A 57,671-nucleotide genomic window follows, 5' to 3' on the forward strand; every position below is an offset into this window, starting at 1 on the left:
GTGAATAAGGTGAAGGTCAGAACCGCAAATGGCGGTACTGGTGATCTTTACGATCATATCGTCCGATTTCTCAATCTTCGGATCCGGTACCTCTTTGACCACGACATTTTTAATCCCTTGATACGTTACAGCTTTCATGCTTTATGTCCTCCAGTATGTTCATCTGGGGTCCGATCAAACATCCCTTTACGTGATGTATCATCCGGGAACAAATTCATCTGACCGATCATCACCGTATTTTTCGCTGAAAGCTGGTCGAGCTGGTACTGTTCGTTAAGCTTGTAAGGATGGAACCATTTTTTACGAATCATGAGCTCTGTGATTTCTTGGTGCATTGCAATCCCCTGCTTAAGATGATTGTGCAGCAGCGCTCTTACATCCGGAGAAGCCGTTTCTGTCAGGGCGATGGACAAATTCCGCACACCTTCCTTGGCACGAAGAAGGAAGTCCATTGCAAAAGTCATGTCTGCCATTTCCGGCATATTTAATGAATTAATCGGGTCTAAATAATCAGCATTCATTGGCGTTCCCCTTTAATGTGTTATAGGTGTCGGGCTATTCGGAACAGGCGCTTGGAAAGGAGCTCTTGCATAGATTGTTTGCAGCTCGGCGATCTGTTGTATGGATTGAATTACATCTTTCTGCATTAAGGCTTTTAGCTCTTGGTCAAAGACCAAGCCTTGCATAAGTTTTGACTTAGCGAGGCAGAGTGTTTTAAAGTTTAAGGCTTCATGAAGTTCCATCGATTCGTGCGGCGCTAGTGTTGGCGTATTCATTGAGATATTATCACCTCCTTATTCTTCAACCTTAGATTTTCCGACGCATTGGATTTTATACTAATGTGGGATACGTATATTCCCATGCAGTCGCAGGAATATAAACAAAATTTTAACTGCATACTTATTTCTGTTTAAGGGAGGAGGATTAACTGTGCCTAATAAAAATAAAATTAATCTAGGCACTGAAAATATATGAAAACAGGCAGAGGGTACACTTAATTCGAGCAGTAAAAAGCAGCACATCGTTAAAAGAATCATATTGGTCAGACACTAATCCAGAAGTAAAGTATGATGTAGAAGCAAGAAAACAATTGCTTTTAAATGGAAAATACTTTTTCAATATAAAAATAAACACCAATAGCGAAACCCATGGAGCTCTTTAGCATCCGCGAAGCTTCGCTCTATCGTCCGTTCTATGAATAGATTGTATGGCATTAACGCGGTGTCATCTTAAATTAATATATTCAGCTGTCGAGACTTTCTCGACAGCCTGAAACACATTAATGTGTTTTCCGTTAATGTAATCCTCCGTTTTCTTTTACACGGGTTGGTTGTTCAGCCTTCAGAGGGTAGCTAAGTTATTATAAAAGGCCCCATTTGTTAAAACATGGATTTGCCACACATGCAGTTCAAACAGAGAAAATATCTGTTGATATTGTTAAAACGCTTTAACATTAAAAGGATATTGAAGTGACTTTTTATCATTCAGCTCCCACAACTCAGGCAGGTATCAGAACAATTAATTCATTGAATTCTTGAGGAGCGAGCAGATGAACTTAAAGAAAAAAATAATGATAACCGTGAAAAGGTGGAACTATGTCCAAAGTGGTTGGAGGAATGTGCACTATTGATTCAGTTTGTCCAACCAAGATGGCTTGTGTTGGATGCTGAGCAAAAGTGCCGCAACCAGAGTGCATTATGGAGCGTCGGAAGCTTGGGTTGTATCGATCAGCGATTATACAGCGACTGCGTATGATCTGGCGAAATCCAACAGGGTTCTCAAAGGGTTAATTCTACGGCTGCAGCAGCTTTCCCAAATGCCGGCATATTAAAACAATCGAAATAGTGTAACAGATCACTAACCCATTACCAGGTCTTTAAATACTCTGGATTTGAGGCATTCTCTTTTGAAAAACAGGCTATGGTATGCGACGGAAGTCGCATGCCGTGGCCTGTTCTATTAAAAAAGTATTTCTTTCCCGGTGATAACAATTAGATATATTTATAATTCAAAATCAGGAATTTTCTTTAAATGTTCAAACCGGCATTAACAACTCCACTGCAAATTGATTGGCTTCCCGTTCAATCCAATCCACAGAATAAGAGTGAGTCTTCGGAGAAAAGGAGTGTTCACGTTCGGATGTAAAATGACATGCCCTAAATCATGAGCACAAGTGAAACGTTGATCCTGCTGAGAGGCAGTGTTATTGATATGTATCATCTGTAATCGACGACTGGAATTGTAGTAGCCTAACATGTCACCCAACAATTCAAAGAGCCCTGCACAGTTTGAAGACTTAAGGTCTGCAAAAAGCACCGCCAAGCAAAAAAAGCTTGATTCAAAAAACGATAGATGACATCTTTACCGGGAAGATCCGCTTAACGGGTGTCCACTTTTTATTCTATTGAGCATTTTGCAATAATCCAAGCCCTTGTTACACAAAGGGATTTTGGATATAAAAAAGGACTTCACCCCAACTTGGAGAAGTTTTTTGGTGACCAAACCAAAACACTCAAGAGGAGGAAGCCCCTTTTGTATATTCTCCAAGAAAGTCTATTTTCCTTTGAAGAGCTTCAAAAAATCGAATCCAAAGAACGACTGCCCATCTTTTTCAGTGCATTGGACTTACGACCTTACGCCAAAGAATTGAGAAATCCTTCACCCCGAGGAGCCCATGTGAACGATGGAGATGAAGGGCCTGCGCTCATGACGCTTGCCGCTGCGAGATCTAAAGCGAAATTCTTCATGCTGGATGCGGGCTATGACCAAATGAAAAACTACGAGGCGGCCCGGAACGTCAAGGCCCAAGCCATCATTCCGCTGAATCCGCGGAATGAGAAGGAACCGCCAGCAGGAATGACCCGCAAAGGCACGCCCTGTTGTTCAATGGGATTTCCCATGACGTATTGGGGACAGGAAAAGGTACATTTACGTTGTCCACATGCGACAGGTCAAGTGGATTGTCCTTTGGGCATGGCTGCTTGTTCGTCCTCCAATTATGGCATGGTGGTTAAAGTCAACAGTCAAACGGATCTCCGGCGTTATGCTCTGCCGCATCGGGAAAGCCGAGGCTGGAAGGAACTTTACAATAAACGAACCAGTGTGGAACGATGTAATTCTCGAATGAAGACCTATTTAACCGCAGACCAACTCCATGTTTGGGGGATTCAAAAAGTCACTACCCACCAATATTTAAATGCGATTGTGTTACTTGCCTCTGCTCTGGCCATCGCGAGGCAACAAGTACAGAACGCCGCTTAAAAATTTCAGATTCATTGAAATTCTGTCCGTCTGCCCATTTGCAACCCAAAACTCAAAAATGGAGCTTTGGATGTTGGCCTGACTATGACTTTGTATCGAAAATTGAATTATGCAAAATGCTCTATTTGCAAAACTGATCCACGATCAATAGCTGCGTCGGGAATATTTATTTATTAGATGGTTAATTTGATTTTCATTAAATCCGTTATGGATTGAAGCTGATTAAAGCACAATCCACACACAACAGCCCCTTCCGCATACCTGTGGAGGGGCTGTTGTTGTGTCGAAGAACATCTTCTATTCCTCAACCTTCTTTACCGAACTCGGCGTGTTCTTGTTCTTATACACCCACATTGCATATTCCAGCGGGCGCATCAGCGCTTTGCGGTAGGTGCCGCTGTCGCCGGAGCGGGCGAAGACCTCGCGGGCGGGCTTGGGGTTAACCTCCAGCACGTAGATGTGTCCCTCGCGGTCAATGGCGAGGTCCAGCGCCAGCTCGCACAAGGCACCGAAGCTCTCCTCCAGAAAGGCTGCGGCATCGAGGCCCAGCTTCTCTGCGGTCTTCATGGTTTTGCCGGCCTTTTCTTCGCTGCCGAGCCATTGCTTCAGCAGGATCTCAGCGCGGATGGCATGGCCGCCGCCGTGCAGGTTCGAGGTGACGCTGCGGGCGGCGCCCACGCGGCCGGCCATGCCGGTCAGCTCCCATACGCCCTGGCCATTCTTTTGCACAAGCATGCGGTAATCGTGGTAGCGTCCGCTCGGTAGGCGCAGCGGGATACCCTGCTGCACCAGGAAGCGTCCGCCGAGACACCACTGGCGCACAATGGAATCCAGGCGGCTCAGCGACACCTTCCGGGGCGCGATAATCTGCCGGCTCTGGCGGCGTCCCTGGATATCGTAGAGGGATTTGCCTTGGCCCTGCCGTTCGATCCGAAGGATGCCGCGTCCACCTGTGCCGTTAATCGGCTTGACATAGACGACCGGACTGGATTTCAGCATCCGGTGAAGGTCAGCGGAGGACTGATACAGTAACGTTTCCGGCATGTGCTGCCGGAAGCGGCTCCGCTGGGAGAACGTCTGGTGGACGGTCCATTTATTGCGCAGCGGCCGGTTCAGGAAGGTCAGATGATTGTACCGCGCGCGGAAGCGCAGCAGCTGCTGGAACCGCTCACTGCGCTGAATCCGGCAGCGGTCATAGATCATATGCGGAAGGGAGCGCCATTTGCGCGACCATGTTCCGCTTTTCACATCGTAGACGAGAGCATTAATCTGATCTTTGCTGGCATGAACATCGGCGGGGGTGAAAACAAAGACATCCAGGCCAATCCGGCTGCCTTCAATAATCATCCTCCGGTATACGCTTTTCTCTTCAAGCTGCCTCGCTTCGTTCAAATAGAGCGTAAGGATGCCTAAGACGGGTTCTGGCACAGGAGTTCACCTTCTTGTGGAAGAGTTATGGACGGGCTGCCTGGGAGAAACGGCGAACGGAGCAGTAGTGTGGGTTTGCCGGTAGGGCCATCGTTTAGAGCCACCGCTACAAGCCCAGTATTGAAGCACATCTTCAAGCTTGCCGTATTGTCGCAGGCTACTGTGCATTCCAGACTGCCCAGGCGTTCGAGCTGTGCGGACAGCAACGCCGTTCCGGTATGACGGTTCCGGTACAAGGGATGGACGGCAACAAGGCTGGCATCCTTGCCGAAGCCGGACACGAAGCTGACGCCGGCAAGCTGTCGTCCGTTCTGGCCGCGTACCGTGGCAACCAGCAGAGACACACCAGGCTGTGACAGCTGCTCCGGTGTGAGCCGGGCCAGCACTCTGCAACCGCGAAGTGTGATTCGCCGCTCACCGTGCTCCCTCAAGAACTCCAGCAAACCCGCCAGCCTGATTTTCCACCGCACCGGATCAGTGTCATAAATGGAGGATATCTGCATGGTGTGTCACTTCCTTTACTGGATTTCTTAGGCTACTTGCTCTGACGGGACAGATGCTGGCCGTAGTGAAAGATCCGTTCGAGCGACAGCTTCCGGATCGCGGGCTCATCGAATTTCATCGGACGGGAGTTGGCCTCGAAGAACCACAGTCCGCCTTCCTCATCCACACCCAAATCCATGGACATCTCTCCAAGCCGGGTTTCCGATGCCCGTTCAATTTGCCGGGCGATCAGCAGTGCGGTCGTAGGGACATTCTTCAGAATAGCTGCCGTCCGCTCGGTACCGAAGGTGCCTTCCAGCATGGTGGCAGGCTCCTCAATGCTGCCCCCGCGCGGAACATGGGTCGTAATGCTCCGGGCCCCCGCCAGCCGTGCACCGATTCCGGTTACCGCCCAGGCCCCTTTGCCGTTCTTTTGAAGAAGCACACGCAGATCAAAAGGGCGGCCGCGGTGTGCAGCAAGCGCAATCGCCTGCTGTACAATGTAGCGTGAGCCTCCCCGTTCCCGTCCGATCCGTGACCAGAGACGCTCAATGGAGGCTGCTTTATAGGTCACATTTTTTTTGCCGCTCTGAATTTGCAGGCGGAAAGGGAGGCTGGTGTCCAGGCGGTACTTCAGACGCATGATCCCTTTGCCCGCTTTTCCGTTCTCTGGTTTGAGATAGAGGCTGTCATGGTTCTTCAGCATCGCAACCAGCGTATTTGCACTGCGCAGTCGTCTTGTTTTGGGCACATGCTTAGAGGTGGCACGTGATTCCTTCAACCATTCAAACAAATTCCACTTATTAAAAAAACTAGGATTGTAAAGGTGGATTTCAGGATGCTCCAGACATTCTGCTATTTTGCGGGCGACAGGTGCTTTTTCCTCGTCTTCACGGTTGGGTATCCGGTTATATATGACCTGCGGCAGCGGCATGGGAGTACTGTACCAGATCTTGCCGCTGGGGGAGGGGACGTAGCCGTTCACCACCCGCTCATCCAGTTTCAGATCGCGGACGGTGACGACATACACCCAATATCCCATTTCCTTGCCGGTACGGATAATATCACGGAAGTTCTCGCGGTTGCCGCGGAACTGCCGCAGCCGGTCGCTGGTTGTCAGAATGGCGATCACAGGTTTGCCGGGGTCGGGAATTCGGCTGTTCACAATTCATCCCTCCTGCGGAATTTGCTGAGGTACAGACAATGCTCCAGAATATGCTCGACGGAAGCTTTGCCCTCAGCGCGCAGGGAAGGATGGCGAAAGATCGAGCGTCCCGGCTTGGCGTTTGCCTCAAACATCCAGATGTCCTCATCCTGGTCAATGCCAAGGTCAAAACCGATTTCACCGATCAGATGCCTATGCTGTATCTCCAGAGATTCGGCAAGCTTGACAGCCGTTGTTTTGGCCCGCTGCAGTACTTCGTCGGCTCTAGCCCCGAAGACACGCCCTAGAGCCTGCTGCGGAGTGAGCAGTGCGCCGCCGTTCTTAAGATGGGTGGTGACACTGCCCCGGCCGGCTTTTTTAGCGCCGATCCCGACGACAACCCACTGATTGCTGCCGTTCTTGTGCATGTGAAAACGGAAGTCGATCGGGCAGCTGTCAATTTCAATCAGCCGGATGCCCTGCTGCACCACATAGCTTTGCAGACTTTGGCCGTGCCGGCCCCGCAGCATCCGCATCAGGCTGTCGAAGCTGGCGAAGCGCAGAAGCACATTTTTACCATTCTTCCGGTAGCGGGCGAAGTAGCCCTTCTTCGGCAGGTAGGTCAGCCGGTAGATCCCGTGCCCCAGGCTGCCCGCCGAAGGTTTGTAATATACGAAATGATGGCGGTCGAGCATATCCCGCATTTGCTCGGGGCTTGGGTTGCTATGTGTTTCAGGCACGAAGCGACTCGCCGCGCTGTCATTCTCAAGCAGCCGGTAAACATCCGATTTATTGAAAAAACTCCAATTGAAATAAGGAATCTTCTTCCGTCCAAAACGTTCACGTAGCTGGTTGATGTAGGGAGAAGTCTCAGCTCTCCGGCTGGGGAGCCGGTTGTAGACGACATCCGGAAGCGGGACCAGCTTGCGTTCGAATTTACCGCTGGCGTTCAGGAAATAGCCATTGACCTGCTCCTGCTGCCAGTCAATGTCCCGCGGCATAAACGCGAAGATATAGCATTTGTTGCTTCCTTCCCGCAGCAGCTGTTTAATGAAGCCGGTACGGGAGCCAAAAGGCTGTGTCGAAGAAGACTGACCGTCGGACAACACGCCGACAAGCGGACCGAGCTGAACTTCATCATTCTGCAAATTTCGCAGATAGACGCCGCCGGAATTTGGAATTTTGATAGCACTCTTTACACCCGAGGCGAGAAAAAGATGTTTACCGGCACGTTTGATCGGCTTAATCATCGCCGGGATCGCATCTTTGCCCAGCCGCAGGCGGATATTTTTCTTACCGGTCAGTTTTAGGCTTCTCATCAGTTCACCCGAGACGTAGACTACTCTTTGGGGCTGCTTGGTAAAATGAACATTGCAAAAAGTGAGACCCATTTATGAATCCTCCTTAGGAACCATTGATTTCATTCTCCCGTTAATAACGGAGCGGTCCAGCGGCGAACACCCGGGTGTTCGCCGCTGAAGTAAGCAGCAGATGCCTGGTATAGCGCAGCGGGTTCTCGGCGGCGAGCCTAGCAGCCCGGCGGTCGCCCGTCAGCCGGAACACCGTGCGCCCTGGTTTGGAATTGACTTCGAGCAGATAGATTCTGCCGGCGGGATCCAGGCCGAAGTCGAGACCCAGCTCACCGAGTCTGCCGCAGGCCTCCTCCAGCAAGGGAGGCAGAAGAGCTGCTGCCGCGGCCAGCTCCTGCAGCAGTTCTTCTCCGGATTTCCCGTATTCTGCAAGCAGGAACGGCAGCGGAGCGACAGCTGTCCCACCGCCATGCAGATTCGAAGTAAGTGAATCTGGTCTGCCCAGCCGAACAGCCATGCCGGTCAGCATCCAGGCGCCATGGCCGTTCTTTTGCATAAGCACACGCACATCGAACGGCTGGCCGCAACTGTCTGTCAGCTGCAGATAAGGCTGTATAATATAGCGGCGCGAGCCGGTGAAATCCTGGACCCAGCCCAGACCTTCATCCAGCGAGCCGAACACATGTTGAAAAGGAAGGTTCACCCCATCCCGTCCGCGAAGGCTAATGCCTCCGCCTTTGCTTCGGGGCAACCTTACAGCATGAAGCGTGCGTTTGCCGTGCGAGCCGGCCCGTGGCTTCAGGAACACGCCTTGTTCTCTTTCCGCAAGCATGGTTCCGAGCTCCCCGGTATCCTTGTAGAGCCGGGTTTCGGGCAGAAGTCCGGCAGTTCTTCGGCTGCGCCGGAGTATTTCGTAGACCCCCCATTTATCCGGAATTCCGCGCGACCAGGGGAGGGAGCGTGAAAGGGCGGCCAAGGCGGAGGAAGCTGCTCTTTTTTCCTGCGGACTTGTGATCAGGCAACGATTGTACAGGACATCCGGGGCAGAGGTACATACAGACTTCCATTGCCCATCCTCCCAGGTATATCCGCTGACGGTTCGGCCGTCACTGGCTACGCCATACGGGTGGAACACAATGACCTGGAGATCATACAGCGGGGCCGCCCGGCACAGCCTTGTGCAGAACTCCGGTTCTGCGATAGGGGGATTCCCATGGCTTCGCCCTGTCATAATGCCCAGGAACCCCAATGCTGTCTCCGACATGATGTCCTCCTTATAACCCGGCCAGATAGCGGCAATATAGAATCATTTGCTTCACAGAAGGCCGGATCTTCTGATCGTTCAGCGGGGTATTGTCGTTCTTGGATGGCTTGGAATTGACCTCCAAAAGCCAAATTCTCCCGGATTGGTCCAGAGCGAGGTCGATACCCAGCTCTCCGAAATGCGCGGGAATGTATGTTTCTACACCTCTGGCGATAGCCAGAGCCGCCCGGGGCAGCTGGACCTGCGAGCTCTCTTTTACGCCAGAGGGCAGATTGCTCTTGGTGATCGCTTCCCGTACAGTGCTAAGCGTCCCGCCCCGGGCCAGATTGGAGACGAAATGATTGCTTCCAGCCGTACGGGCGACAATGGAGGTAACGCCCCATTTGCCGGTACCGTTCTTTTGCACAAGGGCGCGGAAATCGACAGGCCGCCGCCCCAGCTCCATCAGGTTCAGACCCTGCTGAATCTGATAACGCGTGGTCTTCATCTTGGGAGCGAAGGACTGGAACAGCTTGGTCAGGCTGGGATAACTTTGTTTGCGGGTACCCAGCGGGGTAGTGGATAACAGCTGGTAACCACCGCCCTCTTCCTTGGAAATGCGCAGAATCCCTTTGCCGAGACTGCCGCGAACTGGTTTGAGGAACACACTGTTATAGGTACCGCACATTTTCTTTAACACCGCAAAACCTTTCAGGGCATGGGATTCCGGTAAATATCTCTGCAGCGTGGCATCTTGCGCCAGCGCTTCAAACACCTCTGTCTTGTCAAGAAATTTTTCATTGAAAAAATGTGTACCATAGCGGGATTTTACATCGGCCAGAAAATGCTGTACGCTAGGTTTGTTCTCTACCTTTCGCGTCGTAAGCCGATTGTTGATCACATCGGCAACAGGAAGACTCAGCTTCCGCCAGCCCTCATCATATACCCAGCCCTGAATGGAAGAGCTGCGCGATTCCAGTGCTTCAGGGGTGAAGAAATAGACATAGGCGCCTTGCGCATGGCAGGCATTGGTAAGCTCCCGGCAGAACATGGTGATCGGGCCGAACAAACGGTCAGGATGATCCGGGTAGTCACGGCTCACCAGTACACCGATCATCGGCCCGAGGCGCAAGGTGCGGCTTCCCGAGCTGTAGGAGACATTGAGCGTAAGCCGCTGTCTGAGCCCGAGCCGGCGGGCCAGTGCTTCACTGACACGCAGACTGTCGGTTTTGGGAACCGGAATGACGGTAACCTCCTGCCGCAATGACCCGAAGGTGAGCTGGATGGAACCATGCGCCGGTATTTTGAGCCTCTTCATGGATTTGTCGCCAAGCATTACAGCGTTTTCCTGCAGGATGCCCGAGTGGACCGTTTGGACCGGGATCTTGAACTTAGACATCGTGGATCTCCTTCCGGTAGGCAGCATGATGCCGGCTATTGAATCTTTAGGGTTACATATCATTCATCATATGGAGACATCTGACCCTTGGTGATTGACCTATTCTTTATACTCACAAAACTTTAGGAGGAACTAATATGAACGTAATCGACAAGGCGCATGAATTGGCGCGTGCCATTAAAGACAGCAGCGAGGTCGCAGATATCGCAAGCGCAATGAAGGTGATTGAAGCGGATCAGGAGAGCAAGCGTATGCTCGATAACTTCCGTCAGAACCAGATTGAGCTGCAGCAGCGGATGATGAGCGGAGAAATGCCTCCACAGGAGGAAATGGAGAAGATGGAGAAGCTGTTCGAGGTGCTGAACCTGAATCTGGGCATCCGCAGATTGTTCGATGCGGAACGACGCCTCAGCGTGGTTATTGAGGATGTGAATAAAATCATTACAGACAGCCTGTCGCAAATGTACGGCGGGGCACAATAATCTCTTAGCCTGTATGATAGCTGCACCATCATGAAAAAACGGGGGTCATCCTTCAGCCTATGCGGCTGGAGGACGACCCCCGTTTTGTAGTTTCAACCTAATTTCAGCAGCTGTAGGCTAATCCTGCTTCCCCTCCACCGCGCACAACAGAATCCCGGCAGCCAGAGCGAGACGGCGGTCAAGCAGGCCTTTGCGGTCCTCGGAGAAGTCGGCGATAATTTTGGTGACAAAGGGATTGAAGTTTTGCCGGAAAGCAGGGATGGTAACGTCCCTGAGCTCAATGTTATATTTTTGCGGAATCAGTGTAATGAAACGTCGCAGCAGCGCCATGAGAGCGCTGTCTTCCTTGATCAATCCCATTTCGGAATCGTGGCTGTCCAGCAGAATCCATTCATCCTTCACAATCGATTTGAGCCCTTTGCGGCGCAGTGCGCCGAGATGTTCGCCAGTCTCCGAGTCATGCACATCATAGGTGGCGCTGAAATCAATGACATTGCGTGCCTTGATGCGCATCAGTTCCGTTGTCATACTCTCATCGTTGTAGATGGCAATATCTTCTTTCAGCTTGAAAGCCTTCATTTGCGAATACAGCACAAGCTCCTCTGAACTGTTGTAGATATGCAGTTTGGCTCCCATGATGGAGAATACCTTTTTACGGATTATGTACTCGGAATAGTTAAATGCATTGTTCAATGGAAATCCCTCCCTGGAATGCATCCATCATCTCATAACACGGCGGTCCTTGCTATAAGCAAAACTTCAACTTCATATGTTTTTTCATAACTTGTCTCATAATTCAGTTAGCGGGTTCATAGAGTAGAGATATAGATTCAATTGAACAACTCTTGGGAGAAAAGGAGCGGTCTTCATGAAAAAAAGAAACAAATTCAAGCATGTCATCTACATGCTGGCGGCACTGGCCATGCTGCTCTACGCGCTGCCGCAGCTGTCTTTTCAGAACGGCCCTGGCTGGGTGCTTGGTTTCGGTGTCGTCTGGTGTATTTTTGCCTTTCTGGTCATTGCTTCACATCTGCATTTCATTATCGGCGTGGATGAAGAGAAGCACAAACGGCTGGAGGCTGTCCGCAAGCATAAGCTGGAGCAGTGGCAGAGCAAGTGGAAGGATGAACCGGCCAGAGTGTCGCAAAGATCTTGAGTATCGGCATAGCAGATATGTTCATCCTCTGAGTCCGCTATAGCAGCGGGATCGGGGGATTTTTCATATGGTCCCCCAGCGAACATCAGGTTTTCCACTGGACAATCCATGCCATCCAAATGCCCGGACAAGCGGTTGTGCTCCTGTGTTCCAAAAGTGTATAATGGGTACAGAATAGTACAGATCGGAGCATGGGGGTGTAACAGTTGGAAGGTCAAGTCGATAACATAACCAAACATGAACAACTGCTGCAACACATCGAAAGCCTGAAGGTAGGGACCAAAATTTCCGTCCGCAAGCTGGCAAAGGAAATGGGTGTCAGTGAAGGTACGGCATACCGTGCAGTAAAGGAAGCCGAGAACCTCGGCATCGTCATTACCAAGGAGCGGATCGGCACCGTCCGGGTGGAAAAGAAACCCCGCAACATCTCCGACCAGCTGACCTTCGGGGATGTGGTTGATATCGTAGAAGGCCATGTGCTGGGCGGAGCGGATGGACTGAACAAACATCTGCATAAATATGTTATTGGCGCCATGAAGGTGGATGCGATGATCCGCTATATTGATGCGGACAGCCTGCTGATCGTCGGGAACCGTGAGGATGTGCACTCGCTTGCACTAGAGCAGGGAGCAGGGGTGCTGGTGACCGGGGGCTTCGGGACAAGCCGTGAAGTCAAGGCACAGGCCGATGAATTGGATCTGCCTGTGATTTCCTCGCGGCATGATACGTTTACGGTGGCATCGATGATTAACCGGGCGATTTTTGACCGGCTGATCAAGAAGAAAATTATGCTGGTTGAAGATATCGTAGATAACAAGCCCCGCCTGAACACACTCAAAATTTCCAGTACGGTCGGCGAGCTCCGTCAGCTGTCCTTAGACAGCGGGGAACAGCGCTTCCCGGTAACGGATGAGTGGAACCGGGTCATTGGGATCGTGGGCCGCCGCGATGTAGAGGAGCATGCCGAGGGGTTGAGTATTGAGAAAGCCATGATCCGCAGCCCGATTACTGCCGGGCTTCAGACCTCGCTGGCATCGGCGGCTCAGATTATGATGTGGGAGGGTATTGACTTCCTGCCGATTGTTGACCGCAACCGCAAGCTGGTCGGCTCACTGACCCGCAGAGAGGTGCTGCAGAGCCTGCGGGACGTCAGCAACCAGCCTCAGCTCGGAGAAACCTTCGATCATCTGATCTGGAACGGCTTTGCCGATGAGCGGGACGAGGAGGGGAAGCTGTTTTTCCATGGCTTTATTACCCCGCAGATGGCAACGGACCTGGGGACTATCTCCGAAGGCGTATTGTCAACATTGATGACGCTCTCTGCCTTCAAGGCGGCCAAGGATATCACGGGCAATGATTATGTGCTCGATAACATGTCTACCTACTTTATCCGTCCGGTTCAAATCGAGCACTCGATTATGGTGATGCCGAAGCTGCTGGAGATTAGCCGCCGGTCCTGCAAAATGGAAATCGAAATCAGCCACTTGGAAACTCTTGTCGCCAAAGCGGTGCTGCTACTGCAGTCGATAGATCATGGCTAATGGCCGCGGTTTTCCGTTAAGCAGACAAGCGAGTGCTACTAGATTCAACTATGGACTCTTTTTAAACGTCAGTCCTGCTATACTTGTTAAAAAGACTATCCCGTGCGCAGGCCGGAGATAGTCTTTTTGCGATACCACCCATTACAAATATACGATACAGCCGTTGTCCTCCAGCCTCCGCAGCCAGCCCGGAACGGTCAACTCCTGATTCCAGCGCAGGTCCAAGCGTTCCAGCCCCTTGATTTCCAGTAAAGATTCGGGGATTTCCATCAGATAATTACTTCTCAGATCCAGCTCCAATAGATTCGTCAATCGTCCGATTCTCTCAGGGAGCCCGGAAAGCCGGTTATTCCGCAGATTCAGCCTCCGCAGCCGGGTACATTCGGTTAAAGATTCCGGCACATGAAGCAACTGATTATCTTCAGCATCCAATACCCGGAGAAGCGTCAGTCCGCCAAATATCTCCGGGAGTCCGGAGAGACGGTTTTTTTTGAGATGCAGTTCCCTAAGGTTAACGAGTTTTCCGCAAGCTTCGGGTAAGGCAGTTAAATGATTGTTCATGACCCGCAGTTCGACCATTCTGGTAAGACCGCCAAGCTCAGCAGGTAATTCCGTAAGTGAATTATCGCTAAGGTTCAAATATTTCAGCTTTTCCAGCTGTCCTATTTCAGGAGGGACGGTGCGGAGACGATTGTTATGAAGATAGAGGTAATCCTCCAGCTGTGCCAGCTCTCCAATTTCTGCTGGAACCGTTTCGATTTGGTTATGGCCGAAATCCATCATTTTGACCTTGCAGAGGGTTTGGATTTCAGGTGGAATGCTCAGCAGCCTATTGACTGATAGATTTAAGATTTCCAGATTGTGCATCAGGAATACCTCATCGGGAATGCTGCTGAACATATTGTCATAGAGATTCAGATCGGTTACTTCACTTAAGGGCTGATCCAGATCCGGCATTGCTGCCAGCCTGCTGTGGGATCCATCGATTTTCACAGTGTTACCTCCTGAGTATCTTCTTCATTTTTCAAGCTTTGTAGAATCCATAGCTTCGCAGCCCGGAAAAAATGTTGAATGCCCCAATCAGTAGAAACACTGCCTCGATAATTACATTGACCGTGGAGCCGCGGAACACAAACATACAGATCAGGGAGAGCGACACCAGCATGGCGCCAAGCAGAATGTTCATGATAGAGCGTTTGACTCCTTTTTCCAGCGGGTCCTGTGCTCTGCGGGAATAGAAGCTGTAGACGGCGGCACCAATCAAACAGACCATCATCAGAATGAACAGCACATATTTGATGAACAGAATCATGGACAGGCAGCTCCTTTGTAGCCGGATGGTAAAAGCCGTGTTTTGCCAACTATTGTACCATGATTGTCCTCAGCTGCGTCTATAAGGACCGATTTCAACCCAGATTTGCAGTACGCCTTCCATGACGAGCATCGTGCGGATGCGGACAGCGTATTCCTTCTCGCGCACAATGTAGATTTTGCCGTCCAAAAGAAGCCGGGCCAGCTTGCCGTCAGTGTCAATATCGAACATGCTGCGCCCGCGCATCGGCTCAAGGTCTGTACTCATTTTGCGGATAATTTCCTTCATGGTGACGGGATCGAGGGGTGCAGTGCCTTCTTTCCCTGTGCTTTCCTCCGTGCGCAATTTGATTTCCCGGATCACAGTAGAGGTGTTGTTGTATTTCTTGAGTGTCTGGATATCCTTGCGGTACTGCTCGATCTGCACGCGGAGAGCCTGGTTATTCAGCCAGAGCACATTATAGCCCATATGAAAAATGGCGTTATACATGACGCTTCCCACAACCATTCCCAGCACAAAGACGGCGGAAATCTGCGAAAAGCGGCGGTAGCGCTGGAAGGGAGGAACCCTCATATCCTGCTCACCCCTTGCCGCACACCCATTTGATCAGCTCGCTGCCCATATGAGCGCCTAGAAAGGCGAAGACTAAATAAAGAACTTGCTTGATGGCTGGTGAGAGATTGCCGCCCAGCATGTTGCTCTCAATGACCCGCATCGGGTCGATAGTTCCGCCGACGGCGGCGGCAAGTGCCCAGATCTTAATCCGGTCGGCCACGTCCAGCATAGTTTGTGTCGGCGGCTGCAGCGAGACTACTGCCCCCATGCCGCCCAGCATGGCTCCTCCCAGCACAATCCCGAAAGCAATAAAGAAATCGAGGACGGCTTTGCTCAAAAAAATATTCATACAAAAAGGCCCCTTTCCGAACCAGGCCGTACTTGACTCAGCCTGTCCTTGTGCTCTTTCTTCATTCTATGGGCGGCTCCCCCTTGAATATGATAAAATAGTTTCATCTTATGTTTTGATTTTGGAACCTGAAGGGAAGTGGGGATATGAGCCCTTTCGTGCATTTGCATGTGCACAGCGAGTACAGTTTACTGGACGGGGCGGCACGCATTACAGATCTGGTGCGCCGGGCCGGCGAATACGGCATGAAATCGCTGGCGCTTACGGATCATGGAGTAATGTATGGGGCCATCCCCTTTTATAAAGCGTGCAAGGCCAGCGGTATCCAGCCGATCATCGGCTGTGAAGCCTATTTGACCGCAGGCTCGCGCCGTGAGCGGGGCAGCCGCAAGGATCAGCCGATCTACCATCTGATCCTGCTCGCGAAGAATGAGACCGGATACAAAAATTTGATGCGGCTGGTGTCCATCGGCCATCTGGAGGGCCAGCATTATAAGCCGCGCATTGATATGGAATCCCTTGCCGCCCATGCCGAGGGTATCATCTGCTTAAGCGCCTGTCTTGGCGGTGAGGTCCCGCAGCATCTGCTGCATGGACGCGAAGAAGAGGCACGCAAAGCGGCGCTGCGGTACAAGGAGATTTTTGGCGAGGATTTCTATCTGGAGCTGCAGGATCACGGGATTCCCGAGCAAAAGCGGGTGAACCCGCAACTGATTGCCCTTGCTTCTGAATGCGGCATCCCGCTGGTAGCCACGAATGATGTCCATTATCTGGCCAAAGAGGACGCCGAGGTCCAGGATGTGCTGATCTGCATCGGCACCGGGAAGACCGTTGATGACGAGGAGCGTCTGAAGATTGGAACCGACCAGCTATTCCTCAAGAGCGGTGAGCAAATGGCCGCGCTGTTCCCGCATGTGCCGCAGGCGCTGGCGAACACACTCCAAATCGCCGAGAAGTGCAATCTGGAGCTGACCTTTGGCGAGCATATCCTGCCGGCCTATTCTCCGCTGCCAGAAGGCATGGATGCTGCCGCCTATCTCCGTGAGCTCTGCTGGAGCGGGCTGGAAGCCCGCTATGCGGATACGCCGCGCTGGTCTTCGCCAGAAGAGAAGGAAGCAGCCGGGAAGCGCTTGGCTTATGAGCTGGGCGTGATTGAGAACATGGGGTTCAGCGATTATTTTCTGATCGTATGGGACTTCATTGCCTTTTGCCATCGCAACGGGATTGTTACAGGTCCGGGAAGAGGTTCCTCCGCAGGCAGCCTGACCGCCTACTGCCTGCGGATTACTGATGTGGACCCGCTAAAGTACAACCTGCTCTTCGAGCGGTTTCTTAATCCCGAGCGTATTACGATGCCGGATATTGATATCGACTTCAGCGACGAGCGCCGGGATGAGGTTATCGCTTATGTGGTGGATAAATACGGCAAAGAGCATGTGGCGCAGATTATCACCTTCGGAACGATGGCTGCCAGAGCGGCAGTGCGTGATGTGGGAAGGGCGCTTAATCTGCCCTATAACGAGGTGGACAAAGCGGCGAAGCTGATTCCGGGGCAGCTGGGAATCAGCATCACCCGGGCACTGGAGGGGGCACCGGAGCTGAAGGCGCTCTATGACAGCAATCTGAAAATCAAAGGTCTGCTTGATATGGCGATGAAGGTTGAGGGTATGCCCCGCCATGCATCGACCCATGCGGCAGGTGTGGTGATCTCCAAGGGGCCCCTGACCGATGCCGTACCGCTTCAGGCTGGCAATGAGAGCACAGCGCTAACCCAGTACTCCATGGAGCATCTGGAGAGTGTGGGTCTGCTGAAGATGGATTTTCTGGGGCTGCGCACGCTATCCATTATTGAGCGCAGCATGAACTGGATTACGGAAATGACCGGCAGTGCTCCGGATTTCCGCATCATTCCGGATGATGATCCTCTAACCTATGAGATGCTGAGCGCAGGAGAAACCACCGGGGTCTTCCAGATGGAGTCTGCAGGCGTACGGCGTGTTCTTAAAGATATGAAGCCTACAGGCTTCGAGGATATCGTATCGGTGGTGGCTTTGTACCGTCCTGGTCCGATGGAGTTCATCCCTAAATATATCGCAGGCAAGCATGGCCAGATCGAAGTGGAGTATCCGCATGCCGATCTGAAGCAGATCCTGGATGATACCTACGGCATCATCGTCTATCAGGAGCAGATCATGCAGATCGCCTCGCTGATGGCAGGATTTTCGCTCGGAGAAGCGGACCTGCTGCGCCGGGCGGTCTCCAAGAAGAAGCGGGAGACGCTTGACAAGGAGCGCGGCCATTTCGTGCAGGGCAGCCTCCAGCAGGGCTATACAGAGGCGGATGCCAATGCTGTCTATGACATGATTGTACGGTTTGCCAACTACGGCTTCCCGCGCGCCCATGCAGCGGCCTATGGCGTGCTGGCTTTCCAGACGGCCTATCTCAAGGCTCATTATCCCGTCCAGTTCATGGCAGCCATGCTGACGGCTGTGATGGGCACCCACCGCAAGGTGGCGGAATATGTACTGGAATGCCGCCGCAGCGGTATCGGTGTGCTGCCTCCGGATGTCAACGAGAGCGGAGTGCTGTTCACTCCCGTCCCGGGCGAAGGTGCAGGGCATATCCGCTTTGGACTGGCAGCCGTCAAGAATGTCGGCACCCTGGCCGTGGAGAATATTATGGAGGTCCGCAAGGAGCGGCCGTTTGACAGCCTGCTCGACTTCTGCCGCCGTGTGGATCTTCGTGTCTGCAACAAACGGGTGGTGGAGTCCCTGCTGCAGGCTGGAGCATTCGACCGGCTTCCAGGCCATCGCGCCCAATTGCTTGCCATGCTGGACGAGACTGTGGATGCCGCGCTGAAGTGGCGCAAGGAACGCGACGAACTGCAGATTCAGCTCTTCGACGATCTGATAGAAACGCCGAACTGGGAAATCCGCTACCCGGATATTCCAAATTTCACGGTTACCCAGCAGCTGGAGCTGGAGCGCGAGCTGCTCGGGCTCTACCTGTCCGGGCATCCGCTGGACGATGCCGCAGAGCTGCTTGAGGAGCCGGGCATGCAGCGGCTCATGGATCTGGGCGAAGCCGCGGATGAGAGCCAGACCGTGACCGCAGGCATGGTCGTGTCCGTCAAGGAAATCACCACGAAGGCGGGCAAGGCAATGGCCTTCGTGGAATGGGAAGACCAGATCGAGCGCTGCGAGGTCGTACTCTTCCCTGAGGTCTGGAAACGCAGCCGCGCCCTGATCGTGAAGGGCGCTCTGCTGGCCCTGCGCGCCAAGGTGCAGCAGGAAGACGAGGGCTTCAAGCTGCTGGCCGAAGAGGTCGCGCCGCTTGGCGCGGACACGCTCCGCGGCCTGCTGCAGCGCCGCAGCGCAGCCGCCGCCCGGGCCGGAGGCCCCGGCCGGGCGGCCACAGCCGGGGCCCCGCCGGCTACTGCAGCGCCGCGAGCCGCTGCTGCGCCTGCGGCTGCGTCAGCGCCGGGCGCGGCTGCAGGCGCCGCCCCGCGTCCGGCGCAGGGACCCGGCGGCCAGCCCGGCCCGGCCGCCGGAGAGGCCGCTGCCCGGGACTCCGGGGCAGCGGGCAGCGGCCAGCGTGTCTTTATCAAGATCACGCCAGTTGCTGAGAATCCAGCGCTCCTGTCACGTCTCCAGGCGCTGCTGCAGACCCACCCTGGCCCGGCTGACACCCTGCTGTTCTATGAGCGGAACCAGAAGCTGCTGGCGCTCAGCGACGGCTACCGGATTAAGCCCTCCGATGAGCTGGTTGCAGCTATCGAGGCGATGATGGGAACCGGGACCGTCCGAATAAAATAAGAACATTTCCGCCCTTTTCCGCATACATTAGGAAACCACAGGGCAAGGCCCGTGCGGAAAGGGGAAGGTCATCATGTCCTATCAAATGGCAGCAGAGCTGCTGGAGCGCAGGGGAGTATCCCTGTCGTCCATTGCTGAGATCGTATATATTTTGCAATCGGCTTATTATGCGGATTTAACAGAGGAAGAGTGTCTGTCCAGTGTCAAGGCAGTGCTCGGCAAAAGAGAGGTCCAGTACACGCTGATGACCGGTGTTGCGCTGGATGAACTGGCGGAAAAACGTCTGCTTCCCCAGCCGCTGCAGGCGGTACTGGAAGCCGATGAATCGCTTTACGGTGCAGATGAGACGCTGGCACTCGGCATTACGGGCGTATATGGGATGATCGGGCTGACAGGTTTCGGATATCTTGACAAAATAAAGCTGGGAATTATCGGGAAATTGAACGATGATAAAGGGAGCATCCACGTTTTTCTGGATGATCTTGTCGCCGGAATTGCAGCGGCAGCTTCAGCAAGAATCGCTCACCGGCACGAAGGAGCAAAGGTATATCCCCACATCAACGGGACGGAATAATTACCTGCACGGGAAACGCCGGATGATGCCCCCTGGTCTGAATTCTATCGCTCTGCTCCTGTTGCGGGAAAAAAGAAAACTGTGTTATCATGATTCCATTATACGGGATACGGCTGGGAATTAAGATTAGGGAGGCTTTGCAGGGCATGTGGACGGTAATCTATATAGCGCCGACCGCCAGAGTGGCGGATATGATTCAGAGCAAGCTTGCGGAAGAAGGATTTCTGATAAAATGCCGTCCGATTAATATGTCCAAGCAGCAGTTTGAGATTCTGGTTCCTTCAGGTGAGCTTGAGGAAGTGCAGGAAGTCCTTAATCTGATTCTGCATCCCTGAGATAACATTTAGATTACAGTCATAACAGCGGCATGCTGCTGTATACGCAAATAAACGGCTGAAGAGGTGCGACCCTTGTTCAAAGATTTATTTCAGAAAAAACGGAAGTACGCGACCATTCCTTCAGAACGTGTGGAGCGGACCGGCGGATCGGCGGAAGGCGAACGGCCCAAACGGGAGATTCCCGAGGGGCTAATGAGCAAGTGCAGTAAATGTGGAACGATCCAGTACAGCAAGGAGCTGGAGAAGAACCTGAAGGTATGCCCTTCCTGCGGCTACCATATGCGCCTGAACGCTTCCGAACGGATCGCAATGACGCTGGACCCTGAAGGGTTTATTGAGTTTGATAGTGAAATGGCCTCTGTGGACCCGCTGCAGTTTCCCGGCTATGCTTCTAAGCTGGAACAGCAGCAATCAAAAACGGGACAGGTTGAAGCTGTCATCACAGGCCAGGGAACCATTAACGGCCATCCTGTAATTGTGGCTGTGATGAACTTTGAGTTCTTTACCGGCAGCATGGGCTCGGTAGTCGGCGAGAAGATTACCCGTGCGGTGGAAGAAGCCACTGAGAAGAGACTGCCGCTGCTGATTTTCTCCACGTCGGGCGGTGCCCGGATGCAGGAGAGCATCCTCAGTCTGATGCAAATGGCCAAAACCAGTGCCGCGCTTGCCAGATTTGGTGAGGTTGGCGGGCTGTATATCTCCGTGATTACCGATCCGACAACGGGCGGTGTATCGGCAAGCTTTGCCAGTCTGGGTGATATTATCATCGCCGAACCAGGAGCGGTTTTCGGCTTTGCCGGACGGATTGTCATTGAGCAGACGATCCGCCAGAAGCTGCCGGACGATTTCCAGACTGCTGAATTCAACCTGCAGCATGGACAGCTTGATCTGGTGGTGCACCGTAAGGAAATGCGTGCAACCCTTGCCAAGCTGCTGGATTTACACGATGTGAAAGGGGGCTTTTAGGTTGGCGGGAGAGTTGCCTTTTGAAATGCCTCTGTTAGAAATGCGTAAGAAAATTGCCGAACTGAATCAGTTCGGCGAAGAAAAAGGGATTGATTTCAGCGATGAAATCGCCCGTCTTGAAGAACGCTACCGTGTGCTTGAAGATGAAATATACTCTAACATTTCGCCGTCCCAGAAGATGCATCTGGCCCGGCATCACGGCCGTCCGACTTCAATGGATCTGATGAGCCTGATCTTTACCGACTTTATTGAGCTGCATGGAGACCGCCTGTTCGGAGATGATCTCGCCGTAGTTGGCGGAATTGCCAAGCTGAACGGGACTCCCGTTACGGTGATCGGCCAGCAGCGGGGCAAGGATACGAAGGAGAATATTCTGCGTTTCTTTGGCAGTGCCCACCCGGAAGGGTTCCGCAAGTCACTGCGGCTAATGAAGCAGGCCGAGAAGTTCGGCCGTCCGGTCATTACCTTTGTCGATACCAAGGGGGCCTACCCCGGCAATACGGCAGAGGAAAGAGGGCAGTCGGAAGCTATTGCGAGAAATCTGTATGAAATGTCGCAGTTAGCGGTACCCGTTATTTGTGTAATCATTGGCGAAGGCGGCAGCGGCGGGGCTTTGGCTATGGCGGTGGGCAACCGCGTCCTGATGCTGGAGCATGCCATCTATTCAGCGATTTCTCCGAATGGCGCGGCTTCGATTCTGTGGAAGGACGCCTCCAAGGCGGAGCAGGCTGCGGAAGCCATGAGGATTACAGCGGCCGATCTGCTGGAGATGGAAGTGATTGAGGAGATCGTTCCTGAGCCTAGAGGCGGAGCTCACCGTGACTACGAAGAGACCGCTGCGGCGATCAAGGATGCCTTATGGCGACATTTGCAGGAGTTGTCGGGAATGGACTGCGCTGAGCTCAAGGAGGACCGTTACCTTAAATTCCGCAAAATTGGTGTGTTTGCCGAAGCCGAGGCTGAGCTGATCAGTGCTGAGGCCGAAGTGCAAATCGTCGACTAATTATGAGTTTCCATTTGCACTTTTAGACATAAATCGGGATTTGGCAGCCTTCGATCTGGACGGGCAGCCGTATACATTTATTACCATCAGAACAACCCTGTGATCGCTCCGGGGTTGTTTTTATTTTGTTGCCCATTTTTGAAAATCCGGAGTAAATTTACTGTAAAAAGTCGCTGCAACATTGATTTTGTGTCCAAGTTGCAGTAATATTCATAAGGGTGCAGTAAAAGGTACATGTGACAAAGTTCCTATGCAGATTGCATGCCTTATAGTAGATTTTGTAGTTGGAAAAAGTGAGACAGAGAGAACGAAAAAACGGAGGAAAACCTAATGCGGAAAAGTAAAATTGTATGTACGATTGGTCCTGCTAGTGAATCGTTGGAGAATATCAAAAAATTGATTTTGGCCGGTATGAATGTAGCCCGTCTGAACTTCTCCCACGGCGATTTTGAAGAGCACGGCAACCGGATCAAAACGATCCGTCAAGCTTCCAAAGAACTTGGCAAAACCGTTGCTATCCTGCTCGACACCAAAGGACCAGAAATTCGCACAGGCAAGCTGGAAGTAGAACCGATTGAACTGGTTCAGGACGAGTATCTGACATTGACTACGGAAGAAATCCTTGGCGACCAAAACCGTATTTCCATCACATACAGCGACCTGCCTAACGATGTTCAAGTGGGATCCACTATCCTGATCGACGACGGCCTAATCGGACTTACCGTTGTTGACGTTCAAGGCACAGAAATCAAGACCCGCATTGTTAACGGCGGTACGATCAAGAGCAAAAAAGGCGTTAACGTACCAGGAGTTGCAATCTCCCTGCCGGGCATTACGGAAAAAGACACCAATGATATCATTTTTGGGATTGAACAGGACATCGATTTTATCGCCGCTTCCTTCGTTCGCAAAGCCAGCGACGTTCTGGAAATTCGTGCATTGCTTGAGAAGCACAACGCTTCCCACATCCAAATCATCTCCAAAATTGAGAACCAGCAAGGTGTTGACAACCTTGACGAAATCCTGGCAGCTTCAGACGGCCTAATGGTTGCCCGTGGTGACCTTGGTGTAGAAATTCCAGCTGAAGATGTGCCTTTGGCTCAAAAATTGATGATTCAAAAATGTAACATTGCCGGCAAACCGGTAATCACTGCTACACAAATGCTGGATTCCATGCAGCGCAACCCGCGTCCTACCCGCGCCGAAGCGAGTGACGTAGCGAACGCAATCTTCGACGGAACCGATGCAATCATGCTGTCCGGTGAAACAGCTGCCGGGAAATATCCGGTAGAATCCGTACTCACCATGTCCCGCATTGCTGAGAAGGCTGAATCTGCATTGAACCACCGTGAAATTTTCATGAAGCAGCAAATCGCTCAAGAAACTACTGTAACTGAAGCAATCAGCCAATCCGTTGCGATCTCCGCTCTGGATCTGAATGCTAAGGCTATTATTTCTTCGACTGTAACGGGCCACACTGCACGCGTGGTTTCCAAATACCGTCCGAAATCACAGATTATCGCTGTGACAACACAAGAAAGAACTATGCGTCAACTGGCTCTCGTATGGGGTGTAACTCCGGTTCACGGACTGGAAGCTACTTCGACAGACGAGTTGCTCGAAACTGCTCTTAAAGGCGGTAAAGCATCCGGCCTGGTGAAAGCTGGAGATCTGGTTGTCATTACAGCCGGTATTCCACTTGGACGTTCCGGTTCCACTAACCTGGTAAAAGTAGACACGATCCCTGCTGACTAGTCTTCGGGAATCTGTCTCAGCCATGTATGATTGAATCCCCAAAAAGCAATGGTGCAAGACGCCATTGCTTTTTTTATTAATATGGATGTTATATATTGAATGGAGAGTTTTGGGGGAAGTACATTAAGATCGGACAAAAATAGGGCTTCTGGAATGAATCAGAGATTTCCCTTTACGATAGACGCGTTTGACGATAAAGGCATCCCCGCTTGCATTTGCGCAGGCAGGAATAGCTACAGTAGCCTTATTCTGAACCATGATTCCGCCGTCGGCAGGCGTAAGTTTTGGACTTTTTCCATTCACCCGGCAGCAAAAGAACCGGGTGGGCGACATTTTGGCCAGTCCCCCGATGCTGCCTCCTACCTGGGGCGCTTCCAAAATCCACTCGGCAGAGGTTTGCGGACCGGAGTACCGCTGAACAGTACGGAAAGTCCAGGTTTTGCTGAGGTTGCAGAGTGTAATTCGCCATTTGCCGCTGCTAAGCTTGACGATGGAAGCCCGCATGTGGTCCCCCGGAGAAACAGGAAGCGGGATTACAGTCTCTGCTGCAGGCAGAATTTCCCACCAGGCATAGTAGTGTAGAACTCCGTTTATGGATTCGTGACCGGTTCCTGTCTGGATCAGACTGCTATTCCTGAAGCCGTCGATTCCAATCCAGGCAGAGGAATAGGTGGGGCTGGAAGTGGGTTTGACAAAAGGAACCGTCCATTCACCGGAAATCCGCCGGAAGGAAGCCCTTTTGCCTGAGATGGCATACCCGCTCCAGTTGCCGGAGGTCCAGCCAAAACCGGTGCTTTGGGCTCTGCCTGCATGGGATTTATCCGTAATACAAGGCCGTGTACCTTTTGAAAGATTAGCTTTGCTCACAGTTTCACCGCCTTTTACCAATATGAGAAGTTAGGTCTGCTGCTCTATTTAATGCGATGTAGACTTATAAAGTATGGGTATTCCGTTAAAAAGGAATAGAGAGGACTTATCGTACAAATGGATAAATTATTGAAGCTGCGCGGGTTTTATCTTTTTTTGGGACTTGCCGGCGGCTCATTTGGCTCGTATCTTACACTACTGCTAAAAGACAATGGACTCGGCAGCGGCCGGATCGGAATGCTGATGGCGACGGGAACCTTGATTGCTATCTGTATTCAGCCCCTGTGGGGCGTAATCTCAGACCGCTATAATCAGGCACGGCTGGTGCTGATTCTCAGTGTGGCCGTACCTGCAGTACTGGCGGTTTTTTACCAGTCGGAATATTTCATTGTTTTGCTGATGGTCTATACCGTATCTACCATCTTCTCCTCTACACAGGCTCCTATCGCCGATTCCTACGCCATTGTAGCGGCGAATCAGGCAGGTTCCACTTACGGGAGCATCCGGATGATGCTGAGCATAGGAGCGGCCGTAGGGGCCTATGCCGGGTCGCAGTATGTGTCACATTTTTCTGTATCCACGATCTGGCTGCCATTTCTGATTCTGAACAGTGTCGCGGTTATTATTGCGTTCACCCTGCCCAAGCAGGCAGAAGAGAACCGGATGATGAGCCAGTCGTTCTCCAAAGGAATCAAAAATCTGCTGGGCAATAAGATCTTTCTGGCTTTTCTGGGCGGGAGCTTTCTGGTCAACCAGACCATGACAGCTTTCGGTACCTACTTTGTGATTGCCTTTCAATCGGTAGGAGGCTCGACCAGCCATGCGGGGATCGCGCTGTTCATCGCTTCGTTCACGAACTTCCCCTCCATGCTGTTTGCCTCCAAGATCATCCGGAAGCTGGGGAGGGAGCGCACGCTGCTGCTGGGTGCGCTGATCTATGTGCTGCGGTGGGGAATCCAGTTCGCTTTTCCGGCCCCTGCGGTAATGATTGGTGTTCAGGTACTGCATGGTGTGTCCTTCGGACTCTTTTACATCGCCGCGGTGGAATATGTATCGCACATCACGCTGCCTGAGATGCAGGCTACCGGCCAAAGTGTGTTCAACATCGTTTTCTCCGGTTTTGCGGGGATTCTGGGCAATCTGCTGAACGGGATTTTACTGGACCAGGGTGGTGTGTGGCTAATGAATTTGTCCTGTATGATCAGTTCTGCGGCGGGTGCACTTTTGATTTTCTACGTCGTTCGAAGCTCGCGAAGAAATGTTCCGCGGCCGGTTGCATCTGAAGGAGCAAGCCTCTAGGAGGCACTGTAACAAATAACATTCCTATAGAGAAGATGAAAACGCAGCAGCCGTTTCTGCTTAGAAAGGGGTAAGTATTTATGGGATCACGTAATCCGGGATTGGCCAGCCGCTGGCATGCTACTTCATTCCGTGTCCGCTATCAGGAGACAGACCAGATGGGTGTGGTCTATCACGCTAATTATTTGAGCTGGTTTGAGAGCGGACGCACAGAAATGTTCCGGGGGCTTGGCTTTGCCTACCGTACACTGGAAAATATGGGTGTGCTTCTGCCAGTCACGGCTGCAGATTTGCAATTTAAAAGTCCGGCGCGATATGATGATCTTGTCGCTGTGTATGCGCGCCTGACCACTTTTTCAGCACTGCGGGTCGTATACGAATATGAAATCCGCCGATTGGCGGAGCCGGAAACGGGTGAACCTGATTCTTCCGCGCTTACAGCCGGGCCTGTATATCTTGATAAGCTGCCTGGTGAATTGCTCGTTGCCGGTTCAACCAGCCACGTGTGGCTGAATATGGACTGGAAGCCAGTTAGACTGGACCGGATACTTCCGGAATTGTTTTACGCCATAACCTTGGCGCTTAGGGAAGAAGGAGGAGCAGTATGATCAGGAACAAATGGCTGTGGGCTGCATTATTCATTATCCCGGCCGTGGAATTATTCGGGTTTATTTATGTGGCAGGTTTTCTCGGAGCACCCAAGACAATGCTGCTCATGCTGGCCAGCTCTGTGATCGGTTTCTTGATGATGCGTTTCGAAGGCAAGAAGGTGCTGCTCGACAGCAGAACACAGATGCAGGAGGGCCGGGTACCGGGGCGGACCATGCTGGACGGCTTGTGCATTTTTTTTGGCGGCCTGCTGCTGATTCTGCCGGGCTTTGTGACGGATATCGTCGGATTTTCGCTGGTGTTTCCGCTGACCCGGCCGCTGTACCGGGTTTTTCTGCTGAAATGGATTGAGAAAAAAATGAAAAACGGCACCTTCACCTTTTACCGCAGATAAGCCGGTAAGAGGAAGGTGCCGGAATTCCCGGTTCAGCTGGAGCGTTTCTATTGCAGATTCATGCAGTAGAACGCTTTTTTTATTTACTCAATTCCACTACAAGCACGCTTCAGCTTTAATGCAGCCTGCCGCTCACGATATAGCTATGCAGTGCGCGGAACACGCCGGCCCGGTGAAAGGCATCAAGCACGACCAATAGGACGGGTCCAAGGATCAGACCAAGCATGCCGAACAGCTGCAAGCCGGCGAACATGCCGATTAGCATCGCAAGCGGGTCCAGGCCAATGCTGCTTGCAAGTACCTTAGGCTCCAAAATCTGGCGGGTGATGAGAATTACGGCATAGAGCACCGATAACCCGATGCCAAGCGCCAGATTGCCGGTCATATAGGAGTATAGAGCCCATGGCAGCAACACAATGCCCACCCCAAGATAAGGCACCAGATCGACCAGTCCAATCGTCAGCCCAATGGCAAATGCAGAATCTACGCCAAGCACCAGGAGCCCGGTAATGACGATAATAGCCGTGATTGAAATCAGCACCAGCTGCGCCCTAAGGTAGCCAAACAGCGCCTTGCGCAGATCCTGCCAGATCTCGGATACCGGTCGGAGCATCGGTGAAGGCACAAGCGCTCTCAGCTTCGCATTATGCCGGTCCCAGCCGGTGCTGAGGAAGAAGGCGGATAACATGATGACGATAAGGATGGTACCCAGACTTGGCAATGCGGAGATCAGCTTCAGGATCATATTGAAAAATCCGGTAATGAATTGAGTCATGGCTTGGCCTACCGTTTCCGTTGTCCTGCTGATATTACTGTCGATCGTGGCATGATAATTTGGGTTATCATGGTAAAACTGATTGATCTGGTTAATAATATTTTGAATGCTGGCATTCCGGCTAATGGACAACAGCAGCTCCCGCCACTGGTCGGTGTGCAGATCGAAGGTCTGCAGCAAGACAATCAGTTCCTTAACAAGGCGGGTGATCAGTGCAGTTAGTACAAGCGCGGTACCCCCTACATAAAAGAGCAGTGACAACGACACAGCCAGCCAGCGCGGAAGCTTGAAGCCTATTAGAATAAGCACCAGAGGATGCATCAGGTAGGCAAGCAGGTAGGCAAGCAGCAGAGGGTACATAAGCGGGAGCAGGACATAGACTGCCACCAGTAGTGATGAGGCCGCAAGCAGGACCCACAGGCCGCGCAGCACTCTTTTTAAAACCAGCGAATCCATGTCAGATCCCTCCAAATAAAGGCTGCTGCTACTGAACCAGCTCGTCTAATATATATTCAGAAATTGGATATAAAGACTATCCGGATACAGGAATCCGCTTTTTCACAGCAGCCTGTATAAACTGAAAGCGCGAACATGAAACAGGAATTTCAGAAGTTTTTTTCTATCTGTCCGATAAAATCATTTGATGCGTCCCAAAGCTTCCACGTTGTTCACATAACCGTCAAAATCCGGTATGATTATTAAAGGTTACACATCGAAAGTTCGTTGCATTCTCTGCAGCATGTCATTCTGCATGATTATTAATTGTTTGGATATATCAAAATGTAAATGTTTTCATCCCTGTAATAACAGTATTTATACCTAGTTGGCAAAGGAGAGAGATACTATGACAGCTACTAAAGGATTGGAAGGCATTGTTGCCACAACCTCCTCGATCAGTTCGATTGTGGATGGCGTACTCACTTACCGCGGATACGATATCGATGATCTTGCGGAGAACGCTACTTTCGAAGAGACCGCATATTTGCTGTGGTTCGGCAATCTGCCGACGACTCCTGAGCTGCAGGCCCTGCGGCGGGATCTCAGTGCCTTTGCGCCAATCCCTGATCAGGTGATTGCACAAATGAAGCTGTTCCCCAAAGAAGTGAGCACGATGGCCGCACTCCGCACAGCCGTATCCAGCCTTGCCCTGTATGACCCGGCCGCCGACGATATGAGCCGTGAAGCTAATGAGATCAAGGCCGTTAAGCTACAGGCGCAGATCCCGACAGTGGTTGCTGCGCTGGCCCGTATTCGTAAGGGACTTGAGCCTATAGCCCCCAAAGAAGGTCTGACCATTGCCGAGAATTTCCTGTATATGCTCTGGGGCAAGCAGCCGGATGTTGTATCGGTCAAGGCACTAGACACCGCGCTTGTACTTCATGCCGACCATGAGCTGAATGCGTCCACCTTTGCCGGCCGGGTTACGGTTGCTACACTGTCAGACATTTATTCAGGGGTCACATCGGCTATCGGCGCGCTCAAAGGACCCCTGCACGGGGGCGCGAATGAAGCAGTTATGAAGATGCTTGAGGAAATCGGCAGTCTGGATGCTGTGGAATCGTACGTCAGCGGCAAGCTGGAGCGCCGGGAGAAGATCATGGGCTTCGGGCACCGGGTCTACAAAAATGGCGATCCGCGCGCCAAACACCTGATGAAGATGTCCCGTGAGCTGGGGATAATGAAGAATGATACTACACTCTACGATATGTCTGTCAAAGTCGAGGAGCTGATTACTTCGCGCAAGGGCTTGAAGCCTAACGTTGATTTTTATTCGGCTTCGGTCTATACGCAGCTGGGCATTGAGCGGGAGCTGTTCACACCGATTTTTGCGATCAGCCGTGTTTCGGGTTGGACTGCGCATATTCTGGAGCAGTATGAGGACAACCGCATCATTCGCCCGCGTGCGGAATACACAGGAATGTCGGAACAAAAATACGTTCCGGTGGACGAGAGATAAAGCAGCCCTTGCGGGCCGCTGCACCCCTTTAGTAGAATGAACTATAAACCAAACTCAAAGCCTATGCTTCCGGAAAGACTTTTGAACAAAAATCATTCAAGGAAGTCTAGGCTCACAAAACAAAATTTTTAGGAGGAATACCCACTGATGTTGAAACTGGAAAAATACGATCTGCCGACAGAAGGCGAACAAATCACAATCGAAGATGGCAAGCTGCTCGTTCCGGATCATCCGATCATCCCGTTCATTGAGGGTGACGGTACAGGCCGCGACATTTGGAAAGCCTCCAAACGGGTACTGGATGCCGCAGTAGCCAAAGCATACGGCGGTAAGAAACAGATTGCCTGGTACGAAGTATTTGCCGGCGAGAAGGCCTTCAATACATATGGTGAATGGCTGCCGAATGATACGCTTGAAGCAATTCGCGAGTACATTGTAGCGATCAAAGGACCTCTGACTACTCCAATCGGTGGAGGCATCCGTTCCCTGAATGTAGCACTGAGACAGGAATTAGATCTGTATGTCTGCCTGCGTCCAGTGCGTTATTTCGATGGAGTGCCTTCACCTGTGAAGCATCCTGAGCTAGTGGACATGGTGATTTTCCGTGAGAACACAGAGGATATTTATGCCGGAATCGAGTATCAGGAAGGTTCCGCTGAAGTGAAGAAGGTTATAGAATTCCTGCAAAACGAGATGGGTGTGAACAAAATCCGCTTCCCGGAAACATCCGGAATCGGCATTAAACCGGTATCCATGGAAGGCTCGAAGCGTCTGGTGCGCTCCGCTGTTGAATATGCAATCAAGCATGGCCGCAAGAGTGTGACACTGGTACACAAAGGCAATATTATGAAGTTTACCGAAGGCGCATTTAAGAACTGGGGGTATGAGGTAGCCGAGCAGGAATTCGGCGATCATGTCTTCACCTGGAATCAATATGATGCCATCAAGGAGCAGAGCGGTGAGGCTGCAGCTAATGCTGCTCAGAAGGAAGCAGAAGCAGCGGGCAAAATCATCATCAAGGATGCCATTGCGGATATTGCCCTGCAGCAGGTATTGACCCGTCCAACCGATTTCGATGTGATTGCAACGCTCAACCTGAACGGCGATTACCTATCCGACGCACTGGCTGCGCAAATCGGCGGCATCGGCATCGCTCCCGGCGCGAACATCAACTATATTACGGGGCACGCTATTTTTGAAGCTACCCATGGTACTGCACCTAAGTATGCGGATAAGGACGTGGTAAATCCGGGTTCAGTGATTCTGTCCGGCGTCATGCTGCTGGAGCACTTGGGCTGGCAGGAAGCGGCTGATCTGATCTACAATGGCATGAGCACGGCCATTAACAATAAGACCGTAACCTATGATTTCGCCCGTCAGATGGAAGGCGCAACAGAGCTGAAATGCTCGGCATTTGCTGACGAGATCATTAATCACCTGTAGTCCCTGAAATCAATTGCATATGCTTACGAAGTGAGTTTGTACGAAGGAATTCAATACGGTATTCCTAACAAACGCTTAGGAGGATCACTCGTGGCTATCAAACGTCATAAAATTACAGTTGTGGGCGCCGGTTTTACCGGTGCCACCACGGCGCTGATGCTTGCCCAGAGGGAGCTTGGTAATGTGGTGCTTCTGGATATTCCCCAGCTTGAGAACCAGACCAAGGGGAAGGCGCTGGACATGCAGGAAGCCGGTCCGGTGCAGAAGTATGACGCCCAGATCACAGGAACTTCCAGCTACGGCGATGCTGCCGATTCAGATATCGTCATCATTACGGCGGGAGTTGCCCGCAAACCGGGGATGAGCCGCGATGACCTTGTGAATACGAACGCGGGCATCGTAAAATCAGTCTGTGAGAATGTGAAGCGAGTAGCTCCTGAATCCATAGTAATTATCCTGAGTAATCCGGTGGATGCCATGACTTACGTTGCTTATAGTACCCTAGGCTTTCCTAAGAATCGTGTAATCGGTCAATCCGGTGTGCTGGACACCGCGCGGTACTGCACCTTTATTGCTCAAGAGCTTAATGTTTCGGTAGAGGATGTACGCGGCTTTGTGATGGGTGGCCATGGGGATGATATGGTTCCGCTGATCCGTTACTCCAGTGCCGGCGGCATTCCGATTGATAAGCTGATTCCTGCCCAGCGGATTGCCGATATTGTAGAGCGTACCCGTGCCGGTGGAGGCGAAATTGTCAGCCTGCTGGGTAATGGCAGTGCCTACTACGCTCCTGCGGCATCGCTGGTGCAAATGACTGAAGCGATCCTGAAGGATAAGAAGCGGATTATTCCCGTCATTGCCCTGCTGGAAGGGGAATATGGTTATGACGGACTGTTCATGGGTATCCCGGCGCTGCTTGGTGCGGAAGGTATTGAGAAGATCTACGAGCTGGAGCTGACCGCGGAAGAAAAGGCGGCTCTGGATAAATCAGCAGATTCTGTACGTGCGGTTACTTCAGTGGTTAAGGTATGATTCCCAGCGGTCACAAGCCCTCATTTCTTGAATGGAAATGAGGGCTTTCTTTTCATGGACGGCGGGGTTGGGTATAATAAGAATGTAACTTATATCACAGCGAAAAGTGAGGAGGTTAAACAATGGATCGGATTTTCTTTTTCTTACATATGATCGGGACATTGGCGGTCGGCTTTTATCTGGTGCTTCCGTTTATTCTGAGCGGCACCGGTAAGCTGTCTGCAGCAGCCAAAGAAGGGACGCTTAGCGCCATTGGCGGATTGAACCGGTTTGCCCAGTATGGTCTGGTCATTCAGCTGCTGACTGGCGGATACATGATCTCTAAGGGGGATTACACCGTAGCCTGGATGGTTGTCGTGGTTGTACTCCTGCTGGCAATGTTTGCCCTGGGCGGTATTATGGGCAAGCCGCTGCGTCTGGCCACAGCCGGCATGCGTGAGAACCGTGATGTGTCAGACCAAACCGCGAAGCTTCGTACCATGAGCCTGCTGCTGATGGTTGTGCTGATCGTAATGGTATTCTTCATGGTGTATAGACACATTATCTAGGTAAGGATGATTATTCACCAAACCGTCAAGCCTGCCCCTGATTCGAGGGGGCGGGCCTTTACTGCATTCCAGCCTGATTACCTTATAGCAGGTCCTCTGACGATAACACATTGCTTTTCTCAAATTCCGCTTGTATTCCGGGTGGGAGCAGGGTCTGAAGCTCGTGACGGGTACACCATTTATAGTCTGCATGCTCTTCAGAGAGCACCACTGTATGCTCATCGGTCCGGCACCAGTAGGTGATGATAACGAGTTGCCTGCCCGGATCGGTCAGAAAGGACACGGCATACAATAGCCTTTCCACCGTGACCGTAAGTCCGGTTTCCTCCTTAATCTCCCGCTCGAGTGCAGCCTCCAGGCCTTCTCCGAATTCCATTTTTCCGCCGGGGCATTCCCAGCTGCCTGCTCCTATCGCATCTGCAGCTGCCCGCTGTACGAGCAGGATTCTGCCTTGATGCAGAATGACTCCTTTGACCGCAACGATGATGCTCCGTGTATTTCTGGTCATATAACTTATGCGCCTCCTAATCCTATGGGTTAATCGCTCCGAATCCCATATCGATCATTACTTCACTAAATTATATCGGCCCTTTACGTCAAAAACGACTATATTTTTGTTTGGACAGCCGGGAAGTGTGGTAAGTAACATAACGTAAAGCGATTGTATAATTGATGATGCAGAAGCCATCCTAATACGATGTGGTTACTTCAACAAAAGGTACACAGCGAAAGGAGAATGGATCATGCCAGAAAATAAGCAGACTACCAAAACCTTGCCTCCCCAGGTGCAGGACCGTCAGCCCGGTATCGAGAGCGAGATGAATCCGCGCCCTGAATTTGAAACGTCCAGCTACAAAGCGGCAGGCAAACTGCTGGGTAAGGCGGCGCTCATTACGGGAGGCGACAGCGGCATTGGACGGGCGGTTGCCGTTCATTTTGCCAAAGAAGGTGCGGATGTGATCATTTCCTATCTGAATGAGCATTCTGATGCCGAAGAGACCAAACGCCAAGTAGAGCAGGAGGGACGGAAGTGTATTCTGATTGCCGGTGACATCGGCGTAGAAGCGTTCTGCCAGGATCTGATCAACCGAGCGGTAGAGGGGCTCGGTAAGCTGGACATCCTGATTAACAATGCGGCCGAGCAGCATCCGCAGGACAAGATCGAGGATATTACCTCTGAGCAGCTGGAGCGGACGTTCCGTACGAATATTTTCTCCATGTTCTATTTGACCAAGGCAGCTATGCCGCATCTGAAAAAAGGCTCCACGATCATCAACACGACGTCGATCACCGCCTACCGCGGCAGTCCGCAGCTCCTGGACTATTCGTCCACCAAAGGCGCGATTCTCAGCTTCACCCGCTCGTTGTCGATGAATCTGGCGGAAAAGGGCATCCGTGTGAATGCTGTAGCTCCGGGTCCGATCTGGACACCGCTGATTCCATCCACATTTGATGCCAAAAAGGTCAGCGAGTTCGGCGGCACACAGCCCATGCAGCGTCCGGGACAACCGGAAGAGCTGGCACCAGCCTACGTCTATCTGGCCTCGGATGATTCATCCTATGTTAGCGGCCAGGTAATGCATGTCAACGGCGGGGAAATTGTCAACGGCTAGAAGTTGCTGTACGGTCAAGTAGGTTTCTGGAAAATATAACAGTTCAAGAGCAGGCCCATGCGGTCTGCTCTTTTTTATGTACCATATAAGATGAAGCTTTGGGTAAAAGGGATAGCTTTTCCGAGGATTAATATGTTAATATGAACCACGTCAGCAATTGAATACTGCAATTGTCCCTAGGGGTGCCGCAAGGCTGAGACGAACGTGACGTTCGGACCCTTTGAACCTGATCTGGTTAAAACCAGCGTAGGAAAGCGGAGAATGAATGAACTGCAGCGGGGTTGTATTTCTTACACCCGTATTCCTGTACAAATTTATGACTGCCTCCTATCGCGGGGGCGGTTTTTTTGTGTTGCGCGTTTTGCTGCAATAGTGTGGAGCAGGAGGTGAAGAAGTGGCGGAAATTCATTTAATATCGGACGGGAAGCTTGAGCTTGGGCGTTTCGTCAGCCTGGCGGCTGCTGTGCATCCGCTCGTGGACTTTATTCATCTGCGGGAAAAAAACCGGTCTGCCCTGGAGCTGCTCAGCATGGCAGAGCAACTGCTGCGTGCAGGAATCCCCGCATCCAGACTGGTCATCAATGACCGGCTGGATGTTGCGCTGGCCGCCGGTGCAGGCGCTGTCCAGCTAGCCTGGCACAGCCTGCCGCCTGCAGCAGCCCGTGCAGCCGCTCCAGGTCTCCGGCTGGGCAGGTCGGTGCACTCCGCGGCAGAAGCAGCGGAAGCAGGCAGGCAGGGGGCGGACTTCTGCCTGTTCGGCCATATTTTCCCTACCGGCTGCAAGCCCGGACAGCGGGGGCGCGGTTTGGCGCTCCTGGAGGAAGCGGTGCGCAGCACCCGTATTCCACTGATTGCTATCGGCGGGGTGGAGCCTGAAAATGCAGGTCAAGTGATCCGTCACGGTGCTGCCGGGATTGCGGTCATGTCCGGCATTTGCGGAGCGGATGATCCCGTATCTGCTGCCCGTGCATACCGGTTGGCAGTCCAGGAGGCGTAGGATCTGTGGTGTATTGTGACTCCAGTAAATCCGTGAATGGTACCACGCCAAGGAGGTGAGAGCGCATGAATCTGATCATTAATGGCAAGCCAGGAGTGGTTGCGGAAGAATGCCGGACCGTTGCCGATCTGTTAAGCCGGCCCGAATGGAGCTTTCGGCTTGTGATCGTGGAACGAAATGGTGAGATTGTCAGCAAGGAGCATTACGGGTCGGAGATATTATGTGAAGGCGACAGGCTGGAGCTGGTGCATTTTGTAGGCGGGGGCTGAAGCCATGAGGCTATCATAAAATATTTGAATTTTTTTCACGCTATACATTATCCTTCTATTTTTTTACTGAAACGGATACCGTCTTAAAAATGACGGTGAATCCGTTTCCCTTGTCGAATTTCATCCCAGGAGGCGAGTTCATGTTAGATCCATTGGTGATTGGCGGCATTACGTTATCGAGCCGGCTGTTCATCGGTACCGGCAAATACAGCCGCAATACACTGATTCCCGAAGTGGTTTCAGCTTCAGGCTCACAGGTAATCACGGTAGCTCTGCGCCGTGTAGATCCGGAGAGCCAGGACAATATTATCAGCCATATTCCTTCCCATATGACTCTGCTTCCAAATACTTCGGGTGCGCGCACGGCTGAGGAGGCTGTGCGGATCGCCAGACTGGCCAGAGCCGCAGGCCTTGGCAATTGGGTCAAGATTGAGGTAATCAATGATCAGAAATATCTGCTTCCAGACAACCTGGAGACTATCCGGGCCACAGAAATACTGGCCGCCGAAGGCTTCGTAGTGCTGCCCTATATGAGCCCGGACCTCTCAGCCGCGCTGCGGATGCAAGCAGCGGGGGCCGCCGCCATCATGCCGCTTGGCTCCCCCATCGGCTCGAACCGCGGCTTGCGTACCACAGAGCTGCTGCGCATTCTCATCTCTGAGGTGGATCTACCGGTGATCGTCGACGCCGGCATCGGCCGCCCGTCCGAAGCGGCAGAAGCGATGGAACTTGGCGCATCCGCTGTGCTGCTCAATACAGCAATCGCTACCGCCCGTGATCCGCTGCTGATGGCTGCGGCCTTCCGTGAGGCGGTAGCTGCAGGCCGCAAGGCCTATTTGGCAGGACTCGGTCCAGTGGAAGAGACGGCTGTTGCGTCTTCGCCATTGACCGGATTTCTGAAGTGACTCACTGGCTAACGGAAATGGGGGAGTAACATGAGTTTTTTTGAACCACTGACTCGTCTGGAGCAACTGCCTTACGGGAGCTTGTGGCAGGAGTACCGGGTGGAGGATGTGAAGCGGGCACTTCTCAAGGATCGTCCGGATGAAAAAGACCTGCAGGCCCTGCTGTCTCCGGCTGCGGAATCTTGTCTGGAGGAGATGGCTCAGCGTGCGCAACGGTTGACCCGTTCGCATTTTGGGCATGTGATGCAGCTGTTCACACCGATGTATCTGGCTGATTTCTGTGTGAATCACTGTACGTATTGCAGCTTCAGCTCGATTTATGATTTTCCTAGAAAAAGATTGACTCCGGAGGAGATCAGACAAGAGGCTATAGCGATCTCCTCCACGGGCCTGCGCCAACTTCTGATTCTGACCGGGGAATCGCGCAGGGATAGTCCGGCCGCTTATGTGAAGGAATGCGTAGAAATTCTGCATGAATACTTCTCTTCTGTCAGTATAGAGGTGAACCCGCTGTCTACTGAGGAGTATCGGGCGCTTAGGGAAGCGGGAGTGGACGGGCTGACCCTGTATCAGGAGGTGTACCATCAGGAAACCTACCGCAAGCTGCATGTGAAAGGTCCCAAAAGAGTCTACCGGAACCGTCTGGATGCCCCCGAACGAGGGTGTCAGGCCGGTTTCCGCTCGGTCAACATCGGTGCGCTTCTGGGCATGTATGATTGGCGCCAGGAAGCCTTCATGACCGCGATGCATGCCCGCTATCTGCAGGACAAATATCCGGAATGTGAAATCGGCTTATCCGCCCCGCGTTTTCGTCCGTATCTGGGCGAGTTCAACCCGGAGAGCGATGTTACCGACCGTGCGCTGGTGCAGATTATTTTGGCGTATCGCCTGTTTCTGCCACGCTCCGGCATTACCCTGTCCACCCGGGAGCCCGCCTCCCTGCGGGATCACCTGATCCATCTTGGGATCACCAAAATGTCGGCAGGTGTCTCCACCGAAGTAGGGGGACACACCCAGGATGGCGGGACTCCGCAATTCGAAATCTCGGATGAACGGAATGTGCAGGAGATCACGGATATGCTTCAGGCAGCCGGCCTGCAGCCCGTCTTTAAGGATTGGGACCTGCTGAAGCTGCAGGCATGATAAGGGTTGCCGTGGTAACCGTGCTAAGGTGCTGAGGAGCTAATTGTCAGAAAAATATGCAGAGAATCTGTGACTCTGGTGCTATTCCTGCTTGAAGCAGCCTGTTCTGTATCTACAGATTAGAATTTGATTGAGCTCCTACGGGTCCGATCATAGGAGTCCACTGTTTATAACATGTTGTCCGCGCCATCCACCGGTTGTCCGCAATCCACAGATCCTCCGTCCGAACCGGCGGACAGCTCATCCAGGGACATCTCGAAGCCGGGAGCCATATGAATCAGGAAGTATTCCATTTCCGGCATTTCAAGCCCGCGCAGTTTGGCTGCGGTTTGTACCCTGGCCGCTGCGAATTCACGGTTGCCTGCAGCAACCTCCCAGACGCATTTCAGGTAGGCGTCCAGATGATCTGCCGCTTTGACATAACGCAGCAAAAGGGCATCTTCGGAGCCGGAAGGACTGTCCTGAGGCTGCAGAAGCGGCGCGTAAACAGATGTAAGCTCCGGCGGAATCATCCCCTTCAGCCGTTCGGCGGCGACCCGCTCCATGTCGCGGAAGCTGGACAGCAGACGCGGATTGTTGTGTTTGACCGGCGTAGCAATATCGCCGGTGAAGACCTCAGTGGCGTCGTGAAACAGCGCCATTGCGGCCGCACGGTCGGCATTCAGCGAGCGGGCGAAGTGGACGTTGCCGATGGAGCAGAGCATATGCGACAGCAGGGCAACCTGGAACGAGTGCTGCGCGACGTTCTCCGGTGCTGTGCTTCGCATAAGGCTCCAGCGCTGGATATATTGAAGCCGGTACAAATAGGCTGAAAAATGGTAATTCAATTTTTACGTAACCCCTTTCATGCGTGGTTTAATATGTTATGATAAAACTAATTGTAACAGAGTTTGGACAACCGCGAACGCATGGAGAGGAGCTGGACTGAAGATGCAGCATTTTGAAGACAGTGTGTATGATCTGATTGTGGAAACCTCAACAAATCTGCCGGGCGATGTGCGCCGGGCAGTAGCCAAGGGACGTGCTCTGGAGGACCGGGCTACCCGCTCCGGCCTCGCGCTCACTACCATTGCACAGAATATTGGCATGGCTGAGCTGCAGGTATCTCCGATCTGTCAGGATACAGGGATGCCGACTTTTATCATTCATACACCTGTGGGTGTGAATCAGATCGAGATGAAGAAGGACATCCATAACGCCATTATCCGTGCGACGAAGAATGGCAAGCTGCGCCCCAATTCTGTAGATTCGCTGACAGGGGAGAACAGCGGGGATAATCTGGGTGCAGGGACTCCGGTGATTCACTTTGAGCAGTGGGAAGAAGCAGCAGTGGAGGTGCGGCTGATTCTGAAGGGCGGAGGCTGCGAGAACAAGAATATTCAATACAGCCTGCCTGCGGAACTGGAGGGCCTTGGCAAAGCGGGCCGCGATCTCGACGGCATCCGCAAATGCATCCTTCATTCGGTATTTCAGGCACAGGGCCAGGGCTGTAGTGCCGGTTTCATCGGGGTCGGCATCGGCGGGGACCGTACCACCGGGTATGAGCTTGCCAAGAAACAGCTGTTCCGCAAGGTGGAGGATGTGAATCCCATACAGGATCTGGCCAAGCTTGAAGACTATATTATGGAGAATGCTAACAAACTGGGAATCGGTACGATGGGCTTTGGCGGTGAAGTCACACTGCTGGGCTGCAAGATTGGAGTAATGAACCGGCTGCCGGCCAGTTTTTTCGTCTCCGTGGCCTATAACTGCTGGGCGTTCCGCCGCCAGGGCATCCTGGTTGATCCGGCAGCTGGAACCATTCAGGAATGGCTGTATGAAAGTGGTACGGGAATCTCCGTAGAGACGGAAGATAGCTTCGTACCTGCTGCTGTGCTTGAGGCTGTTGGCTCTGCCGCAGACGTAGTAGCCTCAGGTGTTGTTCCAGAAGATGCGGCGATTCCTGCAGCACCTGCAGTACTCTCGGCTGCTGAAGCAGCAGCGAATCCGGCCGGGGAGCAAGCGGCAGCAGCTGCTGGAGAATCCCGCGAGATCCGGCTGACGACACCGATCAGTGAGGAAGATATCCGCAGTCTTCGGGTGGGGGATGTAGTCATTCTGTCGGGAGAGATGCACACCGGGCGCGATGCGCTCCACAAGTATCTGATGGATCATGATGCACCGGTGGATCTGAACGGGGCGGTGATCTATCACTGCGGCCCGGTCATGCTGAAGGACGATGAAGGCTGGCATGTAAAAGCGGCAGGCCCGACTACCAGCATCCGTGAAGAGCCGTATCAAGGTGATATTATGCGGAAATTCGGCATCCGTGCCGTAATCGGTAAAGGCGGAATGGGACCCAAGACACTACAGGCGCTGCAGGAGCTTGGCGGTGTCTATCTCAATGCCATCGGAGGCGCGGCGCAGTATTATGCAGAGTGCATTAAGAAGGTGAACAGCGTCGACTTCATGGAGTTCGGGATTCCGGAGGCCATGTGGCATTTACAAGTAGAAGGATTCGCGGCCATTGTAACCATGGACGCGCACGGCAACAGTCTGCATGCAGATGTGGAAAAGGATTCTGCAGCCAAGCTGGCGCAGTTCCGGGAACCGGTTTTTAAATAAGCTGTGAAATAAAGCTAGCGTGTAAATATTCCGTAAGCCTTCTTCCATTGTTAATGGGGGAGGGCTTTTTGCATTCGCCGGGAGCGGGCTGAATAGGGAGATGAAAAGTAGAAGTGCTTTTGATTTCCCCGGAGTGGGCTGATTGTGGAAATGAAAGGTAGAAGTACCTTTCATTTCACCCGCCGGGGTAATTTTGTTTTTGTTTTTTCGGGGGCAGGGGCGGGACACCTTTGTACAAAAGCCTGGGGATCACTGTCAGCGGACGCTAATTATTATACTTGACAACGCATACATAGCCATGGTAATTTTTATGAGGGAAACCGGTTTCCTTGTCCGCAGCATCGTCTTGCAAGTGATGGAATGGTATTCACAGGCAGTATGGTTCGATATGCGCTCTTATGAGAGGGAGATGAGGAATGAAACGCAAGCTATGGCTTATTCCGGCATTAATCACGTCAATTGTTCTGTCCATTACGGCTAACTTGTTTGTGCTGCCAACCGCACGGGTTGAAGCAGCGAGTATTGGTACTGTTACTGAGAATGATACAATCTACCAGATTATGGTTGACCGCTTCAATGACGGGGATACCTCCAATAATGCCACCGGTGCCGCTATCCGTTACGGAGAAGCTTCCGATGAAGATTTTCGCTATATGAAAGGCGGAGACTGGCAGGGTATCATCAACAAACTGCCCTATATTCATAACATGGGATATACCGCGATTTGGATTTCTCCGGTGGCAGAACCGCAGATGACTAACCGCGACAACAATGGTACAGGTAAAAACACAGCCTACCATGGATACAACGTAAAGGATCCCAATAAGGCCAATCCTTACTTTGGAACCAAAGAGAAGCTTAAGGAACTGGTGGATTCCGCCCATGCGCTTGGGATTAAGGTGATTATCGACGTAGTGCCGAATCATATTGGGGACTATATGCTAGGCAGTCAGGCTTATTATGATATAGCGGGTCTGCAGCCTGCGGCTCCTTTTAATAATCCGGCTTGGTATCACCATAATGGGGATATCAACTGGTCACTGGCAGACGGAAGATACGATCAATGGGCTCAGGATTATTTAGAGAATCACGATCTCGGCGGGCTGGATGATATCGACTTTGATGTTCCTGCCGCCAAACAGGCTGTATTCAATTCTATTAAAGGCTGGTTTGACTATACGGGTGCCGATGGTGCCCGCGTGGATGCTGCCAAGCTGGTCAAGCCGACAGACATCGGTGAACTGCAGAATCTTTTAGGCGTGAATACCTTTGGTGAGAACTTTGACGGCAACGCCGAATTTGTCTCCCGCTGGGTAGGCAACAACAAGGAATGGGGCATGCTTGATTTCCCTATGTTCTTCTCGGTCCTGAACAGTTTTGCTTACGGGCAGTCCTTTGATTCCAACATCAAAAGCACGCTTGCTCAGGATACTTATTACAACGGAAATGCGAACCATATGGTTACCTTTCTCGACAATCATGACCGCAACCGTTTTTTGACGGAAGCTGGCGGCAACGTGGATAAACTGCAGAATGCTTTGTCCTTCATCTATACTGTCCGTGGAACACCCGTGGTCTTCCAGGGTACAGAGCAGAATAAAGGCAACGGCAACGGCCAGATTATGACAGGCGGGATCGCTGATACCTGGAACCGCTGGTCAATGGTGAAACGGGATGCGAGCGGCAATGTCCTCGAGAACTATTTTAATGAGAATACCAGCACTTATAAGCATATTGCCAAACTGAATGAAATCCGCAAAAATAATCCTGCACTCCGCACAGGCACCCAGCGTGAAATGTGGTCCGCCCAGAACCTGTATGCCTTCTCTCGGCGTGTAGACAGCGGAACTAATGTGGGCCAGGAAGTCATCTCTGTATTCAGCAATGCTTCCAACGGTTCACAGACCGTTACCATCCCGCTGCGCGCAGAAAGCACACTAACTGCAGGTACAGTACTCATTAATCAACTGAATACTTCTGACACTGTAACCGTGCAATCGGGAGGCGCAACCGGCAAACAAATTACTGTAACTGTGGGAGCGAATTCGGCTAAGATCTATTCCAAAACCCAGCCGATAATCGATACCGTGGCTCCTTCTGTTCCAAGCAATGTAACAGCTACTGTGCAAAATGCATCCAATGTGCTCGTAAGCTGGACTGCCTCCACGGATAATGTCGGGGTAACCGGTTATGAAATTTACCGCAATGGAGTCAAAGTTGGAACAACAGCAAACACTTCTTATACGGACAACGGACTGGCATCGCAGACTAACTATAGCTATACGGTAAAAGCTTTTGATGCCGCAGGCAATCTGTCGGCACTTAGCGCAGCCGCTCTGGTCTTCACACCGCCCGGAAATAGTGTAACCATTTATTACAAGCAAGGCTACACGACGCCATATATTCATTACCGTCCTGTAGGCGGAACCTGGACGACATCACCTGGCGTGGCTATGCCAGCAGCTGAAGTAACCGGCTATAATAAAATCACGATCAATATCGGCTCTGCCACACAGCTGGAGGCAGCCTTTAATAACGGCAGCGGGACATGGGACAGTAACGGCGGCAGCAACTATTTATTTGGCACTGGCACCTGGACCTACACGCCAACCGGAAACATCAAGGCAGGCGGCCCTGTGACGCCGACAGCGACCCCAACACCTACACCAACTGCAACGCCAACGCCAACAGCAACACCAACAGCAACACCAACAGCAACACCAACAGCTACTCCAACGCCGACCCCGACGGCAACACCAACAGCGACCCCAACGCCAACAGCGACCCCAACGCCAACAGTTTCACCTACGGCAACCCCTGTTGGCAATTCAGTGACCATTTACTACAAGAATACCGCTTATACGAATTCTTATATTCATTATAGTCTGGATGGATCGGCAGTCTGGACCACATCTCCGGGAGTGCAGCTGCAGTCGTCATCCTACACGGGTTATAAAACGGCTACGATTCAGCTGGGAAGTGCTGCTGGCCTGACAGCAGCCTTTAATAACGGCAGCGGGACCTGGGACAACAACGGAGGCAGCAATTATCACTTCGGAGCAGGCACGTGGAGTGTAGTAAACGGCAGCATCGCAGCAGGTGTGCCGCAAGCGGACAGTGTGACCTTCAGGGTTACTGTTCCAAATACGACTCCAGCAAGCGGACCGGTATATTTAACTGGCAGCTTCAATAGCTGGAATGCAGCGGACCCTGCGTACCAGCTGACCAAAGGTAGTGATGGCGTATATTCCATCACACTAAGCCTGCCGGCGGGAACGGCGGTACAATATAAGGTTACACGCGGCAGCTGGGCGTCAGTAGAGACCAGCACAAGCGGGGCGGATATTGCAAACCGGTCACTTACACCTGCGGGTGGGGCGCAGACCGTCAGCCTTACCGTGCAGCGCTGGAAGGATCTATAGCAGGATCAAAGCTGCTGACAACAGCACATTTAACCATGCAGGCATTCAGACAAGGAGCGGCTCAGTCCAGAGCCGCTCCTTGTTATTGTCCGACAGAAGGATTGTGAAAGCGATGAAGGGGCAATGCCTAAGCCTGAAGGTAGCCGCTTAGCCGGCGGCTGAAGATTCTCTCGTTCCTTTCACCGCCAATAAATGCCGGCTTGCAATAGCCTTGCCCGATTTCAAATGGATGGTCAGCATTCTGCCGCCTGCTTCGTTGTCATAATCCACCCAGCTTACAGCAATATCTATTTCACCAATGGAGACGTAAGGAAAGGCCAGCCGGTCCAGCTCCCTGGACAGATCCTCTGATAACACCGAAATATTTGCTATAATGCCGTCCACACGCTGATTCAGCACAAGTCTGCTTAGAAAATGGCCTTTTGCATCTTGATGCTGAATATTGCAGAAGGTCAGTTCGTACCCCTGAGGCTCGAATGCGCTTTCATACAGAAATTCACTTTTTTGGACATATCAAACAGGAGTCCGATCGTATGGTTGCTCTTTCTCGCAAGTCCTGTAGCCATACTCCTTGGAATGTAGTTCATCTGTTTCATGATTTCACGCACTCTAAGCTTGTTTTCTGCAGTGCGGGGGCATTCCGCTACCCGATTTTACACGGCGTTGATAATCGGTGCGGGAACTGGTATTTTACTTAAAATGAAGGTAGGATGTTCTCAAGGACACAATCATAAGGATGAGGATACAATTCATGAGACCGTTTCGCATTCGTCTTACACTGATACTAATGGCCTTGATTGGCATATCCATGATCGGTGCAGGTATTACCATGGCCAAGCTCTTTAAGGATTCACATATTTCCGCGCTGGAAGAAAACATGTCCCGGGAAATAAATCTGCTGTCCGGCACCCTTCAATTTAGAGATACGGCCAGTCCGGACGCAGTCAGCTATTATACTAAGCAGGCAGAGAATATCGCCAAGTTAACCAGTTCCCGGATTACTTTTATTCTGAAAGACGGCAAAGTCATTGGCGATTCAGAGAAAAATCCGATGGAGATGGACAACCATTCCACGCGTGAAGAGGAAGTACTGGCAGCGAAAGAAGGGATCGGGCGCGCGATCCGTTACAGTGATACCCTTAACCGGGAGATGCTGTACGTAGCCGGGGCCGTTGTATCTGATCAGGGCTTCGATGGCTATATCCGTCTCTCCATGGGGCTCGATGCAGTCACAGAGGGATTGAACCGGGCCTGGATGATCATGGCAGGCGGACTGGTGCTGCTGTTCATTGCAGCTACTTTTGTTAGTTACAAGGTTGCCTCCAGCATGACCTCTCCGCTTGAGCAGATTACCAGAGTCGCCCGGCGGATTACCGATCTGGATTATGATGCAAGGGTTCCGATGAACCGCAGAGACGAGATCGGTCAGCTTGCCAATGCAATCAATGCGATGGCAGACAGTCTTCAGGACCAGCTCAAGACGATCCGGAATAACGAGGATCTGCTGCAGAGCGTGCTGGACAATATGACCGGCGGTATTGTAATGATCAATGCAGAAGGTGAAATTGCTCTCTTGAACCGGGCATCTGAGCAGCTGCTGGATGTGAAGAACAGTGAGATGGCAGGGCGTTCGTACAAGGAGCTGAAGCATCACTATGAGCTTACACGCCTGATCGAGGAGGGTGTCTCCCGCAAAGAGCCGATCCATGAAGAGCGGAGCATCTATAATCCCGCGGAACGGATCGTGCGGCTGGACGGCGTGCCGATGATTCAAGACGGTTCATGCCGGGGGATGCTGTTCCTGCTTCAGGAGGTAACGGAAATCCGCCGGCTGGAGAAAATGCGCAGCGAGTTCGTAGCCAATGTATCCCATGAGCTGAAGACTCCGGTCGCTGCAGTAAAAGGTTTTGCCGAGACCCTGCTTGGCGGAGGAGTCACTGACGAGAAAACCGCGCGCTCTTTTCTGCAAATTATCTATGATGAGAATGAGAGGCTGAACCGCCTGATCGGAGACATTCTGGAACTCTCCAAAATAGAATCCAAACGCGTCCAGCTGGAATGCTCACCGGTGCATTTGATTGAATTCTTCGATTCCGTGCTTGAAACGCTCAGCAAGGTAGCCGAGAAGAAGAATATCAGCTTGCGCGCGGATGTGCCTGCAGAGCTGTTTATGGAGGGGGATGAAGATAAGCTGCGCCAGATCTTTATGAACCTGTTGTCCAATGCGATTAATTACACTCATGAAGGCGGAAGCGTAAATATAATTGTGGTTAACACCCAAAAGAATGACGGGATAGAGACGGTTACCTTTACCGTAAGAGATACCGGCATGGGAATTCCACGGAAGGACCTGCCGCGGATTTTCGAACGCTTTTACCGGGTGGACAAAGCCAGATCCAGAAGCTCCGGCGGAACCGGGCTTGGATTGTCCATTGTCAAGCATCTGGTTGAGCTGCATCACGGATCGATTTCTGTAGAAAGCGACCTTGGAATCGGCAGCTCCTTTATTTTGGAACTTCCACTGCTGCAGGAAGGTTCTCACTAAACGGACAGTGTCAATATCAGGGGGAGTTTTGTTCGCTGCCCGGATTGCCAGCAAGGATTCAAAGAGCTAGTATTAATTCTAGAGGCTTAAAAATTATGAATCCTTTGCTATTTTACACCGGGTTAACATTCTGGTGATATGATGGGCTTGCCTGCAGTTTTGTAAAATTGAAAACATATGAAGACGGGGGAAACTATGGCACAACGATTGCTTGTCATTGAAGACGAACCGACACTGTCCCGGCTGCTGTCGTATAATTTGACGCAGGAAGGCTATGAGGTCACCGTTGAGGATCATGGAACGGCAGGATATGACCGTGCGACTAGAGAACCTTTTGACTTAATCGTACTGGATCTGATGCTGCCTGGAATGAATGGGATTGATATTCTGGATAAGCTGCGCGGTCAAGGCATCCGTACGCCTGTAATCGTGCTGACTGCCAAAAATGCCGAAGAGGACGTGGTGCGGGGGCTGAAATCAGGCGCCGATGATTATATAACCAAGCCTTTTGGCGTATCTGAACTGCTTGCCCGTGTCAGTGCAGTACTGCGCCGGATTTCCGGGCTGGCCGAAGAAGTTCAGCCGGATACTTCAGTACCCGCATCTACCATAATCCTGGGACAACTGGAGATTTACCCTGAGCGGTATGAGGTATTACTGGGTGGTCAGAGCATCAATCTCCGGCCCAAAGAATTCGAGGTTCTGCTGTATCTGGCCCGCAAGCCGGGGGTGGTGCTTACACGTGATGATCTGATGAATGCCGTCTGGGGCTTTGATTACATTGGAGGACAGCGCACCGTAGACGTGCATGTCAGTTCCCTGCGCAAGAAGCTTGAGCTGGACCCGGAATCCGTGCATATCGATTCGATCCGCGGAGTGGGCTACAAACTTGTGGTGAACAAAAAAAGAAGCCCGGTCATGTAAAATAAAGGTGTTCTTTTATAAGTGAATGCATAAATATCTAGCATTTTGGCAAAAGCTATGAATTGGATTCGTAGGTTGACCGTGGCAAGTCCTCACAATGTGAGGGCTTTTTGTTTCTTGATGTTTTGTCATCCAAACCTTACATATGATTTAACATTCTGTTAACAATTCTCTTCAACTCTATTTACACTGAAAGCTTATCATGGGGTACGAAGATGATGAGAAGGAGACACAAAAACTAATGAAATCCATCATTGACATAGAGAAGCTAGATCTCTACTATGAGTCATTTCACGCGCTGAAAAGCGTGGACCTTCAAGTGCCTGAGAAACAGGTGACCGCTTTTATCGGACCCTCCGGTTGCGGGAAGTCCACCCTTTTGCGTACTCTTAACCGTATGAACGATATGATCCCCGGTACACGTATTGAAGGTAAGGTTAACATTAGCGGCAAAAATATTTACAGCGACGAGGTGGAAGTGGAAAGCCTGCGTAAGCAGGTAGGCATGGTGTTCCAGCAGCCGAATCCATTCCCCAAATCGATCTATGACAATGTGGCTTACGGTCCCCGTCTGCACGGAGTACGCGGCAAAGCGGAGCTGGATGTGCTGGTGGAACAGAGCCTGCGCCAATCCGCCCTGTGGGAGGAAGTTAAGGATTTCCTTAAGAAATCGGCTCTCAGTCTCTCCGGCGGGCAGCAGCAGCGTCTTTGCATTGCCAGAGCGCTTGCGGTACAGCCGGACATTCTCCTGATGGATGAGGCGACCTCCGCTCTGGACCCGGTATCCACACTTAAGATTGAGGAACTGGTACAGGAGCTGCGGGACAAGTATACGATTGTCATGGTCACACATAATATGCATCAGGCCGCACGGGTATCGGGCCGCACAGTGTTTTTCCTGAACGGTGTAATCGTGGAGGCTGCGGATACCGAGATGCTGTTCTCGAATCCGAAGGACTCCCGCACTGAAGACTATATATCAGGACGCTTCGGCTGATCCAAGTGATTGGCATATTCCCGGAGTGACAGGCTGACCATACGTTTTTGAGGAGGATCGCTTTTATAATGATTCGCAGAAAAGAATTCGATAAAGATTTGGAAGAACTGCGCAGCCTGCTGCAGCAGATGGGCGAGCATGTAACAGACGCGCTGGAAGGTGCGGTACTTGCTCTGCAGAACCTGGACACTGAGCGAGCTCAGGAGATCGTGAAGGCGGATTTGCGGCTCAATGCCATGGAAGACAGAATCATGGAAATCGGTTCGCGGCTCATCATCACCCAGCAGCCGGTAGCGAAGGACCTTCGCCGTATTATTGTAGCGTTCAAAATATCAAGCGATCTGGAGCGGATGGGGGATCTGGCACTGGATGTGGCCAAGGTCACTATGCGGATCCAAGGTCAACAGCTGATTAAGCCACTTGTGGATATTCCGCGTATGGCAGAGATTGTATCGGGAATGATTACGGAAGCGATTCAATCCTATCTGGACGAAAATACCGATTTGGCCTACAAAATGGCTCAAGATGACGACCTGGTGGACCAACTGTACAGCGGGATGATTAATGAGCTGTATGCTTATATGGTCGAAAAACCGGAGTTCTTGAATCAGGCGATGCTGCTGACGCTGGTTGGCCGGTATATCGAGCGGATTGCGGATCATGCCACCAACATTGGCGAGAGTGTAGTCTACCTGGTGACCGGCAAACGTCCTGATTTGAATCAATAGCAGAATGACCTGTTTTCATTAGACACGTTGATAAGAAGGGGCGACATTGCCTTTGAAACTCAGACAGCAAGCTTTCTTCAGTGAAGGCTTGCTTTTTTTTGTATGACTAGAGCATTTCCGCGATGAACGACCTCTTGCTGTTTCTGCTTGAGCAGGGCATATGGTAAAATGTAAAGAAGTATGCAAGATAAAGGCGAGGTGCAGAAATGGACAAGTTGATTCTAATAGATGGCAATAACATTATTTACCGCGCATTTTTCGCAATGCCGCCGCTGACGAATACCGCAGGGCAGCAGACCAACGCAGTGTACGGATTTACAACCATGCTGCTGCGCTTGATTGAAGAGCATAAGCCCACCCATATGATTGTAGCCTTTGATGCAGGGAAGATCACATTTCGGCATGAAGGTTATGAAGACTACAAAGGCGGCCGTCAAAAGACACCACCTGAGCTCTCCGAACAGTTCCCGATGCTAAAAGACCTGCTGCGCAATCTCGGTGTGCCGCAATTTGAAATTAACGGCTACGAAGCTGACGATATTATCGGAAGTATATCCCGGGAAGCCGATGAGGCTGGACGCCAGGTTATGATTGTGTCCGGGGATAAGGATATGCTTCAGCTGGCTTCGGATCATACGACAGTGGCTTTGGTGCGTAAAGGGGTTACCGAGGTTGAAATGTACGGGCCTCAGCAAATCCGCGACAAATACGACCTCACTCCACAGCAGATCATCGATCTCAAGGGTCTGATGGGAGATGCCAGTGATAATATCCCCGGCGTTCCAGGGGTCGGCGAGAAGACGGCACTGAAACTGCTGCAGCAGTTCGGTTCGGTAGAAGGCGTGCTGGCCGGAACGGATGAGCTGAAGGGTAAAATGAAGGAGAAGCTGGAGGAACATGCAGACAGCGCTGTAATGAGTAAGAAACTGGCGACCATCTACCGTGAGGTTCCACTGGAGCATGCCTGGGAGGATATGGTCTTCACCGGAATCAAAAAGGATACTGCCGGCCCGGCGCTGGCCAAGCTGGAATTCAAGTCCCTGCTCGAGCGTCTGTCACTGAGCGCCTACGCTCCTGCAGGTGAAGACCCTGAAGACGGAACTGAAGCGGCTCCGGTTGCGGAGCTGGATATCACCGTCGTAGGGGAAACGGAGCTGCCGGAGCTGCTGGCTGCTTTGCCTGGCATTTCTGCGCTGCATGTGGAGACAAACGGTGAGAATCCGCATCGTTCGGAAGTGATCGGCATCGGCTTTTCCTCGCCAGAGCAGCACTTTTTCGTGCCCTTTGCACTGCTGAAGAGCCCTGCTGCGGCGAAGCTGCGGGATTGGCTCGGAGATGAGAAAGCACCCAAAAGCGGATATGATCTGCACCGAGCAGATCTGGCGCTGCATTGGCAGGGAATTGCTTTTGCCGGAGCCGCTAATGACGTTCAGCTAGCTGCCTATCTGCTGGACCCTACGGAAGCCAACCAGAATCTGAATGACCTTACAGCCAAATATGGTCTGCCCCGATTGTCTCCGGATGAAGAGGTATTCGGCAAAGGCGCTAAATATAAAATACCGGAGCTTGAAATCCTGGGCAATCATGTCGCCCGCAAAAGCGCCACTGTGCTTGGTATCGTGCAGAAACAGCAGCAGGAGCTGACGGACACGGATATGACCGGCCTGTTTGTCGATCTGGAAATGCCGCTGTCACGCATTCTGGCTGACATGGAGAAGCAGGGGATTGCTGTCAACAAACAGGATCTGATCGATCTCGGCAAGGAGTTTGAGGCCCAGATTTCCAGGCTGGTATCGGATATTTATTCGATTTGCGGTACTGAGTTCAACCTCAACTCCCCGAAGCAGCTGGGGGAAATTCTGTTCGTGAAGCTGGGCCTGCCTGTTGTCAAAAAGACGAAGACTGGTTATTCCACGGATGCCGAGGTGCTGGAGAAGCTGGCTCCCTACCATGATGCTGTAAGGCTGATTCTCCAATACCGTACCATTGCCAAGCTTCAGTCCACCTACGTAGAAGGTCTGCTTAAGGAAATCTCTGCGGAGACCGGCAAGGTGCATACCTTTTACCGCCAGACGATCGCAGCAACCGGACGACTTAGCAGCCAGTTTCCAAATTTGCAGAATATTCCGATCCGTCTGGAGGAAGGCCGCAAAATCCGCAAGGTCTTTGTGCCCTCCGAGCCGGGTTGGTCGATACTGGCGGCAGACTACTCGCAGATCGAATTGCGTGTACTGGCGCATATTTCCGGTGATGAGCGGATGAAGGAAGCTTTTCTGGAGGATATGGACATTCACACCAAAACAGCGATGGATGTGTTCGGTGTTGCCGCCGACCAAGTGGACAGCAACATGCGACGTTCCGCCAAAGCGGTCAATTTCGGGATTGTCTACGGGATAAGTGATTACGGCCTGTCCCAAAACCTGAATATTCCGCGCAAAGAGGCTGCACATTTCATTGAGCAGTATTTCGAAGTGTTCAAAGGTGTGCGCCGTTACATGGACGATATTGTAGTGGAAGCCCGCAAGCAGGGCTATGTAACCACACTGCTGGAACGCCGCCGCTATCTGCCGGAGATTAATGCGAAGAACTTCAATCTGCGCTCTTTTGCCGAACGTACAGCGATGAATACTCCAATTCAGGGGACAGCGGCGGATATCATCAAGCTGGCTATGGTTCACATGGACAAGGCGCTGCACCAGCGCGGTCTTAAAAGCCGCATGCTGCTGCAGGTACACGATGAACTGGTGTTCGAAGTACCCGAAGATGAGCTTGAGCTAATGAAACAATTGCTGCCGGAGGTAATGGCAGGAGCGTTGAAGCTATCTGTACCACTCAAGGCAGAGGTAAGTTATGGAAGCAACTGGTATGAGGCGAAATAGGCCCCCGCAAGGATCGTATATCCGGTATAATGAAGGGGAGGTGAGCCATTATGCCGGAATTACCGGAAGTAGAAACTGTCAAAAGAACACTTAATGCCTTAATTACAGGCAAGCAGATACAGAACGTCACCGTCCGGCTGCCGCGGATCATCCAACGTCCGGACGATATTCAGGCTTTTGCGGGCATGCTGGCAGGCCATACTGTAGTACAAGTGGAGCGCAGAGGGAAGTTTTTACGTTTTGTGCTGGATGGACTTGTCATGGTATCCCATCTGCGGATGGAGGGCCGCTACGGCCTTTATCAGGGAGAGGAGCCGCTGGACAAGCATACCCATGTGATTTTTCATTTTACGGATGGTACGGAGCTGCGGTACACAGATGTGCGCCAGTTCGGGACGATGCATCTGTTCCAGCCGGGGGAAGATTTGCTGCTGCCGCCGTTGAAGAAGCTGGGAGAGGAGCCGCTTGCTCCATCTTTTACACCGGAACGTTTTAAGGAAATCGTATCAGGCAAAAGCACCAAAATTAAGCCGCTGCTGCTCAATCAGGAATATGTAGTCGGCATCGGAAATATTTATGTGGATGAAGCACTGCACCGTGCCCGTATTCACCCGGAAACGGGCGCCAAGTCGCTTACCGGAAGTCAGCTGGATCAGCTGCATCATGCCATTGTCGCAACGTTGACTGAGGCTGTGAATGCAGGAGGATCTTCGGTGAAATCGTATGTCAACGGCCAGGGAGAGAGCGGAAGCTACCAGCATCAGCTGCTTATCTACGGACGCAAGGATCAGCCTTGTGCGAGCTGCGGCACGCTGATCGAGAAAAGTGTGGTGGGCGGCAGAGGCACGCATTATTGTCCAAACTGTCAGCCGCAAAAGGGAATTTAAAGTAAGCGTTACATCGTAAGATTTGGCACTGCTGTACTTCCGGTTTTACGCTAATATTGTCCATGCAGTAATAAAAGCCAGGCACTCAATACCTGTCCCGCCCATATACTGTGTGAAGAATGCTGATTAGAGCGAACGGAGCCTTGCCCGGAGCCATCCGGGCGGGCTGCCGGTTCTTCACGGGAGGGATTGCGGGTGTTCAGCCCATTTTTTTCACTGCTGCTGCTGGCGTTTGCCCTGAGTTTGGATGGTTTTGGTGTAGGTGTTACATATGGGCTGCGTAAAATGAAAATACCGCTGCTCTCGATCCTGATTATCTCGCTGTGCTCGGGGATCGTTATCGGTGTCTCTATGCAGGTCGGTGTGCTGCTGGCCAAGGTGGTTTCTCCTCATGCCGCATCCAGTATTGGAGCGGTTATTCTCGTCTTGATGGGCTGCTGGTCTTTGTTCCAGATGCTGATGCAGAAGGAAAAAGAGCATCGTACGGAAGACGAAGGCGGGAAGTCCGACGGCGCGGCTAGACGGGAGACGGCTGCTGCTCTTGCCGGGAGCAATGGTGTTGAGAATTCCTTGGAAGCAGAGGACGGAGAGCCATCTAAATCGGAAGTTTTCTCACTGGAGCTGAGGCATCTTGGAGTAGTGATCCAGATTCTTCGCACACCTTCTTCCGCCGATATGGATGCTTCCGGCAGCATATCCTCTATGGAAGCGATGGTGCTTGGAATTGCACTGTCGCTGGATGCATTCGGCGCGGGTCTTGGAGCAGCATTACTGGGATTCAGTCCGGTCTCTACGTCGCTGATGATTGCTCTCTTTAGCGGAACTTTCCTGCTGCTTGGGATGAAGACGGGGCTGAAGCTGTCAGGAAGCTACTGGATGAGGCATGCTGCCTTACTTCCTGCGTTATTATTAATTGCAATGGGAATAATGAAGCTATTATGAGGTGAGTACATGATTATGGGCTTAACCGGAGGCATTGCCTCCGGAAAAAGCACCGTATCCGCAATCTTTGTGGATAAGGGGGCGCGACTGGTTGATGCCGATGTCATTGCCAGAGAGGTAATGCTTCCGGAGTCTCCGGTGCTGGCCGCAGCCGTGCAAGAGTTTGGAGAAGAAATCCTGCAGCCGGATGGAACGCTGAACCGGGCCAGACTTGGAGCGATCGTTTTTCACGATCCTGATGCCCGGCAGAAGCTGAATGAGCTGACACATCCGGCGATCCGCCGGGAGATTAAGAACCGTATGTATGCTTTGGAACAGGAAGTACCCCAGCAATTGGTTATAGTGGATATTCCGCTCTTGTATGAATCCCGTCTGGACAATCTGTTTCAGGAGATCATCGTGGTCTACGTTCCCCGTGAGCTTCAGCTGGACCGTCTGATGGAACGCAATACGCTTACAATGGAGCAGGCTGAAGGCAGATTGAGTGCCCAAATGGACATTGAGCAGAAGCGTAGTAAAGCCACCTATGTCATCGACAACAGTGGTAATCTGGATAATACAAGGCAGCAGGTTGCAGCTTTATGGGACAGGCTGGGTCTATCATGAAATGGCTGCGTAAAAAAAGAGTGCTGCTCCTGCTGTTCGTTGGCTTTACAGCCATTCTGTTCTTGAGTACGAATTGGATGTCCTGGTTTTATCCCATTTATTATAAGAATGAGATCCGAAAGCACAGTCTTACCTATGAGATGGATCCGTTCCTTGTGGCGGCAATCATCCGGGTTGAGACGAATTATAAAACCGGACGTGAGTCCAAAAAAGGCGCCATAGGTCTTATGCAGCTGATGCCGGATACCGCCAAGTGGGCGCTCGAAAAGGCCAAGCTCCCGGATGTATCGCTGGATAGGCTTAAGGAAGAGCCATCCGCTAACATTGAGCTGGGTACCTGGTATCTGTCTTCGCTGTCCCGCAAGTTTGACGGCAACCGCATAGCGGTTATTGCTGCATATAACGCTGGCCCAGGCAAGGTGCAGCGCTGGTTGGATGAAGGGGACTGGGACGGGAGCGAGGCGGCAGTAAAGGATATTCCGATTGGCGAGACCCGTCATTATGTGCAGCGTGTCATTTATTATTATGAACAGTACACAGAGATCTATAATGAGTTCTAGAGTGCAGAACCTTACATTTGCTGTAATTTCCTTAAGTTAGTCCCCTGGTTATGCAAAAAAGAAGTATTACACGACCCAAAAGTCGAATAATACTTCTTGGCAAACTTATGGTGAATTGTTTATTTGAACTGACCTGCCAGTGATTGTTCAGCCAGGGTTACAAGACGTTTAGTGATGTAACCACCGATCGAACCATTTTCATAAGAAGTTTTATTGCCTTGGTATCCATCTGGGGAGAGCGTAATACCGAGTTCTTGGGCAACTTCGTATTTCAGTTGATCCAAGGCACCGCGTGCATTTGGAGCTACCAGGTTATTGGAGCTGTTATTTTGGCTCATTACTGTTCACCTCCTATCGGTTGGTAACTGTATTATGTGCTGGACTTGCCATCTTCATAACAATAAATAAACGGTGATTTATGGAAATTAGAATGAGCGCCTCAAAGCCGGATTCCTTGCCGGACCGGGACGACACCTATATTGCAAAAGGAAGTGATTAAGCTTATGAAATGCCCATACTGTGATCACACGAATACCAAAGTGCTGGACTCCCGTCCGGCCAATGAAAATAAGTCAATCCGCCGCAGGCGGGAATGCGAGTCATGCAGCCGGCGGTTCACCACGTTTGAGATGATCGAAGAAACGCCACTGATTGTGATCAAAAAAGGCGGCAGCCGCGAAGAATTCAGCCGCGACAAAATCCTGCGCGGCCTGATCCGCGCCTGCGAGAAACGTCCCGTCTCCGTCGAGCGCCTGGAGGTCATCGTCTCCGAAGTTGAGAAGTCCCTGCGCGGGATCGCCTTGGCCGAAGTGGAGAGCCGTCAGATCGGCGAGCTCGTTATGGAGCAGCTCTACCCTGTAGATGAAGTCGCTTACGTCCGGTTCGCCTCTGTCTATCGCCAGTTCAAGGACATCAACATGTTCATGAAGGAGCTCAAAGGCCTATTGTCCAAGAGTACCGGAGAGCTGGAGGGATTATAGGAAGCTGCTGAAGGTTATACTACGTGGAGTGAGAGCGTTCTCTGTTTAGCCTGCAAGCTGAGTGGAACTGTCCCTGTGAAGCAATAAGCCGCCGTACTGTAAGGTGGTTTATTGCTACTCCTAAATCCTTAGGCGGACGGGCAGAGGATCACTCCAAAAACTTTTTTAACAAAAGTGTTGACACTGAGTCCGGAATTTTATATTATATAGAAGTCGCCTACGAAACAAATTAACTTCTAAGTGACATGAACGTTACAGATAAAGTCAGTTTTTAGAATACATATTGTACTTCTAAAAGGCTTCATGGGGCCATAGCTCAGCTGGGAGAGCGCATCGCTGGCAGCGATGAGGTCAGGGGTTCGATCCCCCTTGGCTCCACCAAACTTCATATGGACTCTTAGCTCAGTTGGTAGAGCAGTAGACTCTTAATCTATTTGTCCAGGGTTCGAGCCCCTGAGAGTCCATCCTAAAGAAACGGCAGAAATGCCGTTTCTTTGCTGTATAGGGAATTATACTGTGATAACTCCGATGAAAGTTAGAGGGATAAACGTGAAGAAAGAGACCAGGGGAAAGGAAATACCTCTGAACTAACCGTGAACGGGCTAGAGAACAGAATGAAAGGTAGAAATACCTCTGATCTTTCCATAAGCGGGCTAGCAAGCAGAACGAGAGGTAGAAATACCTTTGATTTGGGAGCAATGCCGTTACCTGCGGCAATAAGATACTGGTTTCATGAGTTTGTTCTTGTTTTATGTCGTAACTTCATATGTTCTTAGATTACTTAAATAGATGTGTTGAGGACTATTTACAGTCGATATCCATAAAAGCAAATGGTATAAGAGAAGCTGAAAAGGAACTAGATCATCAATTAATTCAGAGCTATCAAATTAACGGGTTAATTATCTTCAAAATATTTGCTGTTCCCGAAAGCGGTTTCTATGATTGATTTGTCAACCAATTCTAGAATTTGTCATTGAATATACTTTGAATATATTTTTTTAACAGTATTCAACTGTAATAAGTTTACATAGGGATTATTTGGAAGTACGATAGAGGTATTCTTATATCAAAGATTTTCGAATACAACCGAATAAGAAAGTGCGAATTGAAATTGAATGATGTCAATTTTGAAAACAATAATGAAATTATCAAACTTGCCCGTGAGAATCAATACTCTATTTGACGAATAATAATTGATAACTGCTTATGATGAAAATTTCCACGATGAATTTATGTAATTCTTGTATTTAGATAACAAGCTCTAAGACAAAGAGGAGTGAAGTAATTTGACGAAAATACAACTTCCGATACAAGAACCAATCATAACAACATACCAACATCACGCTTTTCCCTTATCGATTGCTGCAAACCATCCAGATTTTATGAATTGGTTTTGCTCGAATTATATACAAATTAGTCTTTCTAAAGAAGATACGCTAAACCCTTTGAATTATTATTCCTTTTGGGATTATTTTATTTTATGCCCAATAATCGAAAGATTTTATATTGAAAAGGAATTAATCCCTAACAAGAACCAGTTGGTAGATTTTTTTACAGATGCAATTGATCGTAACCTTTATGTAATAACCTATATAGATGAGTATTACATACCTAATACAAAACCTTATATGT

General features: G+C 51.4%; 56 protein-coding genes, 2 tRNA genes, 1 pseudogene and 1 riboswitch (2 of these 60 running past the window's edge). Of the genes and pseudogenes, 38 read left to right on the forward strand and 21 right to left on the reverse strand.

Annotation, left to right across the window (positions count from 1 at the left end; genetic code table 11):
- The 3 genes in view from A3844_RS10390 to A3844_RS10400 are tightly spaced (at most 12 nt apart) and all read right to left on the reverse strand, a layout consistent with a single transcriptional unit that may run on beyond the window.
- On the reverse strand, positions 1-138 hold the beginning of the coding sequence (locus A3844_RS10390) for a zinc-dependent alcohol dehydrogenase (RefSeq protein ID WP_074083996.1). Its footprint begins 999 nt before the window's first position; 138 of the gene's 1,137 nt are visible here — the first part of the coding sequence; its start codon is at positions 136-138; the stop codon falls past the left edge of the window.
- Positions 135-521: a spore coat protein gene (locus tag A3844_RS10395; protein ID WP_074107350.1), complete on the reverse strand. Its 387-nt coding sequence runs from the start codon at positions 519-521 to the stop codon at positions 135-137. The genes A3844_RS10390 and A3844_RS10395 overlap by 4 nt, the downstream gene beginning before the upstream one ends.
- 12 nt (positions 522-533) lie before the next feature.
- Positions 534-776 (reverse strand): spore gernimation protein GerQ, encoded by a 243-nt coding sequence (locus A3844_RS10400; protein WP_074083998.1) that lies wholly within the window; start codon positions 774-776, stop codon positions 534-536.
- A gap of 887 nt (positions 777-1,663) precedes the next feature.
- Here A3844_RS10400 and A3844_RS32290 point away from each other — a divergent pair.
- A complete protein-coding gene (locus A3844_RS32290) occupies positions 1,664-1,831 on the forward strand; it encodes a restriction endonuclease (RefSeq protein ID WP_143192064.1) in 168 nt (55 codons plus the stop codon).
- A 215-nt stretch (positions 1,832-2,046) separates the two neighbouring features.
- Here the strand turns inward: A3844_RS32290 and A3844_RS10405 are convergent, their stop codons facing one another.
- A complete protein-coding gene (locus A3844_RS10405; RefSeq protein ID WP_425270600.1) occupies positions 2,047-2,256 on the reverse strand; it encodes an ImmA/IrrE family metallo-endopeptidase in 210 nt (69 codons plus the stop codon).
- 414 nt (positions 2,257-2,670) lie between these two features.
- Between A3844_RS10405 and A3844_RS10410 the strand changes: the two are divergent.
- A pseudogene (locus A3844_RS10410) lies at positions 2,671-3,261 on the forward strand (transposase); the annotation flags it as partial.
- A gap of 297 nt (positions 3,262-3,558) precedes the next feature.
- On the opposite strand, the gene A3844_RS10415 reads toward A3844_RS10410, so the two are convergent.
- From A3844_RS10415 to A3844_RS10440, 6 genes are read right to left on the reverse strand one after another with little or no spacing between them, the layout of a single operon-like run.
- Positions 3,559-4,689 (reverse strand): YheC/YheD family endospore coat-associated protein, encoded by a 1,131-nt coding sequence (locus A3844_RS10415; protein WP_074107352.1) that lies wholly within the window; start codon positions 4,687-4,689, stop codon positions 3,559-3,561.
- Positions 4,671-5,192, reverse strand: a complete 522-nt coding sequence (locus tag A3844_RS10420; RefSeq protein WP_074084001.1) for a GNAT family N-acetyltransferase — start codon at positions 5,190-5,192, stop codon at positions 4,671-4,673. The genes A3844_RS10415 and A3844_RS10420 overlap by 19 nt, the downstream gene beginning before the upstream one ends.
- 32 nt (positions 5,193-5,224) lie before the next feature.
- Entirely contained in the window at positions 5,225-6,337 is a 1,113-nt protein-coding gene (locus A3844_RS10425) for a YheC/YheD family endospore coat-associated protein (RefSeq protein WP_074107353.1), read from the reverse strand.
- Positions 6,334-7,707, reverse strand: coding sequence for a YheC/YheD family endospore coat-associated protein (locus tag A3844_RS10430; protein ID WP_074107354.1), 1,374 nt, complete (start codon positions 7,705-7,707; stop codon positions 6,334-6,336). The genes A3844_RS10425 and A3844_RS10430 overlap by 4 nt, the downstream gene beginning before the upstream one ends.
- Positions 7,708-7,747: 40 nt before the next feature.
- Positions 7,748-8,890: a YheC/YheD family endospore coat-associated protein gene (locus A3844_RS10435; protein ID WP_074107355.1), complete on the reverse strand. Its 1,143-nt coding sequence runs from the start codon at positions 8,888-8,890 to the stop codon at positions 7,748-7,750.
- A 10-nt stretch (positions 8,891-8,900) separates the two neighbouring features.
- Positions 8,901-10,268 carry a YheC/YheD family endospore coat-associated protein gene (locus tag A3844_RS10440; protein WP_074102477.1) on the reverse strand — a complete coding sequence of 456 codons (1,368 nt, stop codon included), beginning with the start codon at positions 10,266-10,268 and terminating at the stop codon, positions 8,901-8,903.
- Positions 10,269-10,405: 137 nt separating this feature from the next.
- Here A3844_RS10440 and A3844_RS10445 point away from each other — a divergent pair, with 137 nt between their 5' ends.
- Positions 10,406-10,750, forward strand: coding sequence for a YlbF family regulator (locus tag A3844_RS10445; RefSeq protein WP_074084006.1), 345 nt, complete (start codon positions 10,406-10,408; stop codon positions 10,748-10,750).
- A gap of 117 nt (positions 10,751-10,867) precedes the next feature.
- Here A3844_RS10445 and A3844_RS10450 read toward each other — a convergent pair whose 3' ends face one another.
- On the reverse strand, positions 10,868-11,443 hold the full coding sequence (locus A3844_RS10450; RefSeq protein WP_208619412.1) for an LURP-one-related family protein: 576 nt from the start codon (positions 11,441-11,443) through the stop codon (positions 10,868-10,870).
- Positions 11,444-11,618: 175 nt separating this feature from the next.
- Here A3844_RS10450 and A3844_RS10455 point away from each other — a divergent pair, with 175 nt between their 5' ends.
- Complete coding sequence (locus A3844_RS10455) at positions 11,619-11,906, forward strand: hypothetical protein (RefSeq protein ID WP_074084008.1); 288 nt, start codon at positions 11,619-11,621, stop codon at positions 11,904-11,906.
- 206 nt (positions 11,907-12,112) lie between these two features.
- Entirely contained in the window at positions 12,113-13,447 is a 1,335-nt protein-coding gene (locus A3844_RS10460) for a DRTGG domain-containing protein (protein ID WP_074084009.1), read from the forward strand.
- Positions 13,448-13,588: 141 nt separating this feature from the next.
- Here A3844_RS10460 and A3844_RS10465 read toward each other — a convergent pair whose 3' ends face one another.
- The 4 genes from A3844_RS10465 to A3844_RS10480 all read right to left on the reverse strand — a co-directional run bounded on the left by A3844_RS10465 (position 13,589) and on the right by A3844_RS10480 (position 15,663).
- Positions 13,589-14,440, reverse strand: a complete 852-nt coding sequence (locus tag A3844_RS10465) for a leucine-rich repeat domain-containing protein (protein WP_074107357.1) — start codon at positions 14,438-14,440, stop codon at positions 13,589-13,591.
- Positions 14,441-14,471: 31 nt separating this feature from the next.
- Positions 14,472-14,759 (reverse strand): YtpI family protein, encoded by a 288-nt coding sequence (locus A3844_RS10470; protein WP_074084011.1) that lies wholly within the window; start codon positions 14,757-14,759, stop codon positions 14,472-14,474.
- Positions 14,760-14,828: 69 nt separating this feature from the next.
- The gene (locus A3844_RS10475; protein WP_074084012.1) at positions 14,829-15,332 is read right to left on the reverse strand and encodes a sporulation membrane protein YtrI; all 504 of its coding nucleotides are present in this window, start codon (positions 15,330-15,332) and stop codon (positions 14,829-14,831) included.
- Positions 15,333-15,339: 7 nt separating this feature from the next.
- Positions 15,340-15,663 (reverse strand): YtrH family sporulation protein, encoded by a 324-nt coding sequence (locus A3844_RS10480; RefSeq protein ID WP_074107358.1) that lies wholly within the window; start codon positions 15,661-15,663, stop codon positions 15,340-15,342.
- 146 nt (positions 15,664-15,809) lie between these two features.
- Between A3844_RS10480 and A3844_RS10485 the strand changes: the two genes are divergently transcribed.
- The 6 genes from A3844_RS10485 to pyk all read left to right on the forward strand — a co-directional run bounded on the left by A3844_RS10485 (position 15,810) and on the right by pyk (position 24,114).
- Complete coding sequence (locus A3844_RS10485; RefSeq protein ID WP_074107359.1) at positions 15,810-19,478, forward strand: DNA polymerase III subunit alpha; 3,669 nt, start codon at positions 15,810-15,812, stop codon at positions 19,476-19,478.
- A gap of 73 nt (positions 19,479-19,551) precedes the next feature.
- Positions 19,552-20,052: a phosphatidylglycerophosphatase A family protein gene (locus A3844_RS10490; protein WP_074084015.1), complete on the forward strand. Its 501-nt coding sequence runs from the start codon at positions 19,552-19,554 to the stop codon at positions 20,050-20,052.
- 146 nt (positions 20,053-20,198) lie between these two features.
- Complete coding sequence (locus A3844_RS10495; protein ID WP_074084016.1) at positions 20,199-20,387, forward strand: glutamate decarboxylase; 189 nt, start codon at positions 20,199-20,201, stop codon at positions 20,385-20,387.
- Between the two features lie 75 nt (positions 20,388-20,462).
- On the forward strand, positions 20,463-21,356 hold the full coding sequence (accD, locus tag A3844_RS10500; RefSeq protein WP_074084017.1) for an acetyl-CoA carboxylase, carboxyltransferase subunit beta: 894 nt from the start codon (positions 20,463-20,465) through the stop codon (positions 21,354-21,356).
- 1 nt (position 21,357) lies between these two features.
- Positions 21,358-22,359, forward strand: a complete 1,002-nt coding sequence (locus tag A3844_RS10505) for an acetyl-CoA carboxylase carboxyltransferase subunit alpha (protein WP_074107360.1) — start codon at positions 21,358-21,360, stop codon at positions 22,357-22,359.
- A gap of 330 nt (positions 22,360-22,689) precedes the next feature.
- Positions 22,690-24,114, forward strand: coding sequence for a pyruvate kinase (gene pyk, locus A3844_RS10510; RefSeq protein ID WP_074084019.1), 1,425 nt, complete (start codon positions 22,690-22,692; stop codon positions 24,112-24,114).
- Positions 24,115-24,237: 123 nt separating this feature from the next.
- Here the strand turns inward: pyk and A3844_RS10515 are convergent, their stop codons facing one another.
- Complete coding sequence (locus A3844_RS10515; protein ID WP_074107361.1) at positions 24,238-24,981, reverse strand: G1 family glutamic endopeptidase; 744 nt, start codon at positions 24,979-24,981, stop codon at positions 24,238-24,240.
- Between the two features lie 117 nt (positions 24,982-25,098).
- Between A3844_RS10515 and A3844_RS10520 the strand changes: the two genes are divergently transcribed.
- From A3844_RS10520 to A3844_RS10530, 3 genes are all read left to right on the forward strand, one after another.
- Positions 25,099-26,280 carry an MFS transporter gene (locus tag A3844_RS10520; protein ID WP_074084021.1) on the forward strand — a complete coding sequence of 394 codons (1,182 nt, stop codon included), beginning with the start codon at positions 25,099-25,101 and terminating at the stop codon, positions 26,278-26,280.
- Positions 26,281-26,360: 80 nt separating this feature from the next.
- Positions 26,361-26,888: an acyl-CoA thioesterase gene (locus A3844_RS10525; protein ID WP_074084059.1), complete on the forward strand. Its 528-nt coding sequence runs from the start codon at positions 26,361-26,363 to the stop codon at positions 26,886-26,888.
- Positions 26,885-27,283 (forward strand): FxsA family protein, encoded by a 399-nt coding sequence (locus tag A3844_RS10530; protein ID WP_074084022.1) that lies wholly within the window; start codon positions 26,885-26,887, stop codon positions 27,281-27,283. Before A3844_RS10525 ends, A3844_RS10530 begins: the two co-directional genes overlap by 4 nt.
- Before the next feature lie 115 nt (positions 27,284-27,398).
- On the opposite strand, the gene ytvI is transcribed toward A3844_RS10530, so the two are convergent.
- A complete protein-coding gene (ytvI, locus tag A3844_RS10535; RefSeq protein WP_074084023.1) occupies positions 27,399-28,514 on the reverse strand; it encodes a sporulation integral membrane protein YtvI in 1,116 nt (371 codons plus the stop codon).
- A gap of 388 nt (positions 28,515-28,902) precedes the next feature.
- On the opposite strand from ytvI, the gene citZ reads away from it, so the two are divergent.
- The 4 genes from citZ to A3844_RS10555 all read left to right on the forward strand — a co-directional run bounded on the left by citZ (position 28,903) and on the right by A3844_RS10555 (position 33,038).
- Complete coding sequence (citZ, locus tag A3844_RS10540; RefSeq protein WP_074084024.1) at positions 28,903-30,015, forward strand: citrate synthase; 1,113 nt, start codon at positions 28,903-28,905, stop codon at positions 30,013-30,015.
- 147 nt (positions 30,016-30,162) lie between these two features.
- Entirely contained in the window at positions 30,163-31,458 is a 1,296-nt protein-coding gene (gene icd / locus A3844_RS10545) for an NADP-dependent isocitrate dehydrogenase (protein ID WP_074084025.1), read from the forward strand.
- Positions 31,459-31,548: 90 nt separating this feature from the next.
- Entirely contained in the window at positions 31,549-32,490 is a 942-nt protein-coding gene (gene mdh / locus A3844_RS10550; protein ID WP_074107362.1) for a malate dehydrogenase, read from the forward strand.
- 122 nt (positions 32,491-32,612) lie between these two features.
- On the forward strand, positions 32,613-33,038 hold the full coding sequence (locus tag A3844_RS10555) for a hypothetical protein (RefSeq protein ID WP_074084027.1): 426 nt from the start codon (positions 32,613-32,615) through the stop codon (positions 33,036-33,038).
- An 82-nt stretch (positions 33,039-33,120) separates the two neighbouring features.
- Here A3844_RS10555 and A3844_RS10560 read toward each other — a convergent pair whose 3' ends face one another.
- Positions 33,121-33,546, reverse strand: coding sequence for an NUDIX hydrolase (locus A3844_RS10560; protein WP_074107363.1), 426 nt, complete (start codon positions 33,544-33,546; stop codon positions 33,121-33,123).
- 235 nt (positions 33,547-33,781) lie between these two features.
- Here A3844_RS10560 and A3844_RS10565 point away from each other — a divergent pair, with 235 nt between their 5' ends.
- The 5 genes from A3844_RS10565 to thiH all read left to right on the forward strand — a co-directional run bounded on the left by A3844_RS10565 (position 33,782) and on the right by thiH (position 37,965).
- Positions 33,782-34,651 carry an SDR family oxidoreductase gene (locus A3844_RS10565; RefSeq protein ID WP_074107364.1) on the forward strand — a complete coding sequence of 290 codons (870 nt, stop codon included), beginning with the start codon at positions 33,782-33,784 and terminating at the stop codon, positions 34,649-34,651.
- Between the two features lie 168 nt (positions 34,652-34,819).
- Positions 34,820-34,921, forward strand: a riboswitch (TPP riboswitch).
- A gap of 124 nt (positions 34,922-35,045) precedes the next feature.
- The gene (locus A3844_RS10570) at positions 35,046-35,648 is read left to right on the forward strand and encodes a thiamine phosphate synthase (protein WP_074107365.1); all 603 of its coding nucleotides are present in this window, start codon (positions 35,046-35,048) and stop codon (positions 35,646-35,648) included.
- A 65-nt stretch (positions 35,649-35,713) separates the two neighbouring features.
- Positions 35,714-35,917: a sulfur carrier protein ThiS gene (gene thiS, locus A3844_RS10575; protein WP_074084031.1), complete on the forward strand. Its 204-nt coding sequence runs from the start codon at positions 35,714-35,716 to the stop codon at positions 35,915-35,917.
- Positions 35,918-36,057: 140 nt separating this feature from the next.
- The gene (locus A3844_RS10580) at positions 36,058-36,822 is read left to right on the forward strand and encodes a thiazole synthase (RefSeq protein ID WP_074084032.1); all 765 of its coding nucleotides are present in this window, start codon (positions 36,058-36,060) and stop codon (positions 36,820-36,822) included.
- A 30-nt stretch (positions 36,823-36,852) separates the two neighbouring features.
- Complete coding sequence (gene thiH / locus A3844_RS10585; RefSeq protein WP_074107366.1) at positions 36,853-37,965, forward strand: 2-iminoacetate synthase ThiH; 1,113 nt, start codon at positions 36,853-36,855, stop codon at positions 37,963-37,965.
- Between the two features lie 167 nt (positions 37,966-38,132).
- Here thiH and yfbR read toward each other — a convergent pair whose 3' ends face one another.
- On the reverse strand, positions 38,133-38,792 hold the full coding sequence (yfbR, locus tag A3844_RS10590) for a 5'-deoxynucleotidase (protein ID WP_074084034.1): 660 nt from the start codon (positions 38,790-38,792) through the stop codon (positions 38,133-38,135).
- A 103-nt stretch (positions 38,793-38,895) separates the two neighbouring features.
- Between yfbR and A3844_RS10595 the strand changes: the two genes are divergently transcribed.
- Both A3844_RS10595 and A3844_RS10600 read left to right on the forward strand, forming a co-directional pair.
- Complete coding sequence (locus A3844_RS10595; RefSeq protein ID WP_074107367.1) at positions 38,896-40,569, forward strand: fumarate hydratase; 1,674 nt, start codon at positions 38,896-38,898, stop codon at positions 40,567-40,569.
- Positions 40,570-40,985: 416 nt separating this feature from the next.
- The gene (locus tag A3844_RS10600; RefSeq protein WP_074107368.1) at positions 40,986-43,991 is read left to right on the forward strand and encodes an alpha-amylase family glycosyl hydrolase; all 3,006 of its coding nucleotides are present in this window, start codon (positions 40,986-40,988) and stop codon (positions 43,989-43,991) included.
- Between the two features lie 147 nt (positions 43,992-44,138).
- Here the strand turns inward: A3844_RS10600 and A3844_RS10605 are convergent, their stop codons facing one another.
- Positions 44,139-44,390: a LacI family transcriptional regulator gene (locus A3844_RS10605; RefSeq protein WP_074107369.1), complete on the reverse strand. Its 252-nt coding sequence runs from the start codon at positions 44,388-44,390 to the stop codon at positions 44,139-44,141.
- 352 nt (positions 44,391-44,742) lie between these two features.
- On the opposite strand from A3844_RS10605, the gene pnpS reads away from it, so the two are divergent.
- From pnpS to A3844_RS10650, 9 genes are all read left to right on the forward strand, one after another.
- Positions 44,743-46,536 carry a two-component system histidine kinase PnpS gene (pnpS, locus tag A3844_RS10610; protein WP_074107370.1) on the forward strand — a complete coding sequence of 598 codons (1,794 nt, stop codon included), beginning with the start codon at positions 44,743-44,745 and terminating at the stop codon, positions 46,534-46,536.
- Positions 46,537-46,731: 195 nt separating this feature from the next.
- Entirely contained in the window at positions 46,732-47,460 is a 729-nt protein-coding gene (locus A3844_RS10615) for a response regulator transcription factor (RefSeq protein ID WP_074084039.1), read from the forward strand.
- Positions 47,461-47,701: 241 nt separating this feature from the next.
- Positions 47,702-48,457, forward strand: a complete 756-nt coding sequence (pstB, locus tag A3844_RS10620) for a phosphate ABC transporter ATP-binding protein PstB (RefSeq protein WP_074084040.1) — start codon at positions 47,702-47,704, stop codon at positions 48,455-48,457.
- 68 nt (positions 48,458-48,525) lie between these two features.
- Positions 48,526-49,185 (forward strand): phosphate signaling complex protein PhoU, encoded by a 660-nt coding sequence (gene phoU, locus A3844_RS10625; RefSeq protein ID WP_074084041.1) that lies wholly within the window; start codon positions 48,526-48,528, stop codon positions 49,183-49,185.
- Positions 49,186-49,391: 206 nt separating this feature from the next.
- Positions 49,392-52,064 (forward strand): DNA polymerase I, encoded by a 2,673-nt coding sequence (gene polA / locus A3844_RS10630; protein ID WP_074102494.1) that lies wholly within the window; start codon positions 49,392-49,394, stop codon positions 52,062-52,064.
- Positions 52,065-52,114: 50 nt separating this feature from the next.
- A complete protein-coding gene (gene mutM / locus A3844_RS10635; RefSeq protein WP_074107371.1) occupies positions 52,115-52,951 on the forward strand; it encodes a DNA-formamidopyrimidine glycosylase in 837 nt (278 codons plus the stop codon).
- 195 nt (positions 52,952-53,146) lie between these two features.
- Positions 53,147-53,893 carry a manganese efflux pump gene (locus A3844_RS10640; RefSeq protein ID WP_074102496.1) on the forward strand — a complete coding sequence of 249 codons (747 nt, stop codon included), beginning with the start codon at positions 53,147-53,149 and terminating at the stop codon, positions 53,891-53,893.
- A 9-nt stretch (positions 53,894-53,902) separates the two neighbouring features.
- Positions 53,903-54,499: a dephospho-CoA kinase gene (gene coaE, locus A3844_RS10645; protein WP_074107372.1), complete on the forward strand. Its 597-nt coding sequence runs from the start codon at positions 53,903-53,905 to the stop codon at positions 54,497-54,499.
- Positions 54,496-55,059, forward strand: coding sequence for a lytic transglycosylase domain-containing protein (locus A3844_RS10650; protein ID WP_074084060.1), 564 nt, complete (start codon positions 54,496-54,498; stop codon positions 55,057-55,059). Before coaE ends, A3844_RS10650 begins: the two co-directional genes overlap by 4 nt.
- A 119-nt stretch (positions 55,060-55,178) precedes the next feature.
- Here the strand turns inward: A3844_RS10650 and A3844_RS10655 are convergent, their stop codons facing one another.
- A complete protein-coding gene (locus A3844_RS10655) occupies positions 55,179-55,397 on the reverse strand; it encodes an alpha/beta-type small acid-soluble spore protein (protein WP_074084046.1) in 219 nt (72 codons plus the stop codon).
- 165 nt (positions 55,398-55,562) lie between these two features.
- Between A3844_RS10655 and nrdR the strand changes: the two genes are divergently transcribed.
- The 4 genes from nrdR to A3844_RS10675 form a co-directional block, all read left to right on the forward strand.
- On the forward strand, positions 55,563-56,039 hold the full coding sequence (gene nrdR, locus A3844_RS10660) for a transcriptional regulator NrdR (RefSeq protein WP_074084047.1): 477 nt from the start codon (positions 55,563-55,565) through the stop codon (positions 56,037-56,039).
- 305 nt (positions 56,040-56,344) lie between these two features.
- A tRNA-Ala gene (locus A3844_RS10665) sits at positions 56,345-56,420 on the forward strand.
- 10 nt (positions 56,421-56,430) lie between these two features.
- Positions 56,431-56,503, forward strand: a tRNA-Lys gene (locus A3844_RS10670).
- 822 nt (positions 56,504-57,325) lie between these two features.
- Positions 57,326-57,671, forward strand: partial view of a hypothetical protein gene (locus tag A3844_RS10675; RefSeq protein WP_074107373.1) — the start only. Its footprint extends 668 nt past the window's final position; the window shows 346 of its 1,014 coding nt (coding positions 1-346); its start codon is at positions 57,326-57,328; its stop codon lies beyond the right edge, outside the window.

It is taken from the genome of Paenibacillus helianthi, assembly GCF_001909055.1.
Lineage (GTDB): Bacteria > Bacillota > Bacilli > Paenibacillales > Paenibacillaceae > Paenibacillus_AQ > Paenibacillus_AQ helianthi.

Excerpts from the sequence above, each read along its gene's own strand:
- A3844_RS10565 (WP_074107364.1), top strand. The coding sequence starts at position 33,782 with ATGCCAGAAAATAAGCAGACTACCAAAACCTTGCCTCCCCAGGTGCAG.
- A3844_RS32290 (WP_143192064.1), top strand. The coding sequence starts at position 1,664 with ATGCTGAGCAAAAGTGCCGCAACCAGAGTGCATTATGGAGCGTCGGAA.
- A3844_RS10525 (WP_074084059.1), top strand. The coding sequence starts at position 26,361 with ATGGGATCACGTAATCCGGGATTGGCCAGCCGCTGGCATGCTACTTCA.
- mutM (WP_074107371.1), top strand. The coding sequence starts at position 52,115 with ATGCCGGAATTACCGGAAGTAGAAACTGTCAAAAGAACACTTAATGCC.
- A3844_RS10485 (WP_074107359.1), top strand. The coding sequence starts at position 15,810 with ATGAGCCCTTTCGTGCATTTGCATGTGCACAGCGAGTACAGTTTACTG.
- pstB (WP_074084040.1), top strand. The coding sequence starts at position 47,702 with ATGAAATCCATCATTGACATAGAGAAGCTAGATCTCTACTATGAGTCA.
- A3844_RS10495 (WP_074084016.1), top strand. The coding sequence starts at position 20,199 with ATGTGGACGGTAATCTATATAGCGCCGACCGCCAGAGTGGCGGATATG.
- nrdR (WP_074084047.1), top strand. The coding sequence starts at position 55,563 with ATGAAATGCCCATACTGTGATCACACGAATACCAAAGTGCTGGACTCC.
- citZ (WP_074084024.1), top strand. The coding sequence starts at position 28,903 with ATGACAGCTACTAAAGGATTGGAAGGCATTGTTGCCACAACCTCCTCG.
- A3844_RS10435 (WP_074107355.1), bottom strand. The coding sequence starts at position 8,890 with ATGTCGGAGACAGCATTGGGGTTCCTGGGCATTATGACAGGGCGAAGC.
- A3844_RS10555 (WP_074084027.1), top strand. The coding sequence starts at position 32,613 with ATGGATCGGATTTTCTTTTTCTTACATATGATCGGGACATTGGCGGTC.
- A3844_RS10470 (WP_074084011.1), bottom strand. The coding sequence starts at position 14,759 with ATGATTCTGTTCATCAAATATGTGCTGTTCATTCTGATGATGGTCTGT.
- A3844_RS10615 (WP_074084039.1), top strand. The coding sequence starts at position 46,732 with ATGGCACAACGATTGCTTGTCATTGAAGACGAACCGACACTGTCCCGG.
- A3844_RS10520 (WP_074084021.1), top strand. The coding sequence starts at position 25,099 with ATGGATAAATTATTGAAGCTGCGCGGGTTTTATCTTTTTTTGGGACTT.
- pnpS (WP_074107370.1), top strand. The coding sequence starts at position 44,743 with ATGAGACCGTTTCGCATTCGTCTTACACTGATACTAATGGCCTTGATT.
- A3844_RS10560 (WP_074107363.1), bottom strand. The coding sequence starts at position 33,546 with ATGACCAGAAATACACGGAGCATCATCGTTGCGGTCAAAGGAGTCATT.
- A3844_RS10580 (WP_074084032.1), top strand. The coding sequence starts at position 36,058 with ATGTTAGATCCATTGGTGATTGGCGGCATTACGTTATCGAGCCGGCTG.
- A3844_RS10440 (WP_074102477.1), bottom strand. The coding sequence starts at position 10,268 with ATGTCTAAGTTCAAGATCCCGGTCCAAACGGTCCACTCGGGCATCCTG.
- coaE (WP_074107372.1), top strand. The coding sequence starts at position 53,903 with ATGATTATGGGCTTAACCGGAGGCATTGCCTCCGGAAAAAGCACCGTA.
- A3844_RS10530 (WP_074084022.1), top strand. The coding sequence starts at position 26,885 with ATGATCAGGAACAAATGGCTGTGGGCTGCATTATTCATTATCCCGGCC.
- pyk (WP_074084019.1), top strand. The coding sequence starts at position 22,690 with ATGCGGAAAAGTAAAATTGTATGTACGATTGGTCCTGCTAGTGAATCG.
- A3844_RS10445 (WP_074084006.1), top strand. The coding sequence starts at position 10,406 with ATGAACGTAATCGACAAGGCGCATGAATTGGCGCGTGCCATTAAAGAC.
- A3844_RS10455 (WP_074084008.1), top strand. The coding sequence starts at position 11,619 with ATGAAAAAAAGAAACAAATTCAAGCATGTCATCTACATGCTGGCGGCA.
- phoU (WP_074084041.1), top strand. The coding sequence starts at position 48,526 with ATGATTCGCAGAAAAGAATTCGATAAAGATTTGGAAGAACTGCGCAGC.
- polA (WP_074102494.1), top strand. The coding sequence starts at position 49,392 with ATGGACAAGTTGATTCTAATAGATGGCAATAACATTATTTACCGCGCA.
- A3844_RS10430 (WP_074107354.1), bottom strand. The coding sequence starts at position 7,707 with ATGGGTCTCACTTTTTGCAATGTTCATTTTACCAAGCAGCCCCAAAGA.
- A3844_RS10650 (WP_074084060.1), top strand. The coding sequence starts at position 54,496 with ATGAAATGGCTGCGTAAAAAAAGAGTGCTGCTCCTGCTGTTCGTTGGC.
- A3844_RS10395 (WP_074107350.1), bottom strand. The coding sequence starts at position 521 with ATGAATGCTGATTATTTAGACCCGATTAATTCATTAAATATGCCGGAA.
- A3844_RS10595 (WP_074107367.1), top strand. The coding sequence starts at position 38,896 with ATGCAGCATTTTGAAGACAGTGTGTATGATCTGATTGTGGAAACCTCA.
- A3844_RS10490 (WP_074084015.1), top strand. The coding sequence starts at position 19,552 with ATGTCCTATCAAATGGCAGCAGAGCTGCTGGAGCGCAGGGGAGTATCC.
- A3844_RS10405 (WP_425270600.1), bottom strand. The coding sequence starts at position 2,256 with ATGTTAGGCTACTACAATTCCAGTCGTCGATTACAGATGATACATATC.
- A3844_RS10475 (WP_074084012.1), bottom strand. The coding sequence starts at position 15,332 with ATGAGGGTTCCTCCCTTCCAGCGCTACCGCCGCTTTTCGCAGATTTCC.
- ytvI (WP_074084023.1), bottom strand. The coding sequence starts at position 28,514 with ATGGATTCGCTGGTTTTAAAAAGAGTGCTGCGCGGCCTGTGGGTCCTG.
- A3844_RS10420 (WP_074084001.1), bottom strand. The coding sequence starts at position 5,192 with ATGCAGATATCCTCCATTTATGACACTGATCCGGTGCGGTGGAAAATC.
- A3844_RS10480 (WP_074107358.1), bottom strand. The coding sequence starts at position 15,663 with ATGAATATTTTTTTGAGCAAAGCCGTCCTCGATTTCTTTATTGCTTTC.
- A3844_RS10400 (WP_074083998.1), bottom strand. The coding sequence starts at position 776 with ATGAATACGCCAACACTAGCGCCGCACGAATCGATGGAACTTCATGAA.
- A3844_RS10655 (WP_074084046.1), bottom strand. The coding sequence starts at position 55,397 with ATGAGCCAAAATAACAGCTCCAATAACCTGGTAGCTCCAAATGCACGC.
- thiH (WP_074107366.1), top strand. The coding sequence starts at position 36,853 with ATGAGTTTTTTTGAACCACTGACTCGTCTGGAGCAACTGCCTTACGGG.
- icd (WP_074084025.1), top strand. The coding sequence starts at position 30,163 with ATGTTGAAACTGGAAAAATACGATCTGCCGACAGAAGGCGAACAAATC.
- A3844_RS10600 (WP_074107368.1), top strand. The coding sequence starts at position 40,986 with ATGAAACGCAAGCTATGGCTTATTCCGGCATTAATCACGTCAATTGTT.
- thiS (WP_074084031.1), top strand. The coding sequence starts at position 35,714 with ATGAATCTGATCATTAATGGCAAGCCAGGAGTGGTTGCGGAAGAATGC.